This window comes from Streptomyces sp. NPDC021212 (genome assembly GCF_044332925.1).
Taxonomy (GTDB): domain Bacteria; phylum Actinomycetota; class Actinomycetes; order Streptomycetales; family Streptomycetaceae; genus Streptomyces.
Window position 1 is genome coordinate 471,952 of sequence record NZ_JBIRPZ010000008.1, and the last position, 41,249, is coordinate 513,200.

Consider the following 41,249-nt stretch of genomic DNA (forward strand, 5'->3'; position numbering starts at 1 on the left):
CTTGACCATCGACAACCGGACGACGCTGCTCGATGTGCTGCGCGAGAGGGTTGGTCTCACGGGCACCAAGAAGGGCTGTGACCACGGGCAATGCGGCGCCTGCACGGTGCTGATGGACGGCGGGCGAGTGAACAGCTGCCTGATGTTCGCGGTGGCGGCCGAGGGGCGGGAGATCGTCTCGATCGAGGGGGTGGCGGATCTCGCGGACGGCGCGGGGCTGCACCCGGTGCAGCAGGCGTTCCTCGACCATGACGGTCTCCAGTGCGGCTACTGCACCCCGGGTCAGATCTGTTCGGCGATCGGCGCGCTCGGCGAGGCGCGGCGCGGCTGGCCGAGCCATGTCACCGAGGACACCGCCGCCGGTGTGCCGGGCGCCGCGGAGCTGGACGAGGCGGAGGTGCGCGAGCGCATGAGCGGCAACCTGTGCCGCTGCGGCGCCTACGGCGGGATCGTGGACGCCGTCATGGAGGCGGCCGGTGCCGAGGGCGTCGAGGGCGCCCGGCCCGCGAGCGCTGCGGGAGGCGTGCGATGAAGGAGTTCGCTTACGCCCGCGTGGGCGACGCCGCCGAGGCGACAGCGCTGATGGCCGAGCATCCCGACGCCACGTATCTGGGCGGCGGGACCAATCTCGTGGACCTGATGAAGCTCGGGGTGGCGGGCCCGGGGCTGCTCGTCGACGTGTCCCGGCTGCCGTACGACCGGATCGAGCACCGCGACGACGGTTCGGTGCTGATCGGCGCCACCGTACGGAACGGCGATCTGGCGGGCGACCCGGGAATCCGGGAGCGCTTCCCGCTGCTGGCGCAGGCGCTGCTGGCGGGCGCGTCCGGGCAGCTGCGCACGGTGGCCACGGTGGGCGGCAATCTGCTGCAGCGCACCCGCTGCGTGTACTTCCAGGACGTGTCCAAGCCGTGCAACAAGCGCGAGCCCGGGTCGGGTTGTCCGGCCATCGGGGGCGCGCACCGCGATCTGGCCGTGCTGGGCACCTCCGACCACTGCGTGGCGTCCCACCCCTCCGACATGGCGGTGGCGCTCGTCGCGCTGGACGCGGTGGCGCATCTGCGGTCGGTGGACGGCGCGACGCGCACCGTCCCGGTGGCGGAGCTGTACCGGCTCCCCGGCGACACCCCGCACGAGGAGACCGTGCTCGGCCACGGCGACCTCATCACCGCCGTCGAGCTGCCTCCGTCGCCGGGTGGCGCGGCCATGCGGTACCGCAAGGTGCGCGACCGCTGGTCGTATGCGTTCGCGCTGGTGAGCGTGGCGGCCTCGGTGTCCGTCGCGGACGACGGCACGCTCGCGGACGTGCGGATCGCCCTCGGCGGAGTGGCGCCGCGCCCGTGGCGCGCCCGGATCACCGAGGAGCGGCTGCGCGGGCGGCAGCCGGACGAGGAGACGCTGCGCGAGGCGGCCCGGGCCGAATTGGCCGAGGCGCGCCCGCTGCCGGACAACGCGTTCAAGGTGGACCTGGCCACCGATCTCATCGTCGCGGTCATCCGCGATCTCGTCGCGAGGAAGGACCGCGCATGACCACCGCGACCACCACCCGGCAGACCGTCGGCACGCCGATGACGAGGGTCGACGGCCTCGACAAGGTCACCGGCGCGGCGACTTACGCGTATGAGTTCCCGACGCCGGACGTCGGCTATGTGTGGCCGGTGCAGGCCACCATCGCCCGTGGCCGGGTGACGGAGGTCGACGGCGCTCCGGCGCTGGCCCGGCCCGGTGTGCTGGCGGTGCTGGACTCCGGCAACGCCCCGCGGCTGAACACGGAGGCGCCGGCGAGCCCCGATCTGTTCGTGCTGCAGTCCCCCGAGGTGGCGTACCACGGCCAGATAGTGGCCGCGGTGGTGGCCACGTCGCTGGAGGCGGCGCGCGAGGGCGCGGCGGCGGTGCGGGTGAGCTACGAGCAGGAGCCGCACGATGTGGTGCTGCGCTTCGACGACGAACGGGCCCATGTCGCCGAGAAGGTGACGGACGGCAGCCCCGGGTTCGCCGAACGAGGCGACACCGAAGGCGCGCTGGCGGCCGCGCCGGTGCGGACCGAGGCCATGTACACCACCCCGGTCGAGCACACCAGCCCGATGGAGCCGCATGCCACCATCGCCGCCTGGGACGAGGACCGGCTGACGCTGCACAACTCCGACCAGGGACCGTTCATGTCCTCCCAGCTGCTGGCGGCGGTGTTCGGACTCGAAGAGGGCGCGGTGGAGGTCATCGCGCAGTACATCGGCGGCGGTTTCGGCTCCAAGGGCATTCCGCGCTCCCCCGCCGTGCTGGCGGCACTCGCCGCGAAGCACCTCGGCCGTCCGGTGAAGATCGCGCTGACCCGGCAGCAGATGTTCCAGCTGATCCCCTACCGGGCGCCCACCATCCAGCGGATCCGGCTGGGTGCCGAGCGCGACGGACGGCTGACCGCGATCGACCACGAGGTGGTGCAGCAGCGCTCCGCGATGGTGGAGTTCGCGGACCAGACGGGGAGCTCGACGCGGATGATGTACGGGGCGCCCCACGTCCGTACGACGGTGAAGACGGCGCCGCTCGATGTGCTGACCCCGGCGTGGTTCCGCGCGCCCGGCCACACGCCGGGTATGTTCGCGCTGGAGTCGGCCATGGACGAGCTGGCCACCGAGCTGGAGATCGACCCCGTCGAGCTGCGGATCCGCAATGACACCGGTGTGGATCCCGACAGCGGCAAGCCCTTCAGCAGCCGCGGTCTGGCGGCGTGTCTGCGGGAGGGCGCGGCGCGCTTCGGCTGGGCGCTGCGCGACCCGAAGCCCGGCATCCGGCGCGAGGGGCGGTGGCTGGTGGGCACCGGCGTCGCCTCCGCGCACCACCCGGACTACGTGTTCCCCTCCTCGGCGACGGCTCGGGCCGAGGCCGACGGGACGTTCACGGTACGGGTCGGCGCCGTCGACATCGGGACGGGCGGGCGCACCGCGCTGACCCAACTGGCGGCGGACGCCCTCGGCGTCCCGGTCGAGCGGCTGCGGCTGGAGATCGGACGGGCCTCGCTCGGCCCGGCACCCTTCGCGGGCGGCTCACTGGGAACGGCGTCCTGGGGCTGGGCGGTGGACAAGGCGTGCCGTGCGCTGCTGACGGAGCTGGACAACCGCGGTGGCGCCGTCCCGGACGGGGGCCTGGAGGTACGGGCCGACACCACCGAGGACATGGAGTTGCGGGCGTCGCTCTCCCGCCACTCGTTCGGCGCCCACTTCGCGCAGGTCCGGGTGGACACCGACACCGGCGAGATCCGTGTCGACCGGATGCTGGGCGTGTTCGCCGCGGGGCGGATCGTCAATCCGAAGACGGCCCGTTCGCAGTTCCTGGGCGCCATGACGATGGGTCTGTCGATGGCGCTGCTGGAGATCGGCGAGGTCGATCCGGTCTTCGGCGACTTCGCCAACCACGACTTCGCGGGCTACCACGTGGCGGCCAACGCGGACGTCCCGAAGCTGGAGGCGGTCTGGCTGGACGAGCGGGACGACACCCCCAATCCGGTGCGCGGCAAAGGCATCGGCGAGCTGGGCATCGTGGGCGCGGCGGCGGCGATCACCAACGCCTTCCACCACGCGACGGGACAGCGTGTGCGGGATCTGCCGATCCGCGTGGAGCGCTCGCGCGAGGCTCTGGGGGCGGCGCGCGCCGAGGCCCGGAAGGGTGGGCCGGGGGCGGCGGAGCAGGGGAAATCGGTCGGGTAGGGTCGCCCGGATGGCACCCACCTGCAAGGGGCGCGCCACGTACCACCACGGCGATCTCGCCGCCGCGCTGGTGCGGGTGACGCTGGAGATCGTCGACGAGGTCGGGGTGCGCGGTTTCTCCGTCGCGGAGGCCGCGCGCCGCACCCGCGTCAGTCCCGGCGCGCCCTACCGCCACTTCGCCGACCGCGACGCGCTGCTGGCGGCCGCCGCGCTGGAGGTCTCGCGGCGGCTGCGGGCCGGCTATCTGGAGGCCGTGGCCACGGTCGAGTCACCGCAGGAGCGGCTGGCCACCATGGCGGGCAGTGTCGTGCGCGCGGCCGCCCGCTTCCGGGGCGGGTACGAACTCCTCTACGCCCCCGATGTGCGCACCGCCTGCCCCGAGGTGCTGACGGCCAAGCGGGAGTTCGTGGATCTGCTGCTGCCGAGCGCTTTCGAGGTGGTGGCGGAGGGGCGCGGGGCGGCGGTGGCGCTGCTGGAGGCGTTGCAGGCGCTGGCCCGTGGGTACGCCACGCTGCTGCTCGACGGCGTGTTCGGCGACCCGGACGAGGTGGTGGAGGATGTCGCCGCCCGGGCGACGCGGTCGGCGCGGGCCCTGGTGGCGGGCTATTCCACCACTCCGGCGGACGGCTGATTTTCCCCCAAATTCCCTGCGGGGGGCGGAAATTCAAGGTTTTCCGCTGTATGGCCGACCAAACCGTCGGCGGTGACGGCGGCAACCACGGCGTGGACCTGTGGAATTTCCCAAACCTCTTCCATACGTTTCATCTACGCGCGTACCTTCGGTGCGGACTGCTCTCCCCACGGAGCACCAATTCCGGAGGAACAGATGTCCTTAAAGGCCGGGAAGGGGCGACACCGGGCTCCCTCGCGCTGGCGCTCGCCGTATGCCATCAGCGGTTTGGCGGCCGCGGTCGGCGCCACCGCGCTCGCCACGCTCGTGCCCGCGATGGCGTCGACGACCGTCAATGGCACCGGCTCCGCCCCCAGCCGCACCCTGTCCTCGCCCGTCCCGCACCCCGAGCGGGACTGGATGGGCTCGACCCTCTCCGCGCACGAGAAGGCCGCCCCGAAGGCGGCCCCGGCGGCACCCGACGCCGCCACGGTGGAAGGCGTGGACGTCAGCAACCACCAGGGCTCGGTCAACTGGACATCCCTCTGGAACAAGAACGTCCGGTTCGCCTACGTCAAGGCCACCGAGAGCACGACGTACAAGAACCCCGCCTTCTCCTCGCAATACAACGGTGCCTTCAAGAAAGGCATGATCCGCGGCGCGTACCACTTCGCCCTGCCGAACAAGTCCGGCGGCGCCAAGCAGGCGGACTTCTTCGTGCGCAACGGCGGCGCCTGGTCGGACGACGGCAAGACACTGCCGCCCGTGCTGGACATGGAATACAACCCGTACGGCGGGCCCTGCTACGGCAAGACGAAGGCACAGATGGTCGGCTGGATCAAGGACTTCAGCGACCGGGTCAAGTCCCTCACCGGCCGCGACCCGGTGATCTACACGACCACCGGCTGGTGGAAATCCTGCACCGGCAACAGCGGCGCCTTCGCCTCGAAGAACCCGCTGTGGGTAGCGCGCTATGCCGCCACTCCGGGGGCGCTGCCGGCGGGGTGGAAGACGCACACCATTTGGCAGTACACCTCCACGGGGGCCGTGGTGGGTGACCACAACCGCTTCAACGGCAGCCTGACCGCGCTGAAGGCGCTGGCCAAGGGGTGACCGCCCGCCCCACTCCGGGGCGGGGTGCGGGAGCGGGTCAGCCGCCGAGTGCGCCGCTCAGACCGCCGACCACACCGTCCAGCGTGTTGCCGATGCCGTCCACCACGCCGCCGACCACACCCTTCCCCTGGCCGCCGCCGTTCCCCGGCTGCGGCGACTCGCTGGGCTGCCCGCTCGGGGTGCCGGGAGTGGACGGGTCGTCGCTGGGCGTCCGGGCGGGCGACGAGGGGGCGGTGGGAGTCTGGTCGCCGCGCTGGGTGGGCGAGGTGGCCACATCGGTGTGCGCGGGCGTGGAGGGCGTCGCGGCCGGGGTGTGCGACGGGGTGGCCGCCCCGGAGGGCTCCGTACCGCCGCCGCCCGAACCGTCCGTGTGGTCGCTCTGATCCGGGAGCGGCCGGGGCTTCGCGGACTCGGATGGCGAAATATGGCTGCCCGTGGGCTTGTCATCGGCCGTGGGATCGATGTCCGGAATCTTCCCCTGATGCGCACCCACGTCGGAACGGGCCTCGGTGGACTTGTCGCCCCCGACCGAGGAGTGCAGACCGAAGGCTATGGTCCCGGCCACGCCGAGGGCGGTGACTGCCTTGAGCGAGTTGGCTCGGGCCAACTGGGCAGGGGTGGGACGGCTGTGTCGGCCCATATCGCTGATGTCTCCCCGTTATGACGTCAAGAACAAGCCAGATGATATCCACGGGGTCCCCGGTGTGCGAAGAGCCGCACACCGGGGACAATCCATGAAACTCCGGCACTTACGGTGGCACAGCTACCGCGCCACTTCCGGATAGAAGTCCCGCGACTGCCCCTTGGCGTCCTTCAGCCGACCGAGCAGGCTCGCCGGGTACTCGATGACCCAGTAGCTCACCACCGCCGCGGCCACCGCCACCACCAGCACGATCAGCACGGCGAACGGGAAGCCCTCCTGCCCGGCGGGCGGCAGCAGTCCGGCCTTGTAGAGGCCGAGCATGATGGGCTCGTGCCAGACGAAGAGGCTGTAGCTGGCCAGTCCGATCGCGGTGAGCCACCGGGCCTGCAGCCACGCTTCCCACCGCCCCTGTTTCCGCACGTGGAGGGTGGCGAACAGCAGCACGGTCCACAGCAGGGCGGAGAGCGGATGGTAAAAGGTGGTGGCGAAGTCCTCGGGATCCGCGCTGAGCAGCGACAGCACGTACAGGGCCACGAGCGGCGCCACCCGCAGCGCGATCGTCACCTTCGGGCCGAGCCGTCCGCGGTCGCCGAGGGCGACGGTCAGCACCGCGAGGCCCATGCCCGCCGCGAAACCGCCGAAGCGGGCCTGCGGCCCGAAGTACACCGGCCATTCGGTGTGCGGCACCTCGAACCCGTAGTGCGCGACGGCGATCCAGACCATCGGCCCGATGTACAACAGCGCACATCCGGCGGCGCACACCGCCACCCGCACGGCGCGGCGGCTCAGCCGCCCGCAGGCGCGGGCGGCCAGCGGGCCGATCGCGACAAGGGCGAGATAGAACATGATCTCCAGCGACAGCGACCACGTGGGGCCGATGGTGTAGAAGATCTGCTCCTTGTCGAACACCTGAGTGAAGGTGAGATGCCGGAGCAGGTCCGGCCAGTCTCCGGGCAGCGACGGATTGCGGGTCGCCCAGATGAACAGGATGGCGAGGAAGTACAGCGGCACGATGCGGATGGCGCGCCGGAAGAGGAACACCCGGGCGGGCTTGGTCGAGCCGCCGTCGATCGCGGCCCGCGCGTACGACAGGGTCAGCAGATACGCGGACAGCACGAAGAAGAAGTCGATGGGCTCGAGCGAGACGAGCGCGTTCGCATAAGGGTTGGCCACCGGCGGATGGGAGCCGTTCGCGTCGTACGTGAAGTACTGCTGCCACACGTGGAAGACGACCGTGGCCATCGCGGCGAGTCCCCGGTAGCCCTGGATCTCACCGTTGCGGCGGCGGCCGGTCGCGGCCCGCGGCGGCTTCACCGTGGTGGCCGCGGCGGGGTGGCTGTGGTTGTTGTTGACCGTGGACAGGGAGCTCATGCGCGGGGCACCGCCTTGCCGCCGCCGGACCTCGGGGTGACCCGCCATCGGTGGTCCCGCAGCACCTCCTTGAGCAGCGCCTGACGGGCCACGATGTTCTTGAAGTGGCTGTAGAAGAAGGTGGACACGAACAGATACCGCCAGAACCACGCCCTGCGGCGGCGCAGTTCAGGTATCGCCAGCCGCCAGGCGAACAGCGCCTGCACCACTCCGGCGGAGAGCGTGAACAGCGTGGCCAGCAGGCAGAGCGGCACCGCCCAGTCGAGTTCGCCGGGGCCGCCCGCGCGCCAGGCCGCGTACAGCAGGACGGGCAGGATCTGCAGGGTCAGCCAGGGCTGCACCTCACGCCAGCCGAGGAGGACGAACAGCCCCGCCTTCTGGCGGAAGGTGAAGTCCGGGGAGCGCATCGCCCGCCACAGGTACCTGAGCGAGACCTGTAGCCAGCCCTGCGCCCAGCGCGACCGCTGGTTCCACAGCGACTTGAGGGTGGTCGGAGCCAGCTCACGGGAGACGAGCGTGCGGTCGGTGGCGATTGTGGCGCCCTCGTGGAGGGCGCGCATGGTGGCGTCGATGTCCTCGGTGAGCATCGAGCCGTGCATCCGGGTCCGGGCGAGCAGATCGGTGCGCCAGAAGCCGTTGGACCCGCCGAAGACGCCGAACGTGTAGAGCCGGGTGCGGCCGGGGTGGCTGACGGCGTAGATGGCCTCGAACTCCACGCCCACCAGCTTGGCGACCCAGGAGCTGTCACCGTTGCGGATCACGCAGTGGCCCTGGACGACGTCGTAACCATGGGAGAGCCAGTGCCAGGCGTGCCGGAAGGAGTCGGGGGCCGGGTGGTGGTCGGCATCGAAGATGCCCACCATGTCGCCGCGCACCCGGGTGACGGCGGCGTTGATGTTCTGCGCCTTGGAGGTGGATCCCGCCACCGGCAGCAGCACCAGGCGCGGATCGCGGCGGGCCATTTCCCGGAGGGTTTCCTCGACGGGCATCGGATGCGGGGTGTTGTAGGCGAGCACGATTTCGAGCTCGTTGGGGTAGTCCAGCCGCAGGAACGATTCGACGGTGTCGACGATGGTCGCGGCCTCATTGGGGAGATAGGCGGCGATGACGGCGCTGGCCGGTGGATACGGCTGTGCGGGCCGCTCGGGGCGGGACATGGCGTCGAGCGAGAAGAGGCATTCCAGCACGATGAGCACCGCGGAGACGATGAGGCCGCCGACCACCACCCAGTAGGCGGCCGACCCGACGTCCCAGCCCAGTTCGTACGTCTGCTGGTAGAACACGAAGGGGATGGCGACGCCGAGCACGAGGACGAATAAGGGCGAGAGGGCCGAGAGCAGGGCCTGCACCGCCACGGTGACGCGGCGTCGTCCGCGGGGCGTGCCGCGCATCCATGCCGCGTACTTGACCGGGCGCAGATCCCGGTGGCGGATGGACTCGGCCACCGCGTCCCGGGCCTGGTCCACTGCCTGGTGACGGTCGGGGCAGTCGGTGAGCGGGGTCCAGCCGATGGCGGGGGTCAGCCGGACGTTCTCGTCGGCGACGACGAAGCGGGTGCCGGCCACGGTGTTCGCGAACTGCTGCAGACTGCGTCGCGCGGTGTCCTCGTCGACGCCCGGCATCAGCATCAGCAGCCGGCCGTCGTCGTCCCAGCCGAGCCGGTCGCACACGCCGCCCAGCTTCTCCGCCACGCCGGCCAGCCGCTCGGCGACCTCGCGGCGCACCCGGGGCCCCAACCGGGCCTCCAGCGCGGCCATCTCGGCGACGCCGACCATGGCCACGACGCCACCGCTGCGACTGTCGTCGACGCGCTTGAGTTCCCGGTCGAGTTCGCCCAGGAAGTGCGGCTGGGAGTAGAGGCCGGTACGCGGGTCCAGTAACAGGTTCTCGACCGGCACCGGGACCCGGCGCAGCTTGGCCTCGATGCGGGCGGACAGTTCGAGCGGGTCGGAGGTGTCCGGTATACAGTCGTCGGCGCCGCCGCGCAGCATGTCGGCGACGCCGGTGGGCCCGGGGTCCGTGGTGACCATGAGCAGGGGCAGTGCCCGCCCGGCGGGGGCGGCACGGACCTCGCGGATCACCTCCAGTCCGTCATGGCTGCCGTCGAGGGCGACGATCGCGTCGGGCGGGGTCTGCCGGAGCTGCTTGTCGACTTCGCCGGGCCGGGCGTGGCTCACCTCGTGGCCCGCGGCCACCAGGGTCCGGGTCAGCTGGTCGATTCCCTGGCCGGGCGCGCCGACCGCCAGCACATGTCCGCTCGGGCCGTCGGCGAGGGCCCGAGGCGTCCCGGACTCACCGGGTTCGGACGATCTTGCGGTGGATCCTTCGGACGACTTCTTGGATGATTCGAGTGACCGTGCATGGTGCGAAATGAGCACCTGAGGAGTTCCTTCCTTTCCAGGTCGTGCGTCACCGAACGGACGCCGGGGCGCGATGCCGGACACGCGGACTTCCCGTCCGCGCGGGGCATGCCGAGCGTGGCCGTCTCTTCGCCCGAGGGGCGCGTGGGGTGGCGAATCGCCGTTGATGAGGCTTCGCGTGAGGGTTGTGAGTGCGCGAGGTCGCTATGCGACGGCTGTGGCCGGTCCACTGCCGCGCGGGCAGGGTCTCCGGCGCCGCCCGGGACAGGCGCGTACCGCTCTTGCCGGGCCTCGGGACACGCGAGCGTGTTCCAGCGAAGTGTGCATGTGGTCTCATCCTTGTTCGGATCGTGGGGGGAGGACCGAACGTCACCAGTGCAACCAACCAGCTTTTTGTACGGGCCGGTCGGAAGCCCCAGTCTCAACGATGACAACAGAACGGCACAACACCATCAGGTAACACTCTCATTAACCGATCACTGCGCTCCGGTGATTCCCGCCGCATTCGGCCTTGTCGGCGGCCTGTCGGCGCCGCGTAGGCGGTGCGTCGGTGCGATGTCGGTGGCATCGCTCACTCTTTCGAGAGGAAGGGATTCGGGGGACGGAAAAGGAGTTCGCGATGCGGAATATGAGAGTCCTGATTTCCGGTGCCAGTATCGGCGGACCGGCTCTGGCGTACTGGCTGGACCGCTACGGATACGAGGTCACCGTGGTGGAGCGGTACGCCCGGCTGCGCCCCGGGGGGCAGGCCATCGACGTCCGGGGCACGGCGCTGGAGGTGTGTGAGCGCATGGGGGTGCTGGAGGAGATCCGCCGTAACAGCACCGGTCTGCGCGGTATGTCGACGGTCGACGACGACGGAAAGGAACTGTCCAGCACCACTGACTGGACCATGAGCGGCGGCCGGCTCACCAGCCCCGACGTCGAGATCCTCCGCGACGATCTGGCGACGATTCTCGTCGGCGCGGGAGGAAAGGGTATCGAATATCTCTTCGACGACTCGATCGCGGCACTCGCCCAGGGCCCCGGCGAAGTGGCCGTCACCTTCCACAGCGGCATGTCGCGCGCCTTCGATCTCGTCGTGGCCGCCGACGGAGTACACTCCGGCACCCGTCGACTCGTCTTCGGTCCCGAGGAGAACTTCCTGCGCCCGCTGGGGAGTTATCTGGCGGTGTGGACCGTTCCGAATTATCTCGGCCTCGACCGCTGGCAGATGGCCTACCTGATGAAGGGCGACCGTGCGTGGGGCGGGATGGTGATGAGCGTCCGCGACAACACCGAGGCCCGGGTGTACGTCGGGTTCGACTCGGACGAGCCGCCCGCGCGGGTGCTCGGCGACCGGACCGTCTCGGATCACAAGCGGCTGGTGGCCGAGCGGTACGCGGACGCGCGCTGGGAGATGCCACGGCTGCTGGAGTACATGTGGGGCGCCCCCGACTTCCATTTCGACACGGTGGCCCAGATCCATATGGACTCCTGGTCCCGTGGCCGGGTGGCGCTGCTCGGCGACGCGGGCTACTGCGGCTCGCCCGCCTCCGGCCAGGGCACCTCCATGGCCCTGATCGGGGCGTATGTCCTCGCGGGCGAGCTGAAGGCCGCGGAGGGTGACCACACCACGGCCTTCGCCGCCTACGAGCGCGAACTGCGCGACTTCGTGACCGCCAACCAGGAGCTGGCCCTGGCCAACCAGGAGCGGATGGACCCCGACGTCGCCGGGGACGCCCAGGACATCTACACCGAGCACTTCTACAAGGTGGTCAACTCGCTGACCCTCAAGGACTACTGACCGGCCGACCGTCACGGCGGTACCCGCCACGGCCCCGGCTAGGACACCACGTCCTTCCGGCCGAAGCCGCGGAAGGCGAGGGCGACGAGCACCAGCGCGTACGTCACCGACACCGCCGTCCCCTTCAGCATTCCACCCCACTCCATGTGGGGCTGGAGTGCGTCGGCCCAGGCGAACTGCCAGTGCGCGGGCAGGAACTCGCGCCAGGAGCCCAGCGCCGTGACGGCGTCCAGCACATTGCCCACGATGGTCAGCCCGACCGCTCCGCCCACCGCGCCCAGCGGTGCGTCCGTGACGGTCGACAGCCAGAACGCGAGGGCGGCGGTGACCAGCTGGGACAGGAAGATGTACGCGACCACCAGGGCGAGCCGGGTGAGCGCATCACCCGTGGCCAGCTCGCCGCCGGTGGGCAGGCGCAGCGGCCCCCAGCCGTACGCCACCGTCCCCACCAGCAGCGCGACGAACGGCAGCAGCACCATCGCGGCCGCGCTGAACGCCAGCGCCACGGCCAGCTTTCCGGCCAGCAGCCGCGCCCGGGGCACGGGCGCGGCCAGCAGATAGCGCAGCGAGGACCAGTTGGCCTCCGAGGCGACGGTGTCACCGCAGAACAGCGCCACGGGCACGACCAGCAGGAAGGCCGCCGAGACGAAGAGCGCGGTGGCCGCGAGGTTGGCGCCCGAGGAGGTGGCGGTTTCCATCAGGGTGACCCGGTCGTCCCGTCCCTCGGGGGTGCCGCCGATCGCGAACGCGGCGACGAGGACGAACGGCAGCGCGGCCAGCACCACGCCCATCACCAGGGTGCGGCGCCGGCGCAGCTGCCGTACCGCCTCGACCCGCAGGGGCAGGGTGTGGCGCGCCCGGTAGCCGGGCGCCGCCTCCGTCGCGGTGCCGCTCATGCGGATCCTCCTTCGATCAGCGTCAGAAACGCGTCCTCCAGGCGCCGGTTGGGCCCGAAGCTGGTCACCGGGATCTCCAGCCGCACCAGCTCGGCGAGCAACCGCGCCGGGGTGGCGCCGTCGACCAGGACGAGCAGGCCGGCGTCGGTGCGCGCCGCGGAGGTGATGCCGGGCAGGTCGCTCACCTTGTCGACCAGGGCGTCGCTCAGCTCGCCCTCGTGACCGACCAGCAGGCTCTCCCCGGTGCCGGTGATCTCCCCGACCGGGCCTGCCTGCACCAGCCGGCCGCGGTCCATGACGACCAGATGGGTGCAGGACTGTTCGACCTCGGCCAGGAGATGGCTGGAGACGATCACCGTGCGGCCCTCGGCCGCGTACCGGATCATGACCTCGCGCATCTCGCGGATCTGGGGCGGGTCGAGGCCGTTGGTCGGCTCGTCCAGGATGAGCAGATCCGGCAGGCCCAGCATGGCCTGGGCGATGGCGAGCCGCTGCCGCATGCCCTGCGAGTACGTGCGTACCGCGCGCTCCAGCGCGTCGCCCAGGCCCGCGATCTCCAGGGCCTCGTCGAGGTGCGCGTCCTCATCGGGCCGCCCGGTGGCGCGCCAGTACAGCTCCAGGTTGGCGCGTCCGGTCAGGTGCGGCAGGAAGCCCGCTCCCTCGACGAAGGCGCCCACCCGGGACAGGACGGGCGCGCCGGGCCTGATGGCCTGGCCGAAGACGCGGATCTCTCCGCCGTCCGGGCTGATGAGCCCCATCAGCATGCGCAGCGTGGTGGTCTTTCCCGCGCCGTTCGGCCCGAGCAGTCCGAGCACCTGTCCCTTCTCGACGCGGAAGGAGAGGTCGCGTACGGCATACCGGTCGGCGGACTTGGCGTAGCGCTTGCTGAGGTCGGTGATCTGCAGCGGTACGTCGGTCAGCGCGGGGTCCGGCGGCGGCGCGGCGGTCGGCCGACGGCCGGTCAGCAGCAGGGCGAGCGCCACCACGGCGCCGCCCAGCGGCAGCCCCCACACCCACCACGGCAGCGGTGCGGGCTCGTCGTGCACCCCGGACGCGGTGGGCACGGTGAGTCCGTCGCCCGCGAGCGCGGCGCGGTACGTGGCGGGCTGGACCGGGGAGGCGTACCCGAGGTCGGTGGAGGCGAGCACGAGCCGCAGCGAGTGGCCCGCGATGACCTCGTGGTCGACGGCCGGCAGCCGCAGCGTGACGGTCTTCCCCTTCTTCGCGTCGGTGACGCGGACGGGGGCGACGAGCTGGGAGGGCAACGTCTGCTGTCCGTCCGGCCCGACGTCGTACACCTTGGCGAACAGCACGGCGTCGTCGGTGTCCGCCCGCACACGGACCTTCACCTCGGGTGCCCCGGTGATCCGCAGGGTCTGCTCGAGGGGCGCGGAGTCGAAGCGGGCGAACTGGCCGGGGATGTCGAGGGAGACGCCGATCCCGAACGAGGACGCCTGGGACAGCGCGGCGATGCCCGGCACCGTGGAGACCGACGGCGGCCCGCCGCCGGGCGGGTTCGCGAACGACTGCTCGCGGCCGCGCAGCGCCACGGTCCGCCGGCTGTCCTCCAGGCCCGGGTAGCGGTCGCCGGTGGCGCCGCGCATCTGCACGGCGCCGTTGGTGGAGTCGACGCCGCCGGCGCGGGTGACCCGGAAGGCGGGCCCGGTGTCGGTGCCCCGGTCGCCCTTGAGGTAGCGGTCGAACCAGTCCCGGGTGCGTGACTGGACGCGCCCGGTCTCGCGGTCGCCGCCGTCGTGTCCCCCGTCCGTCCAGTCGACGTCGACCGGGGCGCCGTTGGCCTTGACCGCCTTCGCCATCTCATCGGCCTGGCCGAGCGGGAAGAGGGAGTCGGACTGGCCCTGGAAGATCAGCGTCGGGACCTTGATCCGGTCGCCCACGGCGGACGGGCTGCGGGCCTCCAGCATGCGCCGGGCCGCGTCGTCCGGCTTCCCGGCGACCGCGACGCGCTCGTACATCGCGCACAGCTGCTTCTCGAACCGTCCGCACCCCTGATTCCGCCCGTCCGCGGCACCCGGGGCGCTCGGCGCGGCCTGGCCGCTCCCCTGGCCGCCCTGAGCCCCCTGACCACCGGCCCCCTGACCGCCTCCACCGCCCTGGCCGCCACCGCCGCCCTGTGATCCGGGCGCGTCCTGGGAGTCCTGGCCCGCCTGTCCGCCCGCGGAGAGGTCGGCCGAGCCGGTGGTGAAGAAGAGCCCGGCCCACAGCTTCTTGAAGACGCCGTTCGGGAAGAGCGAGTCGGCCAGGTTCCAGTACGTGATCTCGGGCGCGATGGCGTCGACCCGCCGGTCGTACCCCGCGGCGAGCAGGGACAGCGCTCCGCCGTACGAGGCGCCGGCGACGCCCACGCGCGGATCGCCCCGGGCGTCGAGCCGCACGTCGGGCCGCTTGGCCAGCCAGTCGATGAGCCGCCGGGCGTCGGCCACCTCATGGTCCGGGTCGTTGAGCCCGATCTTGCCGGTCGACTTGCCGAAGCCACGCGCCGACCAGGTCAGCACGGCGTAACCGTCCCGGGCCAGCTCCTCGGCCTGCTCCCGGACGTCGTCCTTGCTGCCCCCGAAGCCATGGGCGAGCAGCACCGCGGGGTGGCGGCCCGGACCTGCGGTGAAGTACGAGGTGTCGAGGCGCGTCCCCGGCATGTCCAGCACCCGGTCCTCACGGTGCACGGCCGGCCCGTCGTCGGCGGCTACGGCGGCGCCCCAGGTGCCCGTGCCCGCGAGGACGGCGACGGCGGCCGCCGTCGCGAGCAGTCGCCGACCGCGCAGGGTCTTTCGGAGATCCATGACAGAACCCTAGGCATGAGATCCCGACACGGGCGCTGACATCAGACGGATTCCGTCCTGCTTCTCAAGGAGTATCCGGCAACGCGTCGTACACCCGGCGCGGTACGCCGCGGATCACGTCGTTCCGCCCTCGCGCGGGGACGGTGCGCGTCACAATGACGCCCATGGGGGACTATATGGATGAAAATCTGCGCCGGCTGATCCGCGAGGCGATGGCCGATCCCGACCGCAGCCTCCCGTTCTCCGGCGACAGCCGGGAGTCGGTGCTGTCCCAGGAGACCCTGCGCAACATGGCCGGAATCGTCGACCGCGCCCGGGGCCGTCTGACGCCCGCGCAGGTCACCCCGGCCGAGGTGGACATCGAGGCGGTCTATCTGGCGGCCTGCTTCCACCTGGCTCGATACCCGCACGCCCCCGAGGCCGAGGCCGGGGAGGACAGCATCGCCTCGGGCTTCCTCTTCTCGGTCCTGCACGCGTTGCGGCCCGCCGCCCTCCCCCGGCCGCTCAGGGAGGCGCTGGCCGGCACGACCGCGCGCGTGGCACCGGCCTGGAAGATGCTGCACGCGATAGCCGTCGTGCTGTTGTCCAGCAGCGCGTCCGCCCGGGACCAGGCCGGCCTGTGGCGGGCCGCCGAGATGTTCCGGCACGCGCGGGAGATGGCGCCCGAGAAGGATGCCCCCGGGATCCTCTGCAACGAGGGCTCCGCGCTGGCCACGCTCTTCGATCTCACCGGGGATCAGACGCTGATCACCGCGGCGGTCGCGCTGATGCGGCAGGCCGTGGCGGCGTTTCCTGACGACGAGGAGCCACCCGCCGCGGCGCTGAGAGCGCTGGCCGAGGCGCAGGCCAAAGTGGCACCGCCCGCCCCCGCGGCCCACGACGCCACGCCGGCCGGGCGCATGGCCCGGTACAACCTGGCAGGGGCGCCGGGCGTTCTGGACACCTCCATCGCGGACGTACGCGCGGCCCTGGACGCCACGCCCGCCGGCGCTCCGGACCACGAAGGCCACAGGATCAGCCTGGGCAATCTGTTGCGCATGCGCTTCGAGGCCACCGGCCACCTCGGCGACCTGACCGAGGCCATCGGCCTGCTGCGGGAGGTCCTACGGACCGTGGCCGACGACGCGCTGCGGTGTCCGGCGTACTCCTTGCTGGGCCTCGCCCTCCTCGACCAGTACGTCAACACCGGCAGTCCGGCCGATCTCGACGCCGCGACCGCGGCCGCCCGGAACGCGATGGCGGGCGGCACTCCCCTGTCACCCCACTACGGGCAGATGCTCACCAACCTGGCCGCCGTACTGCACGCACGCTTCCAGGCACATGGCGAACTCAAGGAACTCGCCGAGGCCATCCGCCACTTGGAGCACGCGGTGGCCACCACGCCGACCCATCAGCACGACCACCCCGTGATGCGGATCAAGCTGGCCGTCGCCCTCGGAGCGCGCGGGAGGCACACCGAGCGGATCCCCGAGGTCGACCGTGGCATCCGGATACTGCGGGCGGTACTCGACACGACTCCGGATACCAGCCCGCACTGGCAGGCGGCGAGCATGGAGCTGGGGGCACTCCTCACGGCGCGTTCGGGAATCACACACGCCCCGGGGGATCTGCTCGCCGCCATGTGGCAGTTCCGTGCCACCGCGCTCGCCCCGGGCGAGGACATCCGGATCCGGCTGAGGGCGGCCTACCTGTGGGGGCTGAACGGCGCGTATTCCGGCGAACTGCCCGAGGCCACACGGGCGTTCGGAGTCGCGCTGGACGATCTGCTCCCCAAGCTCACCGGCCGGGCGCTGGACCGGCGGTCGAGGGAGGTACGGCTGCGCGAGCTGCCGTCGCTTGCCTGCAGCGCCGCCGCCGTCGAGATCAGCGCGGGCCGTCCCGAAGAGGCGCTGGTACGGCTCGAACAGGGCCGTGGGGTGTTGCTCGCCCAGGCACTGCGGCTGCGCGGGCGCCACCATGAGCTGGCCGCGGCGGCTCCCGAGCTGGCCGGGCGGTTCGAGCGGGTGTGCGCCGAGCTGATCGAGGAGCGTGGCAGCGCCGAGCAACGCGCCGCCCTGACGGCCGAGTTCGACTCTCTCCTGGCCGAGATCCGGGGACGCGAGGGCTTCGAGCGGTTCCACCGGCCGCTCGACTGGGGGCGGCTGCGTACGGTGGCCGCGCAGGGACCAGTGGTGGTGCTCAACATCGCCGAGCTGCGCTGCGACGCCCTGCTGCTGAGCGCCGGCGCCGAGGGCGGGACCGGCGTCGAGCTGCTGCCGCTTGCCGGGATCACCCGGACCGAGGTCAGCAGCCGCGCCGAGGGCTTCCACGCCGCGGTCGCGGCGCTGTCCTCCGTCGCGGGCCTGGCCGACGCGGACGCCCACCAGCGGACCATGAGGGACACGCTGGAGTGGCTGTGGCTGCACATCGCGGGCCCCGTGCTCACCCGGCTCGGGCTGGACCGGCCGGTGGCTCCGGAGGCCGGGGAGAAGGAATGGCCACGTCTGTGGTGGTGTCCCACCGGGCCCCTGGCCCTGCTGCCGCTGCACGCGGCGCGCCGCCCCTCGGACGGCAGCCATGTGCAGGACCGCGTGGTGTCGTCGTACACGCCCACGCTGGGCGCCCTGCTGCACGCCCGGGACCGGGCGGCACCGTCCGGCAAGCCGCCCACACTGGCCGTCGTGGGCGCGTCCACGCCGCCGCCCGGTGCGGCGGGCGCCGCCCTTCAGCCGCTACCCGCGGTCGACGACGAGCTGGCCGAGGTGGCCGGGCTGCCGGTCGGGCAGTCGCGGCTGCTGGGCGCGGACGCCACCCCCGAGGCCGTACTCGCCGCGCTGCGCACCCATCCGTACGCGCATCTGGCGTGCCACGGCTCGTACGACCCCGAGGATCCGTCGGCCGGCGGGCTGCTGCTGCACGGCGGTGAGCTGACCGTGCACGATCTGGCCACTCAGCGGCTGGACGAGGCGGAGTTCGCCTGCCTGTCCGCCTGCCACACCGCCACGCCCGGCACCGCGCTGGTCGACGAAGTGATCACGCTCGCCTCGGCATTCCAGCTGTGCGGCTACCGCCATGTGATCGGCAGCCTGTGGACGCTGAAGGACGCGATCACGCCCGCTCTCGCCCGGGACGTGTACGGGGCGCTGGGCGCGGCGGGGTCGACGGCCGGTTCGGCGCACGCGCTGCACCGGGCGGTCCAGGGGCTGCGGGCTGAACGGCGCTACGCCCGACCGCTGTTCTGGGCGTCAATGATTCACATCGGCCCGTAACGGAGTGTGCCCGGGCGACGGGGAAAGCGCACAAGTGCGGTCAGGAATAATCCTTGCCCATCACATCCGTAAAGGTTTCCGGGTCGACGGTGAATCCGCGGATGACGGTGTGGATTCCCCATTCCCCCGATTCGTCCCTGGTGAACTCCGCTACCGTGGCCGCTGTGGCTCCGGAGACGCCGGTGAAATCGCCTTCCATCAGCTCGGTATATCCCTCAACAATCCGGACGCCGGCGTTCCGGACATCGCCGAAGGTCTTCGGCCCGCCGCTCTGCTGGATGGCCACCCCCACCACGACGCGGGAGTACTCCTCGGACAGCCGCTCGAACTCCAGGGTCATCGCCTCGTCGGTGCCCAGCCCCTGGCCGGTGCGGCTGTCCCTATTGAGGTAGATGGTGCCGTCGGGCGACCGGCTGTCGAAGTGCACCAGATACGCGGGCTCACCGTACGGATCGGTCGCACGGTAGGTCCCGGCGACGATGTCGAGATCATTGGCCGGCTCCCCGCTGGGGCTGGGGTCCCACTTGAGCGCCACCTCGATTTTCCCGAGCCCCTTGTTCAGACCACTCATCCAGACTTCCCTTTCGCCTTGCCCGTGTTGAATACGCGTCCGGTCAATCCTATCGTGCGCAAGGCCAGTTGAGGCTTTGGCCAGGGGCGGAGCACCCGACGATCCGGATCATCGGCGATCTTCTCGGCCCACCCGGCATTCCCCCCGGTGTCCCCCTCGGATGACGGCTCTCTACTATGGGCCTCCGTACTAACGGAGGTAAGCGTCTGACGGCGGAAGGAAGCGTCCATGCGGCGGCTGGGGGATCTCGAGGCGGAGATCATGGACCGTCTGTGGACGTGGCGGCGTCCGGCGACGGTGCGGGAGATAGTCGACGACATCAACACACAGCGGCCGGTCGCTTACACCACGGTGATGACCGTGGCCACCATCCTCTACAACAAGGGGTGGCTGCAGCGCGGCAAGGAGGGCCGGGCCTGGCTGTACTCGCCGGTGCGCAGCCGTGAGGAGTACTCCGCCGCACTGATGGAGGACGCGCTGGGCACCAGTCAGGACCGCCCCGCGGCCCTCGCCCACTTCGTCGAGCAGATGGGCCCCGAGGAGGTCAGCGCGCTGCGCAAGGCGCTGCGGGCGGCCGGGCGACGGAACCAGGAGTGATTCCGGCGCTCGTCCTGGCCTGCTACGCGGCCGCGGTCGGCACCCCGGCCCCGCGGGCCCTGCTGCGCAGCAGCTGGCCGCACCGCTCCCCCGCACTCGCGGTGGCCGCCTGGCAGGGTCTGACGCTGTCGTTCACGGTCGCGATGGCGTTGGCCGCTTACCACCTCGCCGTCCCGACCGGGCACCTCGATGCGGGAGTGTCCGGCTAGGCCACTTCTGCGGGCTGACGTGGCACGCCCGCATCCCGGTGCCAGGCCCCTTCGACGTCCCGGCCGCCGTGCTGCCGCTCCTGGTGGCGCTGCTCACGTTCGTCCGCTTGGGCCACGAGGTGCTGCGGGCGCGCCGGGCCCGCTCCCGCCACCTGGGCGTACTGGACCTGGTCGGCCGTCGCTCGGCGCGGCTGCGCGCCACCGTCCTCGACCATGAGCTGCCCGCCGTGTACTGCCTGCCGGGGCGCTGCCCGCGCGTGGTCGTCAGCACGGGCGCGCTGCGCGTGCTGTCCGGCGCCCAGCTCGACGCCGCGCTGGACCACGAGCGCGCACACATCGCGGGCCGCCACCATCTGGCGCTGGCCGCCGCCGAGGCGTTCGCCAGGGCCTTCCGGTGGCTGCCGCTGGCCCGCGCCGCCCGGGAGCAGACGGCAATGCTGCTGGAGATGGCGGCGGACGACCGCGCGCTGCGCCGCCACCCGCGCGAGACGCTCGCCACGGGACTGTACGAGATGGCGGCGGGCCGTACCCCCCGCGGGGCGTTCGCGGCCGGTGGCCCCGGCGCCCTGGTCCGGATGCACCGCATGCTGGGCCCGCACCGCCGCCCCCATCCCGCGCTTCGGTGCGCGGTGGCCACGGCCGCTGTGGCCCTCCCACTGCTTCCCGTGGTGGTGGGCTGTGCCCCGGGGATGGTGTAGCCACTCCCCGGGGCGCGGCGGTTGCCGCGGCTCAGAGCCGGTCGAGGATCTTCCGCAGGGTGGTCACCAGGGTGGACTGGTTCTTGATGACGTCCCCGGCGAGCTTCTTGGCCTTGGCGTTGCGGCCCTTCTTCTGCTCGTCCCCGGCCATGGTGATCGCGCCCTTGTGGTGGTCGATCATCATCTGCGCGAAGGAGACGTCCGCGTCGCGAACCGGGGCGGGGCCGGGCCACGGCGCCGTACGCGGGCGGCCCGCAGCACGGACGCACCCAGGCGCCGAGTACCGCCACGCACAGCGAGGCCATGTCCATCCCGGTCATGGGCGCGGACGGGGGTGGTGCGCGGCGACGGCGGACACGGCCCGGAAGGGCCCTTCACGGCACTCCCTCCGCGGCGAATGGATATCGCCACGGAGGGTGAAACGCTTGAAAATGCGGACATATTCTTATAGAGAGACTGACCGGCGAGGCCGGGCCAGTCCGTCCGGGCCTCGCAGAGCGCAGGTGATCGCGTGGGTGCAAACGAACGGCACCCGGTACAGGACAACGCCGCGGCGCAGGAGCACGCCCCGGCCCGGGAGGTGGAGCGGGCACGGCTGCGGCTGCTCGAAACCGCGAGTGAAGGACTGGGCGACGCGGATCTGCTGCGGCTGGCGCTGGACCATCTGGTGTCCGGGCTTCAGGGGCTGGGCGGCATGGCACATCTGCGCAGGCCGGACGGGCTGGGCCTGCGGCTGGCGGCCACCACTGGCCTCAGCGGCCCGCTGCCCGGGGCGTGGCAGACGCTCGAGTGGGGCGAGTCGGTCGCTCCGATGACCGCCTTCCACGGCGGCGCCGCCCTGTGGGCCACCGACCCGGCAGGCCGCGACTCGCTCGCCCGGAGCATCCCGCCGGGCGTCTGCATGGCGGCCATCCCGGTGCCGATGAACGGCGGGCCACCCCTCGCGGTGCTGTCGGTGCTGACGTCCACCCCGCGGGCAGGTGACGCGGCCCAGCGCGAGCTGGCCCGGACGGTCACCGGCTGGCTGGCCCAGCGGCTGCGGCTGCGGGCGGCGGCCACCGCGGACGCCGGCCGGGTCCGGCGGCCGGCGGAGCAGCTGTCCGGCCCCCGGCTCCAGCGGGCGCTGCGTACGGCGCGCATCGGCGCCTGGGAGTGGGATCTCCGCGGCGCCACCCTGACCTGCGACGACCAGGCGCAGACGCTGCTGGGGTTCGAGCCCGGCACCTTCGACGGCCAGGTCAACACCTGGCTGGGCGCCATCCACCCCGAGGACATGCCCTGGGTGCAGGCGGTCTCCAGCGCCGAGTCGCTGCGCGGCCGCAGCGAGTACAGCGTCGAATACCGGGTGCGGCAGCCCGACGGGGCGTACCGCTGGGTGCAGGCGCGCGGGACCGTGGCCGCCCGGGTGGACGGTGTTCCGGCCCGGGTGGTCGGCACGCTGTGGGACATCACCGAGACCCGCCGTTCCCGGGACGCCTTCAGCCGCGCCCTGCGGTACATGGGCGACGGGTTCCTGGTGGTCGACGAGGACGGGCGGGTCACGTTCGGCAACGTCGAGGCCGAGCGTTTCCTCGGGGCCTCCGGGGAACTGCGGGGCCAAGTGCTGTGGGAGCTTCCGCGGGCGCGGGCGATCGGCGTGGAGCCACGGTTCCGGCGGGCGGCGGCGGCGCGGGCGCCCATCGACTTCCACGCCCGCTGGCCGCGCAGCAACCGCTGGTACCACATCCGGCTGGTCCCGGTGCCGGACGGGATGACGGTGCACATCACGGACGTCACCGACCGCCGGGCGCTGGACGCCGAGCGCTCGGCCGCCGCACAGGCCGCCACCGAACGCGCCACCCGGATCGCCGAGTTGACCAGTGCCTTCGCCGAGGCACTGACCACGCAGGACGTGGTGAAGGCGGTCGCGGACCGAGTGCTGCCGCCGTTCGGGGCGACCGGGATGATCTGCCAGCTCATCGAGGACAAGCGGCTGCGGGTGGTGGGTGCCACCGGCTACTCGGACGCGTTTCTGAGCGTCCTCGACAACATCCCCGTGCCGCCGGAGGCCCCGCTCCACACGCCCGTCGTCCAGATCCTCGGCTCCCGCGCCCCGTTGTTCATCTCCTCGCCCGAGGACTACGCCAAGCGTTTCCCGGAGGTGGTCGGCTATCTGCCGCTGAGCGGGAAGAAGGCGTGGGCGTTCCTCCCCCTGGTGGCCTCCGACCAGCAGGCCGGCTACTGCGTCGTCTCCTTCGACCGGCCGCGCCACTTCTCCGACGAGGAGCGCACCCTGCTCACCGCGATCAGCGGGCTGGTCGCCCAGGCGCTGGAGCGGGCCCGGCTGTACGACGCCGAGCACACCCGCGCCCAGGAGCTGCAGCGCGGGCTGCTTCCCCGTACCCTGCCCGCGCTGCCCGCCGTCACGGCCGCCGCGCGCTATCTGCCGGCCGGGGAGGGCATGGAGGTCGGTGGCGACTGGTACGACCTGATCCCGCTGTCCGGGGAGCGGGTGGCGCTGGTCATCGGCGACGTCATGGGCCATGGGCTGTCCGAGGCGGCCACCATGGGGCGGCTGCGCACCGCCGTGCACACGCTGGCCGATCTGGAGCTGCCGCCCGATGAGCTGCTGACCCACCTCAACGATCTCGTGGGGGCGCTCGGCGACGACTTCTACGCCACGTGTCTGTACGCCATCTACGACCCGACGACCAGCGTGTGCGCCTTCGCGTGCGCGGGGCATCCGCCGCCCGCCATCATCCACCCCGATGGCACGGTGCACTCCCCCGGTTTCTCCCCCGACCCGCCGCTCGGCGCCGCGACGCCGCCGTTCGAGACCATCGAGGTGCAGCTGCCGGAGGACAGCATCCTGGTGCTGTGCACGGACGGGCTGATCGAGTCCGCGACCCGTGACATCGACCACGGCATGGCGTACCTCTCCCGCATCCTGGCCGAGGCGCTGGCCAGGACACCGGACCTGCTTCCGCGTCCGAGGGCCACCGACGACGGCGGTTCGGCGGTGGACGGGGGCGACGGGCGTGTCCTCGGCCATCTCGACCGGCTGTGCGACACACTCGTCGCCGCACTGCTGCCCGAGCAGTCGCGTACCCAGGACGATGCGGCGCTGCTGGTGGCCCGGACGCATTCGATGACCGCGGACAACATCGCCTCGTGGCGGCTGCCCGATGCGCCGATCGCCGCCGGGGAGGCCCGCCACCATGTCCGTGACCAGCTCGGCGCCTGGCAGCTGGACGAGCTGGCCATGACCACGGAGCTGCTGGTCAGCGAGCTGGTCGGCAATGTGGTCCGGCATGCCAAGGGCCCCATCAGGCTGCGCCTGCTGCGCAGCCGCAGCCTGATCTGTGAGGTGTCGGACGGCAGCCCCACCACGCCGCGGATCCGCCGGGCCTCGGACACCGACGAGGGCGGGCGGGGCCTCCAGCTGGTCTCCGCGCTCTCCCACCGCTGGGGCACCCGCTTCACCCCGACGGGCAAGTGCATCTGGGCGGAGCAGCCGCTGCCCGTGAACTGACCCGCTCCAGGAGCGGTCGGCTCAGGAGGCCGGGCGGCAGGACACCTCGCCGGCCAGCGCCTCGATGTCGGCGGCGGTGGCCCGGTCCGGGTCACCCACGGTCATCCGGGAAGTTCCGGCGGGCAGCCCGCGGGCCGTCTGGGCGTGCTTGATCCGGCCGATGCTGGGGCCGAGGAGACCGACGGTACGGTCCACCAGGTCCTGGAGGGCGGCGAGCCGGGCGGGGTCGGTGGTGTCGTCGCGCAGCGCAGCGGCCAGGTCGAGGAAGGGTTCGGGGAAGGCGGCCGAGCAGCCCGAGACCACCCCGGCGCCACCGGCGGCCAGGACGTCGGCGAGCCGCTGGTCGTTGCCCGAGTAGACCTCGAACTCCTCCGGGAGTTCGGCGCGGTACGCGGCCACCTCGGTGGAGGGGGCGCCGCTCAGCTTGACGCCGGCCAGCCCGCACGAGGCGGCCAGCTTGCCGAATTCCACCGGCCCGACCGTCAGTCCGCTGCGCTCGGGGAAGAGGTACGCGTACAGCTGGACGTCGGGGGCGGCGAGCCGGATCCGGCTGAAGTACGTCTCCAGTTCGTCCGCGTTCGCGGGCAGGTAGTACGGGGTGAGTGCGGCGAGGCGGCGCGCACCGGCCGCCACGGCGGCCCGGGTGAGCCGGACGGCGGTGTGTGCGTCGGCGGCGCCGATGTGCGCGATCACTCCGTCGGCACCCGCCTCCTGCAACGCGGTCTCGACGAGCAGCAGCCGCTCGCCCTCGCTCAGCGCGGGGAACTCTCCGGTGGTTCCGCCCACGAGCAGCTGTCCGGTGGTGCGGGCGGCGAAGCCGTACTGGGCGCGTGCCGCGTCCAGGTCGAGATCGCCACTTGGGGTGAACGGCGTGGTGAGCGCGGTGACGACGGTGCGCTGACGGTCCATGTGCCTGACTCCTCACTCGGAAAACCGTTTTCCGTTTTCGGTTAACCGTTGACAGCGATCGTAACCGTGGCGAAAACTCATGCCACCCCCCAGGGCCCCACCACATCACTCCAGGAGCCGCATGTGATGTCCGAACATCTCGTGACCCTGTACCACCTGAACGATCTCGGCGCCGACGAACTACGTCGGCTGCTGCCCGGCCACCCCGATCTGCGCATCACCGAGATCGGGCCGGACGCGGACCCGCACGAGCACCGGGACGCGCTCGCCGACGCGACGATCGTGCTCGCCCCGCTGGAGAAGGAGCGCCGCATCACCGCGGAACTACTCGGCGGAATGCGGCGCTGCCGCCTCGTGCAGTCGGTGGCCGTCGGCTTCGACGGCGTCGACCACCACGCCGCCGCCGAGCACTCGATACCGGTCGCGAACCTCCCCGGCTTCAACACCGACGCCGTGGCCGACTGGACCGTGGGCGCTCTGCTCTCCCTCCTGCGCCGCTATTCGGCGGGTCACGCGAAGATCGAATCCGGTGGCTGGGGGCCCGAGGGGCTGCGGGGACGCGATCTGTCCGCGCTCACGGTGGGCATCGCCGGGTTCGGCAGCATCGGCCGCGCCGTGGCGCGCCGCCTCGACGGGTTCGGGAGCGACGTCCTGGTGCACGACCCGGTGACCTCCGAGCCGGACCGTACGTATGTGAGCCTGGACGACCTCGCCGCCCGTTCCCATGTGCTCACCCTGCACATGCCGCTGAACGAGGCCACCCGTGGTGTCGTCGGGGAGGCCCTGCTGTCCCGGATGCCCCGGGGCTCGTATGTCCTCAACGCGGGACGCGGCGGTGTGCTGGACGAGGACGCACTGGTCAAGGCCCTGGACTCGGGGCAGCTGGCAGGCGCCGCGCTCGATGTGTTCGCCGAGGAGCCGCTGCCCGCCGACTCGCCGCTGCGCGGCCGGTCCGATGTGCTGCTCACCCCGCACACGGCCGGGGTGACGGTCGAGGCGTACCACGCCATCCGCGCGCGGCTCGTCGAGAGCGTGGACCGGGTACTGTCGGGCGAGGCCCCGCGGAATGTGGTCAACGGTGTCGTCAGCGGCGGCGTCCGGCCGTCGGCGGGGGTGTGAGCGCGATGGCTCTCGGCAAGACCTCCGCACCGGCGCCCGCCACGGCCGCGCCGAAGAGACCGGGGGGACGCGGCGGCAAGGTCCGTTTCGTCGTCCTCGGGCTGCTGTTCGCCGGCATCACCATCAATTACATCGACCGCGCCACGCTCAGCGTCGCGCTCCCGCACATCACCGATGACCTCGGCCTGTCCGACGGGGTCGGCGGACTGCTGTTGTCGGCGTTCTTCTGGACGTACGCCTTCGGGCAGATGCCCGGCGGCTGGCTCGCCGACAAGGTCGGCCCGCGCATCATGCTCGCGATCGCGAGCCTGTGGTGGGGGCTGGCCACCGCGGCCATGGGCATGGCCCGTGGCGTGGCGTCGCTGGTGGGGCTGCGCGCCCTGCTCGGCCTCGGCGAAGCACCCAGCTTCCCCGCCAGCGCCAAGGTGGTCTCCCGCTGGTTCCCGGCCTCCGAGCGCAGCTTCGCCTCGGCGACCTTCAACAACGGCAACGCGGTCGGCGGCGCCCTGTCCATCCCCCTGGTGACCCTGGTGGTCACCGGCCTCGGCTGGCGCTGGGCGTTCGCCATCGCGGGCGGTCTCGGTGTGCTGTGGGCGCTGGGCTGGTGGCTCTACTACCGCGACCCGAAGGACCACCCGAAGCTGGGCGCCACGGAGCGGGAGTACATCGAGTCGGGACAGGAGAAGGAGACGGCCGAGGAGGCCGCGGCGAGCGCCCGGATCGGCTGGCGGGACCTGTTCCGCTTCCGGATGATCTGGGCGATGATGCTCGGCTTCTTCTGCGTCAACTTCGTCGCGTACTTCTTCATCACCTGGTTCCCGACCTATCTGGTGGACGAATACCACCTCGACGCGCTCTCCTTCGGGTTCCTCGGCATGATTCCCGGCATCGCGTCCATGATGGGCGGCTGGAGCGGCGGCCTGTTCTCCGACTGGCTGGTGCGCCGCGGCACCGAGCGTACGAAGGCGCGGAAGATCCCGCTGGTCGGCGGGCTGCTGGGCACCTCGGTGATCGCACTCGCGGTCATCTCGCCGGGCATCGGCACGGCCCTGACCGCGCTGTCGGTCTCCTACTTCTGTTCCACCTTCGCGGCGGCGAGCGTCTGGGCGCTGCCCGCCGATGTGGCCCCGACGAGCGCACACGTCGGCTCGATCGCCGGGATCCAGAACACGGCGTCGAACATCGCCGGCATTCTCTCCCCGCTGCTGCTCGGGGTACTCAAGGGCATCACCCACTCGTTCGTGCTGCCCCTGACCCTGGCGGGGTGTGTGGCCCTGCTCGGCGCCGCCACCTATGCGTTCCTGCTGCCGAAGGTCGAGCGCCTGAAGATGGCGGGGTGAGAAGGGAATCGGAGTGTTGGGGGACGGCCCCCGCCACGCCCTCGTGAAGAGGACGCGGCGGGGGCCCGGTTCGGTCAGCGGTCGTGTTCCTGGAGGAGCGAGCGCACCATGCGGCACGTAATGTTGGACGGCGGGTGCACCCCGATCCGGACCGCGGTGGCGCGTATCTTGCGGTTGCGCGCCTGCTCGGGGCGGTAGACACCGGAGTTGAGCAGGGCGATGGCCAGGCGCATGGCCTTCAGCCGGCGGTTGTGGGTCTCGTACCACTCACGCGGACGCCCGGCGGGCATGCGCTTCTTCGGCAGGGTCGTAAAGCTCGGCAGGTCCGGAAGAGGGGTTACGGCAGCGGCCATCGGCATCCTCCTGGGACAGTCGGTCACGCTCTCTTTCAATGCCTCCATTCTACGGCGGGGCACTGACAAAGCAGCCTGGTCAGACGCCAGATGACCGGGATTCGACAGGCGTGCCGGGAGAGGTCTCGCGGTACGGTTGCGCCATGGAGATCTGGATCAATCCGGCGTGCTCGAAGTGCCGCAGCGCGCTCAGTCTGCTCGACGCGGAGGGCGCCGGGTACACCGTCCGCCGCTACCTCGAGGACGTACCCACTCAGGACGAGATCCGCGGCGTGCTGGCCCGGCTCGGACTCGAACCGTGGGACATCACCCGGACGCAGGAGGCCGCGGCGAAGGAGCTGGGGCTGAAGGACTGGCCGCGCGACGAGAGCGCGCGCGACCGCTGGATCGCGGCGCTCGCCGAACACCCCAAGCTGATCCAGCGGCCGATCATCACCGCCGACGACGGTTCCGCGGTGGTGGGACGCACGGAGGAGGCGGTACGGGAGGCACTGTCGCGCTCCGCGGAGTGACCGTGGTGCGCCCCTGACAGGGCCCTGGTCCCCGTGCCGCACACGGGGACCAGGGCCCACGGCCGCAGGGCCCGCCTCAGCGGCCCCGGCCGGTGGTCGGCTGCGGACGCAGCAGGAAGCGCTGCGTCTTACCGCTGGAGGTCTTGGGCAGCTCGTCCACGAAGTGGATCCGCCGCGGGTACGCGTGCTTGGCGAACCGGTCCCGGACGAGCTGCTGCAGCTCGGCGGCGAGCGCCTCGCCCGGCTGCGCCCCGGGGCGCAGGACGACGAATGCCTCGATGACCTCGCCGTACTCGTCGTCGGGGATGCCCACCGCGGCGGCCTCCGTCAAGGAGTCGTGCTCCAGCAGCACGCTTTCCACCTCGAACGGGCCGATGCGGTAGCCCGCCATCAGGATGACGTCGTCGCCGCGCCCGGAGAAGAACAGATCGCCGTCCTCGTCCTGCGCCGCGGTGTCGCCGGTGTAGAACCACCGCCCGTCGGGGCTGAACTTCTCGGCCGTGCGCTCCGGGGAGCCCAGGTAGCCCTGGAACCACATCAGCGGGCTGGCCTCGAGGTCGATCGCCACCCGGCCGGGGAAGCCCGTCGCCGCCTCGGCGGAGTTGGTGTCCTCGCGCAGGATCTTCACCGACCAGCCGGGCAGCGGGCGGCCCATGGAGCCGGTCTTGAGGTCGGTGCGCAGCTCCGAGTGCCAGGCGTTGGCGATGACCATGCCGGTCTCGGTCAGGCCGTAGTGGTCGCGTACGGGGACACCGAGCGCATCCCGCGCCCAGTCGACGACGTCCGGGGGCAGTGGTTCACCGGCCGCGGAGCAGCAGCGCAGCCGCAGGTCGCCGGGGGCGCCGCCGGACGCGCGCAGCTTGCGGTAGATGGTGGGCCCGGCGGCGAAGTTGGTGACGCCGAAGCGGGACAGCACGTTCCAGGTGCTCTCGGCGGAGAACAGGCCGTTGAACAGCAGGCTGCGCCGGCCGAGGGCGAGCGGCCCGATGAGGGCGTAGTACAGGCCGTACGCCCAACCCGGGTCGGCGGCGTTCCAGAACACGTCGGTGGGCTGGTGGTCCAGGCTGAACTCCTGGTACATCACGAAGCCCGCGACGGCGTTCAGCGGGATCGGTACGGCCTTCGGGGAGCCCGCGGTGCCGGAGGTGAACAGTTCCACGATGGGGGCGTCGCCACCCACCGCCACCGGCTCGGGCTGCGGTGCGTGTGCCTCCAGCAGTTCGGAGAAGGCGAGGTCGGTGCCGGTGGCCGGGCCGGTGGTGATGATCTGCCAGGGCCGCTCACCCGGAAACCCGGCCTCCGGGTCCAGCTTCGGGCGCTGGTCGGGGTCCGTGATGACCGCCTTGGTGCCGTTGCCGACGGTGCGCAGCGCGATGGCAGGCGGGGCGAACGCGGTGAACAGCGGCACCTGGACGGCGCCGAGCCGCCAGATGGCGAGGGACACGATGAGCAGTTCGGCGGACTTGCCCATCAGGGTGGCGACCCGGTCACCGGCCCCGACGCCCTGGGCGGCCAGGGCGCTCGCCATGCGCGACGAACGGTCGCGGAGCTCAGCGAACGTCATGTCATGGCTGGTCAGGTCCTTGCTCACCACGGTGAACGCCACGTCGTCGGACGGATGCCGGTCGCACAGCAGGTACGCGGTGCACGCCGATGGCTCACCGAAGGTCTTGAGCAGGTCAGCCATGCGCTGTTCTGGGCTGGTCAAGAGGGCTCCTTGGACTGGTTTCCACACGTCGCGCCATAAGGGAGGCCGGCGACGCCTTCCCGTTGGCCGGTACACGCTATCGCGCTTTTCGATGTGCTCCGCAGCCGTGTGCGGTGGGATTCCGGCTCGTCAGCGGCTCCTCAACGCGGTGGCGCACTCCCGGTTTCCGTCGTGGAAGCCACAGCGGCACTCTGGCGTCACCCCGACCCCCGGCTTACCGTGGCAGCGGCAGTCATACCGTGCGCACGGCTGGTCATGTCTGAGCAACACTTCCGGACAAGAGGTGAGCCTTGTTCCTCCGCCGAAGACGAGTCCGCCGATTAACGGTCGTCGCCACGCTCCTCGCCGCCCTGGCCGCCGTCGCAGCCGGGCCCGCGGGTGCCACGCCCGACCGTACGCCGAGCGCCCGGCCGCCCCTCGTCGACCCGATCGACCCCCAGCGCTGGCGCAACCCCGACGACATGACGTGGGCCGACTACCGCGCGGTCCCCGGCACCCGCTGGGCCGACCCGGATGTCAAGCCCACCCAGCGCACCTTCAAGGGCGCGCTGGTGCTCCTGGACTACCCGGACGAGGAGTTCACGGTCAGCCGGCCGGCGGGATCGACGCTGTTCGGCAACCCGCAGCCGTCCGCCTCCGGCATACCGCGCGACCGCCTGCCCCAGTTCTACGAGGATTTCCTCAACAGGCCCGGCGCGCTCAACAACGGGCACACCATCAACGAGTACTGGATGGAGGACTCCGGTGGCCGCATCGGCGTCGACCTGACGGCCTTCGGTGTGTACCGCATGCCGGCGAAGTCCTACCAGTACGGGGTGGAGGACTCGATGAACCCGGGCGCCTGCCCGGCCGGGGACACCTGCGACATGAACATCCGGACCGACGGGAAGGCGGCCTGGACCGCCGACGTGGGCGCCGAGGAGACCAAGAAGTTCGACTTCGTCTTCTATCTCGGGGCCGGGCAGGACGAGTCGTCCACCTGGCAGGAGTTCGGCCAGATGAAGTTCGCCGACCGGCAGGACGTACCGGCCGTATGGGGTCCGCCCGTCTCCACCGGGAGCAACGCGGCGGCGACCCGCTACGTACCGTGGACGTCGTGGCAGGCCGCGGCCCGTATCTGGCCCAACGCGGAGGATGGTTCGTCCGTCCAGGCCGAAAGCTCCGGCATGGCCGTGTACGCCCATGAATTCAGCCACATCCTGGGCATAGGCGACAACTACAACAACCCTTACGGCACTCCCCTCAGCCGCTCCTACACCGGCATCTGGGGCATGCTCTCCCGCGGCTCGTTCAACGGCCCCGGCGGCCCGCACACCCGGTGGCGGATACCGGCCACCGCCGGTGGCTCGATGGGCGCCCAGCATGTGCTGCGCGACAAGCTGAAGCTGGGCATCGTGGACGAGAAGAACGTCCTGCGCCTGGACCGGGACGCGCTGGCGGACTCCGGACTCGCCGTCGCCCGGGTCACCGCGCGTTCCGCGCCACCGGGCGAGAAGGGGCTCTCGGGCGTCAACATCACGCTGGGCAGCGATCTCTCGCCCTCCTGCGACCGGAAGACCGACCCCCTGTGCGACGGCGGCGGCTACGACAACTACACCGTCGAGGCCGTGGACCGGATGGGCATGGACTCGTTCACCCCGGACAACGGAGTGCTGATCACCAAGACGAAGAACAAGGATGAGGCCCCGTTCGCCTGGGTGATCGACGCTCACCCCGAGGACATCGACATGGTGGACTTCCAGCGCCCCGACGGCACCACGCAGAAGATCACCATGGGCGACTACCGGCAGCTCAGCGATGCGCTCTTCCACGCCGGGGCCGACTCCGGCAGCCAGTACGAGTACATCGACAAGGCCAACCGGCTGCACTTCTACGTGCTGGACCTGAAGCGCGACCGGTCCGGCGTGCTCTCGTACACCATCGCCGTCAAGTCCCTGGACGGCTCCGGGCCGCAGCGGCGCGGCGTCGACCTGGACCGTGGCGTGGCGAAGGGCCACCCCTCGAAGGGCCGCGCCATGTGCACCTTCGACCTCGCCAACACCGGCCGCGCCGGAAACGGCGGCGCCCATCTGGACTCGGATGTCTACCGGCTGTCGGCCACGGCCACCGGCCGGGGCTGGTCCGCGTGGCTGCCCAACCGGCTCGCCACCGCCAAGGCCGGAAGCTCGGTCGACGTGGGTGTGGCCGTGACCGCGAAGAGCGGGGCCGACCGGCACGGCAAGGTCGTCCTCACCGCCCGCTCCGAGAGCGACCCGCGCAAGACGGCCAAGGCCACGTGCGCGCTGCGCACCCCGTAGGACGGTAGTCGTGCGAGGCGGCCCGCCGGGAAACCGGCGGGTCGCTCCCGTACGTCCGTCAGCCGGCCTCCAGCGGCACCCGGAGGGTGTCCGGCTCACAGCCGCGCGTCCCCGCGATGATCCGCGCCGCGCCCATGGTGAGCGGCACCAGGCTCTGCTGGTCCACCTTGTCGGGGGTGTCCCTCGGGTCGAAGATGTACATCGGCGTCGTGATGAGCTGCACCAGCGGCACACCCGTGTAGTAGAAGTACGCGCCGTCGGTAGCCGGGTTCGGCGCGAAGGCGGTCGGCGACAGGATCCACGAACGGCGCAGATCCTCGGCCGCGATGGAATCGGCCACCAGCCGCTCCAGCGCGGGCGCCTGGGTGGTGAACCACCAGCGCACCTCCGGATCGTCGGTGGGCACGACCTCACCGTCCACCACGACGGCCTGGCGCGCCGCGTGTTCCAAGTGCATTTCGAGGACGACCTGCGGAAACAGCTCCGGATGTGCCGCGATGAACGCCTGGGTGCCCGCGGCCCCGGCCATATGGCCCGACGTCAGCAGGAACAGCATGTTGTGCGGGCGCAGCTCTTGGGGCACCGACGCCCAGAACCTGGCCTGCGCCAGGACGAGCGCCACCCCAGACGCGTCCTCCACCGCCGAGGCCCAGGGTCCGTCGTGGTGTGAACCGATGATCACCCAGTGGTCCGAGGCGCCGGGCAGGGTGCCCACTACGTTGTGGGTGGCCTCCTCGGTGATGGTGGCATCGGAGATGATCCGGCCCTCGCACGCGCCGGAGGCCATCAGCTCACGGACCCGCTCGCCGTCGCTGCCGCTCAGCCAGATGCCGGGGATCGAGCGCGGCTCGGCGTCGTAGGGCCAGTAGAAGTCGCTGGTCTCCCAGGGCACACCGGTCAGCAGCCCGACGTACGCGGTCGCCCCGTCCTTGATGGCGATGTCGAAGTCCAGCACATGCGGAAGGTCGAACGGCACGGTCTGGACGAGATCGGGGAAGACGCCTTCGGGGTCGTAGGCATCGGTGGCGCGGGCCTGCACCTCCGTCTGCGGCAGCTGGGTGAAGCCGATCTCCTGGACGGCGATGCCACCGCCCACCTCCCCGTCCTCCATCCGCACCAGCCGCCCCTCGGTGCCCTCGGTGGGGGTGGTGTACGGCAGGGCGAGCCCGGTGAAGCGGGTGCCCTCGCCGGGGCGGCCGGCGGGCCAGATCTCGAAGGCGGCGGACCGCGGCCGCCAGACCGGCGTGTCCAGCGGCTCCAGCCGGACGTCCTCGAGCCCCGTTTCCCGGAACTGCTCGGCGGCCCACTCCTCGGTCCAGCTGTCGGCGGAATAACCCGCCCGGCGAATGCCCTGGCTGACGATCAGTTCGATCCAGCCCATCATCTCCTTCGAGGTGGGTGCCCGATCGATGTACTTCTCCAGCGCCGGCCAGCCGCTCATCGCCATCCTCCTTCATCCCGACGGTCCGATTCATGCTCGGCGGCCGGTCTAAAGCTGGGCTAATGAGGCGCGGGGGCGGGCCGGGGCGAGGAGAGCAAGCCACGCGTTAGAGCACCTTTAGCCACGGCACAAATGATGGTCGCCGTATCCGCTCCAGGGCTTGCCAGGTGGCTCAACCGCAGGTCAGCGCCCGATCAGCCCGATTACCCACCCGATTGACGAGGGGAGTCGCGTGTGCGTGAGCCGCGTGTACGTACCGAGAAGGCGGCAGGACAGGGCTCGCAGCACCCGACGCGCCGGATGCGGTGGTCGCGGTGGTCGCGGTGGTCGCGGCGAGCCCCGGTCGGTGTCCTCGGTGTGGCCGCCGTGGGTGCGGCCTCCATGGGTCTGGTGGCGTTCGCCGTCACTCCGGTGAACGCCGAACCCGACGCCGGGGACAAGCCGTCGCGCGCCACGTCCGCGAACCGGCTGCCCGCGCCGCCCCAGATGCGCGCCCTGGATTTCCTCCTCGGGTCCTACACCTGCGACTACACGCCCCCACCGGGGAGCAGGGCTGCGGTGATGCACCTGACCACGAAGCGGGCCATGGGCGGGCATTACTACTACACCGACGCGACGCTGGAACCCGGCCAGGTGGTCGGCCGGTCGACCTTCGGCTGGGATCCCGTGGACGGAAAATTCATCATCCAGTACCACGACAACTGGGGCTCCTCCGCGAACTATTCCTCGCCCGGCTGGCGGAACGGCCACCTGGTTTTCAAGGGGCCGCTCAGCCAGGTGGTCACGCCCAGCGCCACCGGAAAGACCGACGGCGTGGACATGGACGTGGTGGACGACTACCAGTTGCTCGGTCCCGGACATTTCAAGGACGCCACAAGCTTCACCTTCCCCGACGGAACGACTTTGCGGGGCAGTTACGACTGCCGTCGCCCATAGCGGTTTACCGAGGGAAGTGGGTGCGCCGACCATGGCGAACAACGAAGAGAAGCTTCTCGACTATCTGAAGCGTGTGACGTCGGACCTGCGCCAGACACAGCGCCGCCTGAAGGAGGTCGAGTCGGCCGGGCACGAACCGGTCGCCATCGTGGGAATGTCGTGCCGATTCCCGGGCGGAGTGCGCTCCCCGGAAGAGCTGTGGGAGCTGGTCGCCACCGGGCGGGACGCCATCACGGAACTGCCCACGGACCGCAATTGGGACCTGGACACCCTCTTCCACCCCGACCCGGAGCACCCGGGCACCACCTACTGCCGCGAGGGCGGCTTCCTCGACGACCCGGCGGGATTCGACGCCGCGTTCTTCGGCATCAGCCCGCGCGAGGCCCTGGGCATGGCACCGCAGCAGCGGCTCGCCCTGGAGGCGTCGTGGGAGGCCATCGAGTACGCGGGCATCGATCCGGAATCGCTGCGGTCCACCCTCACCGGCACCTTCATCGGCTGCGACCATCTCGACTACTGCACAGACGCCTCCCAGGTGCCCGAAGGCTCTGCCGGGTACTTCACCATCGGCAGCTCCGCGAGTGTGGTGTCCGGCCGGGTCGCGTACACCCTGGGCCTGGAGGGCGCCGCGGTGACGGTGGACACCGCGTGCTCGTCGTCGCTGGTCGCCATCCATCTCGCCTGCCAGGCGATCCGGCAGGGCGAATGCGATCTGGCACTGGCCGGCGGGGTCGCCGTGATGTCCTCGACGGCTCCCTTCATCGGCTTCAGCGATCTGCGGGGGCTCGCCCCGGACGGCAGGTCCAAGGCGTTCTCGGCGAACAGCGACGGCATGACCCTGTCCGAGGGCGTCGGTGTCCTGCTGCTGGAGCGGCTGTCGGACGCCCGGCGCAACGGCCACCGCGTGCTGGCGCTCGTACGGGGCTCGGCAGTCAACCAGGACGGCGCCAGCAACGGCCTGACGGCGCCGAACGGGCCCTCGCAGCAGCGGGTGATCCGCCAGGCGCTCGCCAACGCACGCCTGACGCCATCCGAGGTGGACGCGGTCGAGGCCCACGGCACCGGGACCACCCTCGGCGACCCCATCGAGGCCCAGGCGCTGCTGGCCACGTACGGACAGGACCGGCCGGAGAGCCGGCCGCTGTGGCTCGGCTCCATCAAGTCCAACATCGGTCACTCCCAGATGGCGGCGGGTGCCGCTGGTGTGATCAAGATGGTGATGGCAATGCGGCACGGACTCCTGCCCGCCTCGCTCCACATCGACGAGCCGACCCCGCATGTGGACTGGAGCGCGGGTGAGGTACGGCTGCTGACCGAGGCGGCGGAGTGGCCCCGGGGTGAGCATCCACGCCGGGCGGGCGTGTCATCGTTCGGCATCTCGGGAACGAACGCGCATCTGATCGTGGAGCAGGCCCCGGACGCGGCGGAGGCCACACCACCGGTAGCCGAGCCGGGCGGGAGCGGCGGGGTTGTGCCGTGGGTGGTGTCGGCGCGGAGTCCGGAGGCGCTGCGCGGCCAGGCGGCGGCCCTGCTGGAGCGAGTGACGGGGGACGACGACGCGACGCCGGTGGAGGTGGGCTGGTCGCTGCTGAAGACCCGCTCGCTCTTCGACCACCGGGCCGTCGTGATCGGGGAAGGCCGCGAGGAACTGGCGGCGGGCCTGCGGGCACTGGCCACCGGTACACCGAGCCCGGCCGTGGTCCATCCCGGAGACCCCGCAAGCGGCTCGGGTCAGACGGTGTTCCTGTTCAGCGGTCAGGGCAGCCAGCGTCCCGGCATGGGCGCGGCACTGTACGACCGGTTCCCCGTCTTCGCCGAAGCCTTCGACGAAGTGTGCACACTCCTGGACCCCCACCTGGAACACCCGCTCCGGCCCGTCGTCTTCGGCCAGGACCCCGAGCAGGCGCGGCTGCTGGACCACACCACCTACACCCAAGCCGGACTCTTCGCCCTCCACATCGCCCTCGCCCGGCTCCTGGCCTCCATGGGTATGCATCCGGATGCGGTCATCGGCCACTCGATCGGAGAGGTCGCCGCCGCCCATGTGGCCGGCGTCTTCGACCTCCCCGACGCCTGCCGACTCGTCGCCGCCCGCGCCACCCTCATGGGCCGGCTCCCGGACGGCGGCGCCATGGCCACCATCACCGCCACCCCCGACGAACTCGCCCACGACCTCGCCGAGCACGACGGCCACGTAAGCATCGCCGCCCTCAACACCCCCACCAACACCGTCATCTCAGGCCCCACCACGCTCGTCCAACAGATCAGCGCGACCTGGGCCGAACGCGGCCGCAAAACGAGGATGCTCACCGTCAGCCACGCCTTCCACTCGCCACTGATGGACCCCATCCTCGAACCCTTCACCCAAGCCATCACCGGCCTGACCTATCACCACCCCACCCTCCCCCTCATCAGCAACCTCACCGGACAACCCGCCAACGAACACATCACCACCCCCGCCTACTGGGCCCAGCACATCCGCCAACCCGTCCACTTCCACCCCGCCATCACCCACACCGCACCCCACACCCGGACCTACCTCGAACTCGGCCCCGACCCCACCCTCACCACCGCAACCCAACACACCCTCCACGACCAGACCGACCACCTGGCTCCCCTCCTCACAGCAACCCTCACCCGCAAACAACCCGAAACCCAAGCCTTCGCCAACGCCCTCGCACGACTCCACACCGCCGGAGCCGCCGTCGACTGGGCACCCTGGTACCCCGCCGGCCCGACCCCGCGGCTCGTCGCGTTGCCGACGTACGCCTTCCAGCATCAGCGGTTCTGGCTCGCACCGCCCGATGCCCGTATCAGCGGGGCCGGTGTGGGGGCTGACCCGGCCGAGGCACAGCTGTGGCACGCCATCGAAGAGCTGGACGTCGACGCCCTCACCAGCACGCTCCAACTGGAGAAGAACAGCCCGGGCATCGATGCGCTCCTGCCCGCGCTCCCCGTCCTGTCGGCTTGGCGGCGTCAGCACCGCGAGCAGACGGTCATCGACTCCTGGCGCTACCGCACCACCTGGCAGCAGCTGCCCGACTCCACCACGGCGGCCCTCAGCGGCACCTGGCTGGTGGTCGTCCCCGTCGGCCAGGAGGACCACTCCACGGTCCGGACCGTCATCCACGCCCTTCAAGCCCATGGCGCCACCGCGTCCGTCAACGTGCTGCCCGCGAAGCACGTACGTCGCGATGCCCTCTCCGAGCGGCTGACCCAATGGACCGAGGATGCCCCGATCTCGGGTGTGCTCAGCCTGCTCGCCCTCGACACGACGGCACACACCCAACACTCCGCCGTCCCCGCCGGGCTCATCGCCACCGTCACCCTGCTCCAGGCGCTCGGCGACACCGATACCACCGCTCCCCTGTGGTGCCTTACGCAGGGCGCGATCGCCACCGGCCGTACGGATCCGCTCCCCCACCCGGGTCAGGCGCAGGTCTGGGGGCTGGGCCGCGTCGCTGCCCTCGAACACCCGCAACGGTGGGGTGGACTCATCGACTTGCCCACCACCGTGACCCACCACACCGCCGGTCGGCTGGCCGCCCTGCTGGTCCCGGGACAGCCCGAGGATCAGGCCGCGATTCGCACCAACGGCACCTACGCCCGGCGCCTCCGCCGCGCCGCTCCTCTGCCATCCACCAGCCGTCTTCCGTGGCAGCCGACCGGTACGACGCTCATCACCGGCGGTACCGGCGGGCTCGGCGCCCCCATCGCACGCTGGCTCGCCCGCAATGGCGCACCTCATCTCCACCTCATCAGCCGGTCCGGCCCCGACGCACCCGGGGCCGTACAGCTCAGCGAAGAACTCATCGCTCTGGGCGCCTCGGTCACCATCTCCGCCTGCGACGTCTCGAACCGCGCCGCGCTGCAACACCTCATCGACTACATCCCCGCCGAACACCCCCTGACCACCGTCATCCACACCGCCGGAACCATGGACCTCGGCCCGATCGCCGAACTGGCCCCCGAGCAGCTGCAGTACGTGCTTCACTCCAAGGCGCTGGCCGCCACTCATCTGCATGAGATCACCCGGGACCTCGGTCTCGACGCCTTCGTGCTCTTCTCGTCGAACGCCGCGACCTGGGGCAGCGGGCAGCAGGCCGCCTACGCCGCAGCGAACACGTACCTCGACGCGCTCGCCGAACACCGCCGAGCCCTGGGGCTCCCCGCCACCAGCATTGCCTGGGGCCCGTGGAGCGAGTCGGGCATGGCCGCCGACGAGAACACGCTCTCTCATCTCAAGCGGCGCGGTCTCTCCCCACTGACCACCGATCTGGCCATCAAGTCCCTGCACCACGCCCTGACGCACGACGACACCACCGTCACGGTGGCCGATGTCGACTGGAAGAGGTTCTCCAGCGCCTTCACGGCTCAGCGCCCGAGCCCATTCCTCGCCCCCGTGGTGGCGCCCGCCGCGGTGGACACCGCCCCCACCGCATCCGCCGCCGCGGCCACTCCGTTGCGGCAGCAGCTCGCCGCCGCCACTGCGGACCAACAGCAGCAGCTTCTGGTGCGCCACATCCAGACCCTCGCCGCCGCCATCCTTGGCCATTCCGGCCTCGACGCGGTTCCGCCCGCGCAGCCCTTCCAGGAACTCGGTTTCGACTCGCTCACCGCCGTCGAGCTGCGCAACCAGCTCGTCGCCACCACCGGTCTGGAACTTGCCCCCGCGCTCGTCTTCGACCATCCCACGCCGAGCGCGCTCGCCACGTATCTGCGCGCCGAACTCACCGGCCAGAAGGCCGTTGTCGGCGCCCACACCCCCTCCGTGGCCGCTGACGACGAGCCCATCGCGATCATCGGCATGGCCTGCCGCTACCCCGGCGGAGTGCGCTCCCCGGAGGAGTTGTGGAAGCTGGTCGCCGAGGGCCGGGACGCCGTCGCGTCGATGCCCACCGACCGGCACTGGGACCTGGACACGCTCTTCGACCCCGATCCGGAGCGTCTGGGCACCAGCTATGCGCGGGAGGGCGGCTTCCTGTACGACGCGGCCGCGTTCGACGCGGCGTTCTTCGGCATCAGCCCGCGCGAAGCGCTCGCCATGGACCCCCAACAACGGCTGCTCCTCGAAACCGCCTGGGAGACCTTCGAAAGCGCCGGACTCGACCGTGACGCGCTCAGCGGCAGCAACACCGGCATCTTCGCGGGCGGCACCTATCAGGGCTATGGCGCGGTCGGAAGCTCGTCGGCCCAGGAGGTCGAGGGCTATCTCCTCGCGGGCGGCACCCCGAGCGTGATGTCGGGTCGGGTGGCGTACACCTTCGGTCTGGAGGGACCGGCGGTGACGGTGGATACGGCGTGCTCGTCGTCGCTGGTCGCGATGCATCTGGCGGCTCAGGCGCTACGGCAGGGCGAATGCACCCTCGCCCTGGCCGGCGGGGTGACGGTGATGGCCACCCCGACCACCTTCATCGAATTCTCCCGCCAACGCGGTCTGGCGGCCGACGGGCGCTGCAAGCCCTTCGCTTCGGCGGCTGATGGCACGGGCTGGGGTGAAGGAGCCGGACTTCTGCTGCTGGAGCGGCTGTCGGATGCCCGGCGCAACGGCCACCGCGTGCTGGCGCTCGTACGGGGCTCCGCGGTCAACCAGGACGGCACCAGCAACGGCCTCACGGCGCCGAACGGCCCATCCCAGCAGCGAGTCATCGGCCAGGCACTCGCCAACGCCCGTCTCTCGTCCGCCGAGGTCGATGTGGTGGAGGGGCATGGCACCGGGACCACGCTGGGCGACCCGATCGAGGCCCAGGCGCTGCTGGCCACGTACGGACAGGACCGGCCGGAGGGCCGGCCGCTGCGGCTCGGCTCCATCAAGTCCAACATCGGCCACACCCAGGCCGCCGCGGGCGTGGCCGGTGTCATCAAGATGGTGATGGCGATGCGGCACGAGTTGCTGCCCACCTCGCTGCACATCGACGAGCCGAGTCCGAACGTGGACTGGACGGCTGGTGACGTACGGCTGCTCACCGAGCCCGTCCCATGGCCGCAGGGCGACCAGCCACGCCGGGCAGGTGTGTCGTCCTTCGGCATCAGCGGCACCAACGCCCACGTGATCGTGGAGCAGGCCCCGGACGCGGCGGAGGCCACACCACCGGTAGCCGAGCCGGGCGGGAGCGGCGGGGTCGTGCCGTGGGTGGTGTCGGCACGGAGTACGGAGGCGCTGCGCGGCCAGGCGGCGGCCCTACTGGACCGGGTCACCACGGACGACGACGCGACGCCGGTGGAGGTGGGCTGGTCACTGCTCAAGACCCGCTCGCTCTTCGACCACCGGGCCGTCATCGTCGGCGAAAGCCGCGAGGAACTAGCGACGGGGTTGCAGGCCCTGGCCACCGGTGCACCACACCCGGGGGTGACGCGCTCCGAAGACACCCCACCTGTGCCGGGTCAGACGGTGTTCCTGTTCAGCGGTCAGGGCAGCCAGCGTCCCGGCATGGGCGCGGCACTGTACGACCGGTTCCCCGTCTTCGCCGAAGCCTTCGACGAAGTGTGCACACTCCTGGACCCCCACCTGGAACACCC

At 71.3% G+C, this 41,249-nt stretch carries 25 protein-coding genes and 2 pseudogenes (1 of these 27 running past the window's edge); 16 read left to right on the forward strand and 11 right to left on the reverse strand.

The window, feature by feature from the left end; all coding sequences use genetic code 11:
- From ACH4SI_RS23855 to ACH4SI_RS23875, 5 genes are all read left to right on the forward strand, one after another.
- Window positions 1-532 carry the 3' portion of a (2Fe-2S)-binding protein gene (locus tag ACH4SI_RS23855; protein WP_398298719.1) on the forward strand. Its footprint begins 65 nt before the window's first position, so 532 of the gene's 597 nt are visible here — the last part of the coding sequence; its start codon lies beyond the left edge, outside the window; the stop codon is at window positions 530-532.
- Complete coding sequence (locus tag ACH4SI_RS23860; protein ID WP_398298721.1) at window positions 529-1,530, forward strand: FAD binding domain-containing protein; 1,002 nt, start codon at window positions 529-531, stop codon at window positions 1,528-1,530. Before ACH4SI_RS23855 ends, ACH4SI_RS23860 begins: the two co-directional genes overlap by 4 nt.
- Window positions 1,527-3,701, forward strand: a complete 2,175-nt coding sequence (locus ACH4SI_RS23865) for a xanthine dehydrogenase family protein molybdopterin-binding subunit (RefSeq protein WP_398298723.1) — start codon at window positions 1,527-1,529, stop codon at window positions 3,699-3,701. Before ACH4SI_RS23860 ends, ACH4SI_RS23865 begins: the two co-directional genes overlap by 4 nt.
- 10 nt (window positions 3,702-3,711) lie before the next feature.
- Window positions 3,712-4,332 carry a TetR/AcrR family transcriptional regulator gene (locus ACH4SI_RS23870; RefSeq protein WP_398298726.1) on the forward strand — a complete coding sequence of 207 codons (621 nt, stop codon included), beginning with the start codon at window positions 3,712-3,714 and terminating at the stop codon, window positions 4,330-4,332.
- 267 nt (window positions 4,333-4,599) lie between these two features.
- Complete coding sequence (locus tag ACH4SI_RS23875) at window positions 4,600-5,424, forward strand: lysozyme (protein WP_398298728.1); 825 nt, start codon at window positions 4,600-4,602, stop codon at window positions 5,422-5,424.
- 37 nt (window positions 5,425-5,461) lie between these two features.
- Here ACH4SI_RS23875 and ACH4SI_RS23880 read toward each other — a convergent pair whose 3' ends face one another.
- The 3 genes from ACH4SI_RS23880 to ACH4SI_RS23890 all read right to left on the reverse strand — a co-directional run bounded on the left by ACH4SI_RS23880 (window position 5,462) and on the right by ACH4SI_RS23890 (window position 9,429).
- Window positions 5,462-6,064: an extensin gene (locus ACH4SI_RS23880; RefSeq protein WP_398298730.1), complete on the reverse strand. Its 603-nt coding sequence runs from the start codon at window positions 6,062-6,064 to the stop codon at window positions 5,462-5,464.
- A 123-nt stretch (window positions 6,065-6,187) separates the two neighbouring features.
- The gene (locus ACH4SI_RS23885) at window positions 6,188-7,438 is read right to left on the reverse strand and encodes an acyltransferase family protein (RefSeq protein ID WP_398298732.1); all 1,251 of its coding nucleotides are present in this window, start codon (window positions 7,436-7,438) and stop codon (window positions 6,188-6,190) included.
- Window positions 7,435-9,429 carry a glycosyltransferase gene (locus tag ACH4SI_RS23890; RefSeq protein ID WP_398298818.1) on the reverse strand — a complete coding sequence of 665 codons (1,995 nt, stop codon included), beginning with the start codon at window positions 9,427-9,429 and terminating at the stop codon, window positions 7,435-7,437. Before ACH4SI_RS23890 ends, ACH4SI_RS23885 begins: the two co-directional genes overlap by 4 nt.
- Window positions 9,430-10,417: 988 nt before the next feature.
- Between ACH4SI_RS23890 and ACH4SI_RS23895 the strand changes: the two genes are divergently transcribed.
- Window positions 10,418-11,584 carry an FAD-dependent monooxygenase gene (locus tag ACH4SI_RS23895; RefSeq protein ID WP_398298734.1) on the forward strand — a complete coding sequence of 389 codons (1,167 nt, stop codon included), beginning with the start codon at window positions 10,418-10,420 and terminating at the stop codon, window positions 11,582-11,584.
- 38 nt (window positions 11,585-11,622) lie between these two features.
- On the opposite strand, the gene ACH4SI_RS23900 is transcribed toward ACH4SI_RS23895, so the two are convergent.
- Window positions 11,623-12,480 (reverse strand): ABC transporter permease, encoded by an 858-nt coding sequence (locus ACH4SI_RS23900; RefSeq protein ID WP_398298736.1) that lies wholly within the window; start codon window positions 12,478-12,480, stop codon window positions 11,623-11,625.
- Window positions 12,477-15,281 carry an alpha/beta fold hydrolase gene (locus ACH4SI_RS23905; protein WP_398298739.1) on the reverse strand — a complete coding sequence of 935 codons (2,805 nt, stop codon included), beginning with the start codon at window positions 15,279-15,281 and terminating at the stop codon, window positions 12,477-12,479. The genes ACH4SI_RS23900 and ACH4SI_RS23905 overlap by 4 nt, the downstream gene beginning before the upstream one ends.
- A gap of 164 nt (window positions 15,282-15,445) precedes the next feature.
- Here ACH4SI_RS23905 and ACH4SI_RS23910 point away from each other — a divergent pair, with 164 nt between their 5' ends.
- Complete coding sequence (locus ACH4SI_RS23910; RefSeq protein WP_398298741.1) at window positions 15,446-18,529, forward strand: CHAT domain-containing protein; 3,084 nt, start codon at window positions 15,446-15,448, stop codon at window positions 18,527-18,529.
- A 40-nt stretch (window positions 18,530-18,569) separates the two neighbouring features.
- Here ACH4SI_RS23910 and ACH4SI_RS23915 read toward each other — a convergent pair whose 3' ends face one another.
- Window positions 18,570-19,100, reverse strand: a complete 531-nt coding sequence (locus ACH4SI_RS23915; RefSeq protein WP_398298743.1) for a TerD family protein — start codon at window positions 19,098-19,100, stop codon at window positions 18,570-18,572.
- A gap of 228 nt (window positions 19,101-19,328) precedes the next feature.
- Between ACH4SI_RS23915 and ACH4SI_RS23920 the strand changes: the two genes are divergently transcribed.
- Together ACH4SI_RS23920 and ACH4SI_RS23925 are read left to right on the forward strand one after the other, a co-directional pair.
- Window positions 19,329-19,697, forward strand: a complete 369-nt coding sequence (locus ACH4SI_RS23920; RefSeq protein ID WP_009720553.1) for a BlaI/MecI/CopY family transcriptional regulator — start codon at window positions 19,329-19,331, stop codon at window positions 19,695-19,697.
- Window positions 19,694-20,604 (forward strand): annotated as a pseudogene (locus ACH4SI_RS23925) (M56 family metallopeptidase). Before ACH4SI_RS23920 ends, ACH4SI_RS23925 begins: the two are co-directional and overlap by 4 nt.
- Window positions 20,605-20,635: 31 nt before the next feature.
- On the opposite strand, the pseudogene ACH4SI_RS23930 reads toward ACH4SI_RS23925, so the two are convergent.
- Window positions 20,636-20,812 (reverse strand): annotated as a pseudogene (locus tag ACH4SI_RS23930) (DUF305 domain-containing protein); the annotation flags it as partial.
- Between the two features lie 303 nt (window positions 20,813-21,115).
- On the opposite strand from ACH4SI_RS23930, the gene ACH4SI_RS23935 reads away from it, so the two are divergent.
- On the forward strand, window positions 21,116-24,115 hold the full coding sequence (locus tag ACH4SI_RS23935) for a SpoIIE family protein phosphatase (protein WP_398298745.1): 3,000 nt from the start codon (window positions 21,116-21,118) through the stop codon (window positions 24,113-24,115).
- Between the two features lie 21 nt (window positions 24,116-24,136).
- On the opposite strand, the gene ACH4SI_RS23940 is transcribed toward ACH4SI_RS23935, so the two are convergent.
- Complete coding sequence (locus tag ACH4SI_RS23940) at window positions 24,137-25,024, reverse strand: dihydrodipicolinate synthase family protein (protein ID WP_398298747.1); 888 nt, start codon at window positions 25,022-25,024, stop codon at window positions 24,137-24,139.
- Window positions 25,025-25,150: 126 nt separating this feature from the next.
- Here ACH4SI_RS23940 and ACH4SI_RS23945 point away from each other — a divergent pair, with 126 nt between their 5' ends.
- Together ACH4SI_RS23945 and ACH4SI_RS23950 are read left to right on the forward strand one after the other, a co-directional pair.
- A complete protein-coding gene (locus ACH4SI_RS23945; RefSeq protein WP_398298749.1) occupies window positions 25,151-26,143 on the forward strand; it encodes a 2-hydroxyacid dehydrogenase in 993 nt (330 codons plus the stop codon).
- A gap of 5 nt (window positions 26,144-26,148) precedes the next feature.
- The gene (locus ACH4SI_RS23950) at window positions 26,149-27,483 is read left to right on the forward strand and encodes an MFS transporter (protein WP_398298751.1); all 1,335 of its coding nucleotides are present in this window, start codon (window positions 26,149-26,151) and stop codon (window positions 27,481-27,483) included.
- Between the two features lie 74 nt (window positions 27,484-27,557).
- Here the strand turns inward: ACH4SI_RS23950 and ACH4SI_RS23955 are convergent, their stop codons facing one another.
- Window positions 27,558-27,842, reverse strand: a complete 285-nt coding sequence (locus tag ACH4SI_RS23955) for a hypothetical protein (protein WP_398298753.1) — start codon at window positions 27,840-27,842, stop codon at window positions 27,558-27,560.
- 137 nt (window positions 27,843-27,979) lie between these two features.
- Between ACH4SI_RS23955 and ACH4SI_RS23960 the strand changes: the two genes are divergently transcribed.
- Complete coding sequence (locus ACH4SI_RS23960; RefSeq protein WP_398298755.1) at window positions 27,980-28,348, forward strand: arsenate reductase family protein; 369 nt, start codon at window positions 27,980-27,982, stop codon at window positions 28,346-28,348.
- A gap of 76 nt (window positions 28,349-28,424) precedes the next feature.
- On the opposite strand, the gene ACH4SI_RS23965 is transcribed toward ACH4SI_RS23960, so the two are convergent.
- Window positions 28,425-30,056 (reverse strand): AMP-binding protein, encoded by a 1,632-nt coding sequence (locus ACH4SI_RS23965; RefSeq protein WP_398298757.1) that lies wholly within the window; start codon window positions 30,054-30,056, stop codon window positions 28,425-28,427.
- A gap of 290 nt (window positions 30,057-30,346) precedes the next feature.
- Here ACH4SI_RS23965 and ACH4SI_RS23970 point away from each other — a divergent pair, with 290 nt between their 5' ends.
- Entirely contained in the window at window positions 30,347-32,353 is a 2,007-nt protein-coding gene (locus tag ACH4SI_RS23970) for a M6 family metalloprotease domain-containing protein (RefSeq protein WP_398298759.1), read from the forward strand.
- A gap of 58 nt (window positions 32,354-32,411) precedes the next feature.
- Here the strand turns inward: ACH4SI_RS23970 and ACH4SI_RS23975 are convergent, their stop codons facing one another.
- Complete coding sequence (locus tag ACH4SI_RS23975; RefSeq protein ID WP_398298761.1) at window positions 32,412-33,794, reverse strand: M28 family metallopeptidase; 1,383 nt, start codon at window positions 33,792-33,794, stop codon at window positions 32,412-32,414.
- A 234-nt stretch (window positions 33,795-34,028) separates the two neighbouring features.
- On the opposite strand from ACH4SI_RS23975, the gene ACH4SI_RS23980 reads away from it, so the two are divergent.
- A complete protein-coding gene (locus tag ACH4SI_RS23980; protein ID WP_398298763.1) occupies window positions 34,029-34,730 on the forward strand; it encodes a hypothetical protein in 702 nt (233 codons plus the stop codon).
- A 31-nt stretch (window positions 34,731-34,761) separates the two neighbouring features.
- The coding region (locus ACH4SI_RS23985; protein ID WP_398298765.1) for a type I polyketide synthase at window positions 34,762-41,249 on the forward strand (6,488 nt) is incomplete at its 3' end.

Bases quoted from the DNA above. Each gene is read 5' to 3' on its own strand.
- ACH4SI_RS23860 (WP_398298721.1), top strand. From the start codon at position 529: ATGAAGGAGTTCGCTTACGCCCGCGTGGGCGACGCCGCCGAGGCGACA.
- ACH4SI_RS23865 (WP_398298723.1), top strand. From the start codon at position 1,527: ATGACCACCGCGACCACCACCCGGCAGACCGTCGGCACGCCGATGACG.
- ACH4SI_RS23870 (WP_398298726.1), top strand. From the start codon at position 3,712: ATGGCACCCACCTGCAAGGGGCGCGCCACGTACCACCACGGCGATCTC.
- ACH4SI_RS23880 (WP_398298730.1), bottom strand. From the start codon at position 6,064: ATGGGCCGACACAGCCGTCCCACCCCTGCCCAGTTGGCCCGAGCCAAC.
- ACH4SI_RS23885 (WP_398298732.1), bottom strand. From the start codon at position 7,438: ATGAGCTCCCTGTCCACGGTCAACAACAACCACAGCCACCCCGCCGCG.
- ACH4SI_RS23890 (WP_398298818.1), bottom strand. From the start codon at position 9,429: ATGCTGCGCGGCGGCGCCGACGACTGTATACCGGACACCTCCGACCCG.
- ACH4SI_RS23895 (WP_398298734.1), top strand. From the start codon at position 10,418: ATGCGGAATATGAGAGTCCTGATTTCCGGTGCCAGTATCGGCGGACCG.
- ACH4SI_RS23900 (WP_398298736.1), bottom strand. From the start codon at position 12,480: ATGAGCGGCACCGCGACGGAGGCGGCGCCCGGCTACCGGGCGCGCCAC.
- ACH4SI_RS23905 (WP_398298739.1), bottom strand. From the start codon at position 15,281: ATGGATCTCCGAAAGACCCTGCGCGGTCGGCGACTGCTCGCGACGGCG.
- ACH4SI_RS23910 (WP_398298741.1), top strand. From the start codon at position 15,446: ATGGGGGACTATATGGATGAAAATCTGCGCCGGCTGATCCGCGAGGCG.
- ACH4SI_RS23915 (WP_398298743.1), bottom strand. From the start codon at position 19,100: ATGAGTGGTCTGAACAAGGGGCTCGGGAAAATCGAGGTGGCGCTCAAG.
- ACH4SI_RS23920 (WP_009720553.1), top strand. From the start codon at position 19,329: ATGCGGCGGCTGGGGGATCTCGAGGCGGAGATCATGGACCGTCTGTGG.
- ACH4SI_RS23940 (WP_398298747.1), bottom strand. From the start codon at position 25,024: ATGGACCGTCAGCGCACCGTCGTCACCGCGCTCACCACGCCGTTCACC.
- ACH4SI_RS23945 (WP_398298749.1), top strand. From the start codon at position 25,151: ATGTCCGAACATCTCGTGACCCTGTACCACCTGAACGATCTCGGCGCC.
- ACH4SI_RS23950 (WP_398298751.1), top strand. From the start codon at position 26,149: ATGGCTCTCGGCAAGACCTCCGCACCGGCGCCCGCCACGGCCGCGCCG.
- ACH4SI_RS23955 (WP_398298753.1), bottom strand. From the start codon at position 27,842: ATGCCGATGGCCGCTGCCGTAACCCCTCTTCCGGACCTGCCGAGCTTT.
- ACH4SI_RS23960 (WP_398298755.1), top strand. From the start codon at position 27,980: ATGGAGATCTGGATCAATCCGGCGTGCTCGAAGTGCCGCAGCGCGCTC.
- ACH4SI_RS23975 (WP_398298761.1), bottom strand. From the start codon at position 33,794: ATGAGCGGCTGGCCGGCGCTGGAGAAGTACATCGATCGGGCACCCACC.